We start from the raw sequence: 52,278 nt of genomic DNA on the forward strand, positions 1-52,278 counted from the left end.
CCCATCGCGCCCGCATGGCCCACTATGGCCTGTCGGCCAGCGAGATTGATCCGGTGCTTCGCCCTCAGGCATGACATCAATCCAGTCCGCCCCGCTACGGGATCGGGGCACCTGGCGCCCACGCTCACCGGTCGCGCCGAATCCCGCCATGCATTCTTCCGCCTTGTAGACTCGCGCCATGGATTACACGGTCAGGATCTTTCACAGCGAGGATGTCTCCGAAGTCGAACGTGCGGATGCAGTGCAGCGTTTCCGTTCAGCGCTTGAAGGCGCGCTGGGCGATGCCAGCCTGGTGGCTCCTGTGTACCGTGCCTACCTCCGCTTGCTGCAAATTCATGGCGACCATGCCCGGCCGTGGGACCTGGACCCGGCCGAACAACTGCTGGCCGAGCAGTGGGAGGCCGCCGAGCTGGCGGCCACGCAAGCCGCCTTCGGCGCCGAGCGATACATGGGTGACGCCCACTTCGAACTGGACATCCCGCCGCCCTGAGCCGCCCCTGCACCGCTCCGTTCCTGCCCGGGTGGCTTTGTGCGGATAATTATCCTGAGACATTAAAAAAGGGGAGTTCGTGGAGTTTGTTGTCCTGCTTGTGCTGCTTGTGCTGCTAGCGCTGCTGGGGTTGCTCGGCTGGAGGGCGTATCGCGTCTCAAGACGCAAGGCCGCGCCTCCCTCCCCGCGCCGTGCGCCAGTGGGCGACACCAGCAGCAGCACCCTGGACGACAGCGCCTACCGGGTCAGCTACGCACCGCCCGAATTTGAGTGGAGCGGCACCGTCACCGGCTCTTTGCCGGTCAAGATACTGACCTACAAACAGTACGAGTGCCTCGAAGATGCGCGCTACGGCTTCAAGATCGTCGGCGTTCCGCCCACCGAGCGCAAACAACCACAACCCTACAAGACACGCGCCCACGGCCTGAAGACCGTCGCGTCGCTGGAAAAACACGGCTTCCTGGCCAAAGACCCCGAAGGCGGTTTTGTCATCACCGACCTGGGCCTCAATGCGCTGGAGGTCTGCAGTGTTCGGTATTGACCTGCAGATGGCCTTACCGGGCAGCGGGTCGAACCACCGCACTCGCTGCGCCCTTCCTGCCTGAGGCATCACCCCCCGTCAGGGCAATGGCCACCCGTTTGTCGGTTTGTGCGATATCGTACATACAAAGCGTTTTGAACCGCCTAAACTGAAAGGCTGGCCCGCGCGCCTCTGCCTCTGCCAGGGGCCTCGCTCGAAGCCAGTTCTGCTTCGGAGCTTTGTTGATGGCCGTTTCCCCAGATCCTCGTGAAAACCAGTTGCTCGCCGCGCTGCCAGACGCCGAGTTCCAGCGCTGGTTGCCGCAGCTCGAATGGGTCGACATGCCGCTGGGCCAGGTGGTCTATGAATCGGGCGGCACCCTGAGCCATGTGTATTTCCCGGCCACCTCCATCGTCTCCCTGTTGTATGTGATGGAAAACGGCGCCTCGGCCGAAATCGCCGTGGTCGGCCATGAAGGCGTGGTCGGCATCTCTCTGTTCATGGGCGGCGAATCGACACCCAGCCGGGGCGTGGTGCAAAGCGCAGGCCAGGGCTTCCGGCTCCCGGCACACGTCATCAAGGAAGAATTCAAGCGGGCACCGGTGTTGCACCTGCTGCTGCGCTACACCCAGGCACTGATCACGCAGATGGCACAAACCGCCGTCTGCAACCGCCACCACTCGCTGGACCAGCAGTTGTGTCGCTGGCTGCTGCTGAGCCTGGATCGCCTGCAGGGCAACGAGCTGGTGATGACGCAAGAGCTGATCGCCAACATGCTCGGCGTGCGCCGCGAAGGCGTGACCGAGGGCGCACTCAAGCTGCAAAACCTCGGCCTGATTCGTTATTCGCGCGGCCGCATCACGGTGCTGGACCGGCCCGGGCTGGAAAAACGCACCTGCGAGTGTTATGCCGTGGTCAAGAAGGAATACGACCGTCTGCTCCCCGACAAGCTGGCCATCTGACCTCTGTCCCGTCTGCGTGCGCTGCCTCCATATTCGGTGTGGATAGATTATCTAGCGCATACTGGGGCACCGACTGGAACTGCATCTGTCAGTGGCGCGGCCTTGTAATTGCCCCCGTGAAGGGGCCGCAACCCACCGGAGAGCCGCTTGTCCGCCGTCGAAAACCACCTCCTTGAACGTCTACCCCGTCCGGACCGCTTGCGCCTGCTGGCCGCTTGCGAGCCCGTCGAACTGGTGCTGTCCGAAGTCCTGTGCGTGCCCGACCTGCCGGTCCGCCACGTGTACTTTCCCATCCGGGGCTTTATCTCGCTGGTCACGCCGGTGGACGGCAGCCCGGGCGTGGAGGTGGGCATGGTGGGGCGCGAAGGCATGCTGGGTGCGCAACTGGCGCTGGGTATCGCCACAACGCCCTGGCGCGCGGTGGTGCAGGGCGCCGGTGGCGCCTGGCGCATCGGCACTGTTGCCTTCAAGCGCGAGCTGGCGCACAGCCCGGCGCTGCAGCGCGGCCTGAACCGCTATCTGTACGTGCTGATGGCGCAGCACGCCGCGTCTGCCGGCTGCCTGCGCTTTCACCTGACCGGCCAACGCCTGGCGCGCTGGCTGCTGATGAGCCAGGATCGGGCCCACTCGGACAGTTTTCACGTCACTCACGAGTTTCTTGCCTACATGCTCGGCATGCGGCGCGTCGGCATCACAGCCGCTGCCAGCACGCTGCAGCGCAACGGCCTGATCGAATACCACCGGGGCGAACTCAAGGTGCTAGACCGCACAGGCCTGGAAGCCGCCGCCTGCAGCTGCTACGCCTCGGACCGGCGAACCTACGCACAATTGCTGGGCTAGCTACACGCAGAAGAAATGCGCGGTCTATGTTCGTTTGCGCATGGACAACAGATGCCCACCCGCCTATAAGCAGTAGATAGAAAGAAACTCCGAAGTTCAAGCGGAGTCCCTCAAGGGCCGGCACAGGCCCGGCGGTTCCCATGGCAGTGAGGCTCCGACATGATCCAACCGACTCCCCAGGAAGCACAGGTAGAAAGCGCGTCCGCGATGCTTGGGGGACAGGCCATGTCTTTGCGGCGCAGGGTACCGGACGCCATGGCGAACACAGCGGCCTTCTTGACGCGTGAAGCTGCACTCAAACTCACCGGGCACGAGCCCACTGGGGCACTTTTGCACCATGCGCGCTCAACCGACCGCCCGCTACAGCCTCCGCTCATCGCCATCGAAGACTGGGACGCCCTGTTCTGCGCAGTTCAAACACAACTGAAACACGCCGTGGGCGAACAGCTGGGCGTGCTGCCCTACACACCCAAGCACTCGACTGAATTGGCCGCAGCCCTGGTCCAGGCGATTGTGCTGGACTGCGTCGGCGCCATGGATCAGCTCCACGCGGCGCTGAAGCTGGAACGCAATCAACGTCCCACGACGTGACACGAGGTCTGGTGCGTCGCCGGCCTCATCATTAGCGGCCCAAAGCCTGGGGCTCAGGCAGCGCCTGCACAACACCCTCGGGCCACATTCTGGGCGTTACCAAGGCTGATGTCTTTCAATATGCTGCAGTCCGGCGCGGGGCCGCCAGCGCAGGTCTGTGAGCAGGCCTGAACAAAAGCCGACAGGCTTCGCTCCAGCCGCTGCAACTCGGCCCGTTTGGTGCGCACCGCATCCAGACGCAACTGCGCGATGCTGCGCGCTTCGACGCAATCACGTTCACGGTTGGTCGACAGCGACACCAGCTCACGCGTCTCGTCTACCGAAAACCCGAAATCGCGGCACTGGCGGATCAGCGTAAGCACGCCTTCTATTTCGGCGCCATAAACCCGGTGGCCGCTGGCGCGGCGCATCGCCTGCGGAATCAGGCCCACCGATTCGTAATACCGGATGGCCGACACGTTCAGCCCCACGCGCCTGGCCAGCACGCCCATCGTCAATTCGCCGCCAATAACAATTTTTTCCATTTCAGGCCTTGCATCTCAAGTTACTTGAGGTTTTAGAGTCAGTGTACGGGACTCGCCCCGCATAACGCTCTGGAGATAGATCTGATGAAAAAACCCGTGTTGGCCGCCCTCGGCCTGGGCGCTGCCTGTGTGGCCTGCTGCACCCTTCCCCTCGGATTCACCCTGCTGGGCGGCAGCGCCATGGCCGGCGGGTTGGCAGCCCTGTTTGACTGGAGCAGCAACCCCCTGGCTGCTGCTGCGGCCGCCGCCGTGATTGCCACCGCAGCGGTCGGCCTGACCGTGTGGCGCATGCGCCGCAACCGGCGCGCGGCATGTGCCGCGCCAGTAGAGGGCAGCCACTGCGCCACCAGCCCGCAGGCAGGGGCTTGCGGTTGTGGGCCGAATACTTGAAGAAAAATCAGTGATTTGCCCAATGGATTCGGGCGCTAGAAGCTATGAAATACATAGCAAGCAGGACCGCCGCACGGACAACTACGCCGCGACTTAAGCGCTCAGGCCACTCCGGCCAGCAGAGCCGCATTGCCCCCCGCCGCCGTGGTGTTCACCGTGACGGTCTGCTCTGCACAGAAGCGGTAGAGGTAATGAGGCCCGCCGGCTTTCGGGCCTGTGCCACTCAAGCCTTCACCGCCAAAGGGCTGCACACCGACCACTGCACCAATCATGTTGCGGTTGATGTAGATGTTGCCCACATGCGCGGCCGCGGCGAGCGCCTGCGCGCGCGAGTCGATGCGGGTCTGGACGCCCAGCGTAAGGCCGTAGCCGAGAGCGTTGATTTGATCGATCACCTTCTGCGGCTCGCCACTCCAGCGCACGATCTGCAACACCGGGCCGAAGATTTCGTCTTTCACCTCGGCCAGGCTGCTGACCTCAAAAGCGACGGGCAGCACCAGATTTGCTATCAAATCAGGAGCTGCTTGCGCCCGTGAATCAAGGGCTGGAAGCACTTTTGATGTTGAATTGAGGCGCTGCAGGTGTTTGCCGATGTTGTCAAAGGCCTCGCGGTCGATCACTGGGCCAACGTCGGTCGACAGCTCGGCGGTGTTGCCGACAGCGAGTTCCTGCACCGCGCCCTGGATCATTTCAATCACCTTGTCGGCAATGCCCTCATGCACACACAGCAGGCGCAGCGCCGAGCAGCGCTGGCCGGCCGAGCGGAAAGCGCTTTGCACCACGGCGTCCACCACCTGCTCGGGCAGCGCGCTGCTGTCGACCAGCATGGCGTTGATGCCGCCGGTCTCGGCAATCAGCGGCACGATGGGCCCGTCTTTGGCGGCCAGCGCGCGGTTGATGATTTTGGCCACCTGGGTGGAGCCGGTGAACACCACACCAGCCACACCGGGCGCCGCCACCAGGGCAGCGCCCACGGTTTCGCCGGGTCCGTGGATCAATTGCAGCGCGCCTTCGGGCACGCCCGCGGCATGCAGCAGGCGCACGGCGGCTTGCGCCACGCCCGGTGTCTGCTCGGCGGGTTTGGCAATCACGGTGTTGCCGGTGGCCAGCGCTGCGGCGACCTGGCCCGTGAAAATGGCGAGAGGAAAATTCCAGGGGCTGATGCAGACCCAGACGCCGCGCGCGGTGAGGCGCAGCGTGTTGGTTTCTCCGGTTGGCCCGGGCAGCGCTGTCGGCTGCATGATGCGTTCGGCCTCATTGGCGTAGTAGCGCAGGAAATCAATCGCCTCGCGCACCTCGGACACCGCATCGCCCCAGGTCTTGAAGGCTTCCTTGACCAGCAGGGCGCAGAACATGGGCATGTGCTTCTGCATGGCATCGGCAGCGCGGCGCAGCGTGGCGGCGCGTTCGGCCACATCAGTCTTGCTCCATTTTTGATAGCTGCTTGCGCCCGTATTTATTGGGCCAGAGATCAATTTGACATCAAACTCCGGGACCACAGGCACCTGGGTGCCCGCCAGCGCGGCCAACAGCGGCGCGCGCATGCTCTCGACTGTGAGGTCCAGCCCCTCGCTGTTGGGACGGCCGGGGCCGTATAAAACAGGCGGTAGCGGCAGTGAAGACTCCGGCTCCACGCGCAGGGGTGATGTCAGCAACACATCCATGCCCACCGACTCGTCGGCGAGCTGGTGCACAAAGGAGGAGTTGGCGCCGTTTTCCAGCAGGCGGCGCACGAGGTAAGCCAGCAGGTCGCGGTGCGCACCCACAGGCGCGTAGACGCGGCAGCTGATTTGCGGGTTCTTCAGGACTTCGCGGAACACGCCCTCGCCCATGCCGTGCAGGCGCTGTAATTCAAAGGGCACTGCATCGCGGGATGCCATCTGAATGATGGCTGCAATGGTTCCGGCGTTGTGGCCAGCAAACTGCGGATAAATAGCGTCGGGCGCGGCCAGCAGGGCCTGCGCACACGCAAGGTAAGACACATCGGTGTGGTGCTTGTGGGTGAACACCGGGTAATGCGGCAAGCCCATCTCCTGCGCGCGCTTGATTTCCGAGTCCCAGTAAGCGCCTTTGACCAGGCGGCACATCAGGCGCAGCCGGTACCTGCGGGCGATGCTGATGACGTGTTCGATCAGATCCAGCGAGCGTGTCTGGTAGGCCTGCAGCGCCAGGCCGAAGCCCTTCCACTGCGGGTGCAGTTTTGCCACCAAAGCGGCCAGCGCTTCAAACACGTCGAGCGAGAGTTCGAGCCGGTCCACCTCTTCAGCATCAATGGTGAGGTTGATGTTGGCGCGTGCCGCCAGCTCGCACAGGCCCCAGACGCGCGGCACCAGCTCGGCCATCACGCGCGCGTGCTGGGCGTCTTCGTAACGCGGGTGCAGCGCGCTGAGCTTGATGGATATGCCATCGTTTTGCTCACACGCCCTTTCCACACCTGCGCGAGCAGCTATTGATTTAATAGCGCCCTCATAGCTGGCCAGGTAGTGCAGGGCATCGGCGCCGGTGCGCGCGCCTTCGCCCAGCATGTCGTAGCTGAAGCGCAGGCCGGGGATGTCCTTTCGCGAACGGTCGGCTTCTTTCATCGCCTCGCCGATGTTCTGGCCCAGCACAAACTGCCGGCCCAGCAACTGCACGGCGCGCAGCGTGGCAGCCACCACGGTGCGCGCGCCGAGCTTGCTCATGATGCTGCTCTGGCCATCCTCCGGCAGAAACTTCTTGGACATGGCAATCGCCGAGGCCGACAGGCGCGCCATCATGCCGTCGCTGGCGCCGTCAAAATCGGCGCGGCCCAGTTGGTCGGCGGTCAGGGCAATCGCGGTTTCGGCGTCGGGCACGCGCAGCAGGGCTTCGGCCAGGCGCATCAGGGCCAGGCCCTCGGCGCTGGAAATGGGGTATTCCTTGAGCAGGCTTTCCATGGCCCAGAAGGGCGGCGGGTTGTCGCGCACCGCTTGCACCCAGGGGCGGGCCACGGGCGCGGCGGCAGCCCAATCGAGCGCGGACGCCAGCTTTTGCAAATGGCTGGACACAATGCCGGCCTCGGGCCGGTAAGGAAAGGGCAGGCGTTGCTGCAAGGGCATCAAAAACTCCATGGCTTGGTGAATATCGCCATATTGTCTTGATCGCAGAAGAATTTTACGCTAAATTTATCTACATACTCCGAATAAATCACTACGCATGCTTGATTCCTCGCCAAACATTGACCGCATCGACCTGAAAATCCTGAGCGTTTTGCAACAGGACGGTCGCGTCTCCAACCTGAAACTGGCCGAAAGCGTGGCCCTGTCACCCACAGCCGTGCTGGCGCGCGTGCAGCGGCTCACCCGCGACGGCTATATCCTGGGCTACGAGGCACGGCTGAACCCGCTCAAACTCGGCGCCGGCATGACGGTGTTTGTGGAGGTGCTGCTGGACCGCACCACACCCCACGTGTTTGAAGCCTTCAAGGCGGCAGTGCAGGTCTACCCGGAAATCATGGAATGCCACATGGTGGCCGGCGGCTTTGATTACCTGCTCAAGACCCGAATGGCCGACATGGCGGCCTACCGCCAGTTTGCCGGCACCGCGCTCTGGCAACTGCCAGGCGTGCGCGAAACCCGTACCTATGCGGTGATGGAAGAGGTCAAAAACACCACCCACCTGGCGCTCGGAGTGTAGAACCGTGCGTGGTGTTTGTTTCATTTAGATACAAATGTGGCATTTATACACATTTAAGGCCAATAGATTCAATATTAGAGGCGGCCCACGTTGCCGAATGCGAACTCTTGGACTAAGTTGAACCAAGGATAGGTTTTGCTTTGCATAGCCCAGCCCATACCAGTCAACAACGTCAGAGGGATCACGATGGCAAACACAAAAAAATGGGTGGCCTGCGCCCTGCTCGCAACCCTTTTCACGACCGCCGCCCAGGCAGAGCCCGGTATCACGGACAGGGAAATCCTGGTCGGCCAGTTCGCCGCCCAGACCGGCCCGGCGGCGGAGCTGGGCAAACGCATGCAGCTGGGCATGCTGACATATTTCAATACGGTCAACGCGGCCGGCGGTGTCAACGGCCGGAGCATCAAGCTGGTCTCGCGTGACGACGGGTACGAGCCGGAGAAAGCGGCGGCCGCGGTCAAGGCACTGATCGAGGAAGACAAGGTGTTTGCGTTGGTGGGATCGGTCGGCACGCCGACCACACTGGCCGCGGTACCTGCCATCAATGCCGCCGGCATCCCCCTGATCGGCCCCTTCACCGGCGCACAAGCCCTGCGCGAGCCTTTCAACCGCAACCTGTTTCATGTGCGCTCGAGCTACTTCGATGAAACCGAGCGCATCGTGCAGCACCTGAGCACCCTGGGCATCAAGAAAATAGCGGTGTTCTACCAAAACGATTCATACGGCAAGGCCGGGCTCGAGGGCGTCACGCGGGCACTGACTAAACGCAACCTCAAACCCGCAGCCGCCGTGACGGTGGAGCGCAACACGGTGGACGTGACCGCTGCCCTCGCCGAGATACTGAAAGCCTCCCCCGAGGCGGTGGTGCAAATCAGCGCCTACAAATCATGCGCAGCGCTGATCAAGCAGGCGCGTGTCAAGGGTTATGGCGGACAGTTCTTCAATGTGAGTTTCGTCGGCTCCACGGCGCTGGCAGCAGAACTGGGCGACACCGGCGCCGGCGTCACGATTTCCCAGGTGGTGCCTTTTCCGTACACACCGTCTTCTGCCGTGGTGCGCGAATACCAGCAGCGCATGACAGAGGCCGGGCACAAAGACTTCGACTTCTCCAGCATGGAAGGCTTCCTGGCCGCCAAGGTGTTTGTGGAAGGCGCGCGTCGCGCCGGCAAGACGCTGACGCGCGAGAGCCTGGTGACCGGGCTGGAATCGATGCGCGAGGTCAATCTGGGCGGCTTCATCGTGAACTACAGCCCCCAAAGCCACGAAGGCTCGCGTTACACCGACCTGACCATCATCGGCCGCGGCGGACGATTTGTGCGATAGGGCCGGTTCACCCTATAGTGGTGTTTTTTTGGGAGGACCCACCATGAACTACCCGACACCTTCTCGCCTGTGGAATAGCGCGGCGCTGGCACTGCTTGCCCTCTTCGCTCAACCGGTGATGGCGCAAACCCTCAAGCCCGGCTTGTGGGAGATCAACAACAAAATGCAGTCCGGCTCGGGCCAGGTTGAAAAAGCCATGGCCGACATGCAAAAGCAGATGGCCAGCATGCCGCCCGATCAGCGCAAGATGATGCAGGACATGATGGCCAAGCAGGGCATGTCCATGGCCCCCGGTGCCGGCGGTATGGTGGTGAAAGTCTGCATGACCAAGGAAAGCATCGAGCGCAACGAGCTGCCTTCGCAACAAGGTGACTGCAAAACCACCACCACGCCGCGCATGGGCAACACCATGAAGATGTCGTTTGTCTGCACCCAGCCACCGTCCAGCGGTGAAGGCCAGGTCACCTTTGTCAGCCCCGAGGCCTACACCATGAAGATGGCCATGAAAACCAGCGTGCAAGGCAAACCGGAAACCATGACCATGGACGGCGGTGGCAAATGGCTGTCAGCGGACTGCGGAAACATCAAGCCAATGGCTGTACCCAAGAAGTAGTTCGAAGAAACCGCGGAGGCTTTTCCCATTTCAGCAGGGGCCGCGGAACCGGCTTAGCCGGGCCGCAGGCGCAGCGCCCCCTCGGGGGGCAGAGAGTTACACGCAGTGAACGAACGTGGGGGCTCTATCTAGCACCAAAAATAGCGGTACCCACGCGCACCATGGTGCTGCCTGCATGAATGGCGGCCTCGAGGTCTGCCGTCATCCCCATGGACAGCGTGTCCATGGGCTGCGGCAGCAGCCCGGCTCGATTTATCTCGTCAAAAAGCTCTGCAGCCCTTTGATGCACTGCGCAAGCAGCTATGAAATCAGGAGCAGGCTCGGGAATCGACATCAGGCCGCGCAGCTGCAGCCGCGGCAGCCGGGCGACCTCGGCGGCCAGGGCCAGGGCCTCCGGCGGCGCCACGCCCGACTTGGTGGAGCCGCCGTCGATGTTGACCTGCAGGCAAACCTGCAGCGGCGGCAAATGCGGCGGGCGCTGCTCGCTCAGGCGCTGCGCAATCTTGAGGCGGTCCACCGACTGCACCCAGTCGAAGTTTTCGGCGACCAGCCGCGTCTTGTTGCTCTGGATGGGGCCGATGCAGTGCCATTCTGCAGGGCTGGAGAGGGGCCCCGCCAAGGGTGGGGATCGTAACCCGGAAGAATGGCGAGAAGACGACAGCCGAAGGCCATCGGCTTCCCATCCGTGCACTGCGCGCACAGCAAGAATCTTGTCCACCCCCTCCTGGATATAGTTCTCGCCGAACGCGCGTTGCCCATCAGACATCGCGTCAATTACGGCATCGGCGCCGAAAGTCTTTGAAACGGCCAGAAGGCGCACGCTGGCCGGGTTGCGCCCGGCGGCCACGCAGGCCGTGGTTATACGGTCACGGACAAGTTGGAGGTTGCGCACAATCATGGTCATAATCCAACTGTAAACTTTTGAGGGATCCCCGGGATGGACATTACCCAACTGCTGGCTTTTAGCGTCAAGAACAAGGCGTCCGACTTGCACCTGTCCGCGGGTCTGCCGCCCATGATCCGGGTGCACGGGGATGTCCGGCGCATCAATGTCGACCCGCTGGACCACAAACAGGTTCACGCCATGGTGTACGACATCATGAACGACACCCAGCGCAAGAACTACGAAGAGTTTCTCGAGATCGACTTCTCATTCGAGATCGACGGTCTGGCCCGCTTCCGCGTCAATGCCTTCAACCAGAACCGCGGCGCCGGTGCCGTGTTCCGGACCATCCCCTCGAAAATCCTGACGCTGGAGCAGCTCAATGCGCCGAAGATTTTCGGCGACCTGGCGATGAAACCGCGCGGCATGGTGCTGGTCACCGGCCCCACAGGCTCGGGCAAGTCCACCACGCTGGCCGCCATGGTCAATTACCTGAACGAAACCGAGTACGGCCACATCCTGACGGTGGAAGACCCGATCGAGTTCGTGCACGAATCCAAGAAGTGCCTGATCAACCAGCGCGAGGTCGGCCCGCACACGCTGAGCTTCAGCGCCGCGCTCAAGTCTGCCCTGCGGGAAGATCCGGACGCCATCCTGGTCGGCGAAATGCGCGACCTGGAAACCATTCGCCTGGCCATGACTGCGGCAGAAACGGGCCACCTGGTGTTCGGCACGCTGCACACCTCGAGCGCTGCCAAAACCATCGACCGGATCATCGACGTGTTCCCCGCAGAGGAAAAGGACATGATCCGCGCGATGTTGTCCGAATCGCTGCAGGCAGTGATTTCGCAAACGCTGTGCAAAACCAAGGACGGCCAGGGCCGCGTCGCCGCGCACGAGATCATGCTGGGCACCAGCGCCATCCGCAATCTGATCCGCGAAGCCAAGGTAGCTCAGATGTATTCATCGATCCAGACCGGCAACAGCGTGGGCATGCAGACGCTGGACCAGAACCTGACCGATCTCGTCAAGCGCAACGTTATTTCCGCGGCCGAAGCACGCGGCAAGGCAAAAATCCCCGAGAACTTCCCGGGCTAGTGGAAAAACTGAAGATCGGCGAAATGCTGTGCAGGCGCACGCTTGCAAAGTAGTCAATTGGAGAAAACATGGAACGCGACCAGGCCAGTAAATTCATCAATGACCTTCTCAAGCTGATGGTGGGGCGCAATGGCAGCGACCTGTTCATCACCGGTGATTTCCCGCCCGCGATGAAGGTGGACGGCAAGGTGACCAAGGTGTCGCCGCAGCCGCTGAACTCCGGCCACACGCTGGCGCTGGCCCGCGCCATCATGAACGACAAGCAGGCGGCAGAGTTCGAACGCACCAAGGAGTGCAACTTCGCCATTTCGCCGCCCGGTATAGGCCGCTTCCGCGTCAACGCCTTCATCCAGCAGGGCAAGGTTGGCATGGTGATGCGGGTGATTCCGGCCGTGCTGCCGACCATCGACGGTCTGGGTGTACCGCAGGTTCTCAAGGACGTGGTGATGTCCAAGCGCGGACTGTGCATCCTGGTGGGCGCTACCGGCTCGGGCAAGTCCACCACGCTGGCCGCCATGGTGGATTGGCGCAACGAAAACTCCTTCGGCCACATCATCACCATTGAAGACCCGGTGGAGTTTGTGCACCCGCACAAGAACTGCGTGATCACGCAACGCGAAGTGGGGCTGGACACCGACAGCTGGGAAGCCGCGCTGAAAAACACGCTGCGTCAGGCGCCCGACGTGATTTTGATGGGCGAAATCCGCGACCGCGAAACCATGGAACATGCCGTGGCCTTCGCCGAAACCGGCCACTTGTGCCTGGCTACGCTGCACGCCAACAGTGCCAACCAAGCACTGGACCGCATCATCAACTTCTTCCCGGAAGAACGCCGTGCCCAGCTCCTGATGGACTTGTCGCTGAACATGAAGGCCATGATCTCGCAGCGGCTGGTGCCCAAGCAGGACAGCAAGGGACGGGTTGCCGCCGTCGAAGTGATGCTGAACACGCCGCTAATCTCCGACCTGATCTTCAAGGGCGAAGTCTCCGAGATCAAGGAGATCATGAAGAAAAGCCGCAACCTGGGCATGCAGACTTTCGACCAGGCGCTGTTCGACGCTTTCGAAAGCAACATGATCACCTACGAAGACGCACTGCGCAACGCCGACTCGGTCAACGACCTGCGGCTGCAGATCAAGCTCAATTCCCAGCGCGCCAAGACGCAGGATCTTGCGGCCGGCACGGAACACATGTCTATTGTCTAGGAGTCTGGGCGGTAGAAGGCGTCGAAGCGAAAAGCGGCCCCGGCGAGGACAGTTTTTGCCGGGTTTGCAGCCCCATAGCCGTAGCTATGGGACAAAAAGCCGGTGAAAAATGGACCGCTGCGGTCGCTTTGCAGCCGACGTTCCTTCTGCCGCCCAGGCTCCTAGGCCGGAGCGCCGCCCTTCTTTGTGTCCCTGACAGGGGCTGCGTGGATAAAAGCGGCAAAGCAGGTTTGAAGGTAGTCCATGGTGGCACGAATCTTCGGGGCGCGGTGCCGCCCGGCCAGGATAGCGGCGTAAATCTCGTACTCTCCCGGCACACCGTAACGCGCGAGCACGGATTTTAACCGACCCTCCTGAACCAGGTCCCACCCCACCACGTCATTGATGCGCGCAATTCCGGCGCCGGCCAAGGCAAGGGAAACAACCGCTGCGCTGCTGTTCACGCATATCTGTCCGCGTACGTCCATTACAGTGCGCACGCCATCGACCAGAAAATCCCAGCGGTTATGGGCTGGAACGGCTGTGTTGCCGATCAGGCTATGCGATGCCAGATCGGCTGGCGTGCGGGGCGTGCCATGCTTTCTCAGGTAGTTGGGCGCGGCATACAAGGCGCGTCCGTGCCGCCCCAGTGAACGGGCGATCAGGGTGTCTGCAGGAGGAATGCCGGCGCGTACCGCAATGTCGATGCCTTCATGCGCCATGCTGACCATGCGGTCGTCGATGTGCAGATTGATATGCAAGTCCGGATGCAGGGCCCGAAGCGCAGCAAAGCGGCTCGTCAACACGTATTGCGCAAGCAACTGGCTCACGCTGATGTGAACCGTTCCGCTCACCGCCTTGCTCCGGCTTCCTAGGCTGGCCTGCAATTGGCGATGCTCCTCCACCATGTGTTGGGCATATTCAAGGAAAACTTCGCCTTCGTCCGTCAGGGAGAGGTTGTGCGTGGTGCGGTGCGCCAGGCGCAGATCACACGCCTCTTCGATCCGGGACAGCGCCCTGGACACATGGCTCGCCGCCACATTTCTCTGCCGCGCCACGGCAGAGAGCGACTGCAAAGCGGCAATCTGGACAAACAGGGCAAAGTCATCAAGGCTGAGGTTTTTCATGCTTGTGTATTTTGAGCACAAGCATCGTGCAGGGCAAGGGGTGTCCGAAACAAGTCATTTGCAGCACATTGGAAAGGCGCGCAACCTGCCGTTTGTCTTCACCCCCATCAAGGAGTTTTATATGCCCCTCGTTCGCATCAGCTTGCCCCAAACCACCCCTTCGGCCGAAGTGGCTACAGTGTCCGACACCATCCATCGTGCCATGGTCGACACCTTCAATGTGCCTGAGCTTGACCGGTTCCAGGTCATTCATCGCCACGGTCATGAAGAGCTGGTTTGCACGCCCGAATACCTGGGCGTCAGCCACTCGGGGCCTGTCGTTTTTGTACAGATCACCTGTGCGCCTGGCCGCAGCCTCGAAATGAAAAAAGCACTGTTTGCCAGGGTCGCCTCGGATATTTCCCGAGTCAGTTCCTTTTCAGCTGCCGACGTGATAATTAACCTCGTGGAATCCAGCCGGGAGAACTGGTCTTTCGGCTTGGGAATCGCTCAATACAGTCAATGAAGCCAGCCCGATTGCGAAGTGACCTGCTTCCCGGACTGCTGCGCTCACTCTGACGCCAATAGCATTAAAGGTATCACCCATGTCATCGATCGTCCCCAAAACCTATGAATCCGTTCCCTCCCGCAAAGTGGCCTTTCTCGGCCTCGGCGTCATGGGCTATCCGATGGCCGGGCATCTTGCCCTGGCGGGCCACGAAGTCACGGTCTACAACCGGACCGCTTCCAAATCGATAGCGTGGTGCGCTGAATTTGCAAAGGGTAAAGGGGCAAAACATGCGCCAACGCCACGTGAAGCGGCGCAAGGAGCCGACATCGTATTTTGCTGCGTTGGCAATGACGACGACCTGCGCGGAGTCACGCAAGGCAACGACGGGGCCTTTGCCGGCATGCAGCCGGGCGCCGTCTTTGTGGACCACACCACAGCTTCAGCCGATGTGGCGCGCGAACTGTACGCCGCCGCAAAGGCACTGAAGCTGCAGTTTGTGGATGCCCCGGTCTCGGGCGGTCAGGCCGGCGCGCAAAACGGCATGCTGACTGTGATGTGCGGGGGAGACTCTGCCGCTTTCGACGCCGTCAAGCTGGCCGGCATGGCGTTTTCCAAAGCTTTCACGCTGATGGGTGCCAGCGGCGCGGGGCAATTGACCAAGATGGTCAACCAGATCTGCATCGCCGGGCTGGTTCAGGGCCTGAGCGAAGCTGTCGCCTTCGGCCAGAAGGCCGGGCTGGACATGAACCAGGTGCTGGAGGTGATCGGCAAGGGGGCCGCCCAAAGCTGGCAGCTCGACAACCGCGGCAAGACCATGGTCGCAGACAAGTTTGACTTTGGTTTTGCCGTGGACTGGATGCGCAAGGATCTCGGCCTGGTGCTTGACGAAGCCAAAGCCAACGGGGCTCGGCTGCCCGTCACGGCGCTGGTGGACCAGTTCTATGCCGATGTCCAGGCCATGGGCGGCCAGCGCTGGGACACTTCCAGCCTGATCAGGCGCCTGAAGTAGAGCCCCCACGGTCGCTCACTGCGTGTAGTTCCCGAGGCCTTGCAGGCAGCTTTGGAGCCGCAGGCTCCAGCCCTTCGGGGCCGCTGCTTGATTGAAGAGCTCTACGTTCGCTATCTTGGCGCGGCTTCAGCCGGCGCGGGCTTGGGCTGGGTCAGCAACAGGCTGCGCATCTCGTCTTCGCTGATGATCTCGAGAATGCGCACCACCTTCTGGACGCCACGGGCACCACGCACGATCTCTGTGGCGCGATCGGCTTCACGCTGCGTCACGCGGCCCATCAGGTAGACCGTGCCGCGCTCGGTGACCACCTTGAAGGAGTTGGCATACAGGTCCTTGGCATCAACAAACATCGCCTTGACCTGACCGGTGATCAGGACGTCAGAAGTCCGCTGGACAAGCGAGGGGCTGTTGATGATGGCCAGCTCGTTGACCACCGAGGCCACGTTTTCCACCCGCGAAACCACCTGCTCGACAAGTTTTTTGTCCTGCTCGTTCAGAACTTCGCCGGTCAACAGCACCTGCCGGTTGTAGCTGGTGACGCTTACCCTGGCGCGACTGCCGACATTGTCCCGCAGGCGGCTCATGGCACGCAGTTCAATACCTTCGTCTTCGAGTTGCGCACCCGAGGTCCGACGATCAGTGGCCACCAGCGCCCCGCCGGCAATCGCCCCGCCGGCCAGAAGCGGAAAGCAGCCCGTCAGGCTGGTGCCCAGAACCGCCGCTGCGCAGGTAGCCAGCATCATGCGTCCAAATATTGCGGTCAACCCGCGGTTTGCCTTGACTGTCATCTAAGTATTCTCCTGATCACCAAGTAACTGGGCATCCACGCCATCACAAATACAGTGAAGGGCCAGCAGATGAACTTCCTGGATACGCGCCGTACGGTCATGCGGCACGCAGATATGCACGTCGGTCTCGCGCAGCGCTGCTGCCATTTTTCCGCCGCTCTTGCCGGTCAATGCCACCACGGTCATCTCGCGCTCATGCGCTGCTTCGATGGCGGCAAGTACGTTGGCTGAATTACCGCTGGTACTCAGCGCAAGCAACACATCTCCGGCGCCACCGAGTGCGCGTACCTGCTTGGAGAAGATCACGCTGAAATCGTAGTCGTTGGCAATCGCGGTAAGGATGGAGCTGTCGGTGGTGAGCGCGATGGCGCCCAACTCGGGCCGCTCGCGCTCAAAGCGCCCGACAAACTCCGCCGCGAAATGCTGGGCATCGGCAGCCGAGCCGCCGTTGCCGCAAGCCAGCACTTTGCCGCCGCTGGTCACGCTGGCCAGAATGGCCTGGACGGCAGCGGCAATGGGCTTGGACAAGGCTTGCGCCGCCTGGTATTTCAGGTCGGCGCTGTCGATGAAGTGTTGTTCAATGCGTTGTTCAAGCATGGGCTAATGATACCGGGTGAAATTTTCGATTTTTGCTCCGCGCTCCGCCTCAGACGGCCGGGCGCAATGCATGGTTACAAAATGGGGATGAAACCGCGGCCCACAAGCGGTTCAGTCTGCATCAAAGGCTCCCCGCAACCATTCAATCGCCACGGCCTCATCCAACTGACCTTGCACCGTGACCACGTCGAAACGGCAGGGAGGAAGGGTGGCAAACCGCATCAGATAGTGACGGGCGGCAAAGATGATCCGGCGCTGCTTGACCTCACTGACGCTGGCCGCCGCGCCGCCATGTCCGGTGCCCTTGCGCTGGCGCACTTCAACAAACACCAGGGTGCCATCGGGTGATTGCATGATGAGATCCACCTCGCCACCCCCACGGCCTGGTGTCCGATAATTGGCCTCGACCCGTTTCAACCCCGCTCGGACCAGGTGGTCCGACGCCAAAGCTTCGGCGGCATCGCCCAGGCGCTTGGTGGTAATCTGGCCGGGCGGCGCGGTAGCTGGAGAAGCCGCACTGCCGGGCACTTTTGCAACCTGTTTCCTGGAAAACCACATTGAACGCTTCCTTTGACCTGGCACTCCCCGCTGCGCGCGCAGCGGCAGGCATGCAGCATTATCCCGAAGCGGCACTGTATGTGGTGGCCACGCCGATTGGCAACCTGTCGGACATCACCCTGCGCGCGCTGCATGTGCTGCAGCTGGTACATGCCATCGCTTGTGAAGACACCCGCCATACCCAGACCATGCTGCGCCAGTACGGCATCGACAAGCCCCTGCTCGCCGTGCATGAACACAACGAGGAAGAAGCGGCGCTGCTTGTGATTGAACGGCTGCGGCGCGGCGAACGGGTTGCTTATGTCAGCGACGCCGGTACGCCCGCGGTCAGCGACCCCGGCGCACGGCTGGTGGCCGCCGTACGGGCAGCGGGACTTGCCATCCTGCCCCTTCCAGGGGCCAGCAGCGTGACCACAGCAATGAGCGTGGCCGGTATCAGCGGCGGCGCGGGTTTTGTTTTTGCCGGCTTTCTACCCTCCAAAGCGTTGGAGCGCGACCAGGCGGTACTGTTGCTGTTGGCTGATCCCCGGGCAACGGTGATTCTGGAGGCACCGCACCGCATAGAGGCATTGGCACGTGCGATGGTCCCCCTGGGCCGCCGGCTGGTGACTGTAGGCCGTGAACTGACGAAACAGTTTGAAGAAATCGTCACCGTTGCTGCCGAGGACCTGAGTGCCTGGCTCGCCGCCGGAAGCCAACGTACACGCGGCGAGTTTGCGCTGGTGCTGCATCCGGGCGAAGAAGCGCAAACCGGGAATGACGGCAACCGTGTATTGCAGTTGCTGCTGGCTGAGTTGCCATTGAAAACTGCTGTGAAACTCGCTGCGGAAATTACCAGCGCTCCGCGCAACGAGTTGTATGAAGCCGCTCTTCAGCTTAAGAAGAACTGACCCGGTGACCCGGCCACTGAATTAGATTCGCTCGTCCCGCTCCCCCCGGAACTCCATCCCGGGGTGCGCTTTTTGAACCACCTGGTTGGCGTCCAGGTAGACCCAGTAAAACATATCCTGCACGTCCCGCCACCGATAGGTCAGGATGTCGCCTTTCCACAAGGCCACATGATCAATGGAGGCGGGTCGCCCAAATTCGCGAAGCACATCGTCGCGGGTCCACTTTCCCGGCTCGATACGCTCAAAGTCGCGGGCATTGAGAACCTGCCGCGCGCGCAGCACCTTGCCCGAAGCATCCAGGTCCACCATGAAGGCAAACTGGCCCACAGGCTGCCCCGAGTATTGCAGGCGTGATCCGGAATCAAGCGCCACCACCGCGCCGGGCTGGCCCAGCCGAGAGACGACTTCTTCGCGCGACATACCCGGAGTTACGGAGCTAAAAGGTCGCAAGGCACATCCGCCGAACCAGAACAATGTGGCCAACAAGAGAAGAAAAGTTTTGTGTAGACGCATGGCAACTCCTTGTATCGATCTTCAGTTTCCAGTGATGGTATACCGTCAGGCAACCCTCGTTGGACAACTGTTTGCCGCTACAGTTCCGGTGCGGCGACAATCGGATTCCCCATGGACAAACCCTATGCCCCGGCCACCGATAGAAATCGGGATCCCATCCTGAAAATCCTGCGCAGCCATTTTGCAGACAGACGCTCGGTGCTGGAGATCGGCAGCGGGACCGGCCAGCATGCCGTGTACTTTGCCGCCGCCTTGCGGTGGCTGAACTGGCAAACCTCCGACGTGCCTGCCAATCTGCCGGGCATACGGCTCTGGCTGGAAGAGGCCGCTCTTCCAAACACACCGGCACCGATTTCGCTGGATGTGTGCCTGCCTTGGCCAACCATCGAATTTGACGCCGTCTTCACAGCCAACACGCTGCACATCATGGGTTGGGAAGAGGTAAAAGGCCTGTTTGCGGCATTAAATCGGCAAATGCAAGCAGGTGGACTGCTCACGGTCTATGGCCCGTTCAACTATGACGGCCGTTTCACCAGCGAGAGCAATGCGAAGTTTGACGCGATGCTGCGCGCTGGCAACCCGGCCAGCGGACTGCGTGACTTTGCGGCGGTGAACGACCTCGCGACAAAGGCCGGTTTGCACTTGCTGGAGGATTGCGCCATGCCGGCGAACAATCGCTGCATCACCTGGCAGCGAGCAGCAACGACCCCGGGTTGAAGGGCCACGACGTCAATCGCGACGGCGCGGGCGATGCGACTCATCCCGGCGTAAAGCTTTTGCAGATACCAGAAAATTTCCATGCTCTAGCCGTCCTGCCGGCGCAGGATCGCACCCGAACGGCAGGCGCTGCTCACATCGAGCGAAGGCTGGTAACTTGACGAATGCACGTCCAATAGTCCCAGCACGCTGTGATACAGATTGTCATGCGTCAAGACCGCGTCGCGCGCGCCTGCAAGGCATTTGCGGTCTACGTTCGAGCGCCGCAATGTCTCATTGCCGAACCAGCCGACGAAGGCCACGTGCTTTTGCGCGTCGGGTGCCAGCGCATACGGCAGGCCGTGCAGGAACAGACCGTATTCACCCAGGGATTCGCCGTGGTCGCTCATGTATAGCAGCGAGGTATCGAAGTGGCGTTCTTCCGACTTCAGCCAGTCTATCGCCCGGGCCAGGAACAAATCAGTTTCGACGATGCTGTTGTCATAGGCGTTGACTACTTCGGGCAGTGGACATTCCGAGATGGCGCTGGTCGCACATTCCGGTTTGAATTTTTTGCTGGAAAGTGATGAGCGCTTGAAATAGGCAGGGCCATGGCTGCCCATCTGGTGCATGACCACGACCACCCCTTTCCTGCTGCGCTGCGGGTCGAGCGCCGCGATGCGCGCGTCCAGCCCATACAGCATGGCCTGGTCCAGGCATTCGCCGTCCACGCACAGATGGCGGCCCATGGCGTCAGGCAGACCATTGGAGGCCTGGGCGCTGGGGATGCGTGCGCAGACACCCTTGCAGCCGGCCTGGTTGTCCAGCCAGAGCACGGCCAGCCCAGCGGCCTGCAGCACGTCCAGCAGGTTCTCGTGGTCCATCTTGCGCTTTTCGAATGCCACCTTGCCGAGCGGGGAAAACATGCAAGGTACCGAAGCCAGCGTGTTGGTGCCGCAGGAGCGCACATTGCGAAAGCTCACCACGTCGCGCGTCGCGAGCTCGGGCGTTGTGTTGCGTTCGTAGCCGTTCAGGCCGAAATGGTCGCCCCGCGCAGTCTCGCCGATCACCAACAGCATCAGGGGGCGGCGCTGCTGTGTCGCATAGCTCGCGCCCAATGCCGCGTCGGCAGAAACAGGCACCAGTCCCTTGGCACGCTTGAACAGCGGCTTGAGGTTGTAGACAGCGGCGGCGGCCACGGTGGACAGCGGGTTGAGCATGTAGCGCAGTTGCGTGTTGTTGCGCAGGAAAGGCGCAAGCAGCCGGTAACCTGCCGCCGCCGTCCCGGCAGTGATCAAAAGCGCCAGCAGAAAGAGCAGCGTGGAGCGCACGAGCTGCCTCCACGCGCCGCCGCCTACCAGCGGCACGCGCGCGACCCACAAGACAGGCAGCGCGGCCGCCAGCAACACATTGCCCAGCAAGGCCCAGCTGACGATATCGCGCGCCTCGCGCAGGTCTGTCTGCGCGGTGTTGCCGATCATGGTGGCGTCAATCATGATGCCGTAGACGAGCATGTAGTGTTGCGCAACCCCGGCGATGACAAGTATCGCAATCCACACCGGCTTCATGAAACGCGTCCACGCCGTCAGCGACAGCAAAGCGGCCGTGAGGCCGAACACCAACAGGCCGAGAGTGATGCTCTCGGGAACCAGCGTGACGGCATGGGGCAAGCGCGCAATCTCCAGCCACAAGGCCGCATTGCCAACAGTCAGGAGCCACAGCGACAACACGAGAACGACGAACTGCGGCGAACGGGGCGCTTGCCACGTTCTCGACGCTACGTGCGTCACCCGATGAAGTAGATTGATCGGCGTATGCGGGGAAGTGGAAACAGGAGGCATGCATCAACCATAAGAGCTGGGCGTGAGCCTGGCCTGAACGCCGCACTCAGGAACCGTTCAGGTTGGCCTGCAGCTGCATTTACAATGATTTATTTGGTGTCAACCCTTGCGCATCCTGCTTGTTGAAGACGACGTGCCCTTGGCCGAAGCGGTTTGCGGCTACCTGCGCGCCAAGGCGTTTGTGGTCGACAGCGTGGGCAGCCTCGCAGAAGCGCGCGCCGCGATTGCCAGCGCGCAGTATGCAGCGGTGTTGCTGGACCTGCACCTGCGGGACGGCGATGGCCTGGCGCTGCTGCCGTCGTTGCGCGCGCTGCGTGAGCAACCCATGGTGATTGTGCTGACTGCGCGCGACCAGGTCAGCGACCGGATCCGCGGACTGGACGCAGGCGCTGACGACTACCTGATCAAGCCCTACGACCCTGAAGAGTTGCTGGCACGTTTGCGCGCGGTGGAGCGCCGCAAGAGCGGCAGCGAGACGCCTGTGCTGACATTCGGCAACCTGGAAATCGACTTGGCGCGCGACCTGGTCAAGAAGAACGGAGTCCCGGTGATCCTCACGCAAAAGGAGTGGGCCTTGCTGCGCGTGATGGCCGGGAAACCCGAGCGCATCCATACCCGCGAGGCGCTCCAGGATGCCTTGTACGGCTTCGATGATGAGGCCGATAGCAACACGCTGGAAGTCTTCGTCAGCCGACTGCGCCGCAAGCTCGGGCGCGACTGCATCCAGACGCTGCGAGGGCTGGGCTATCGACTGACTGCGGCCAGGGATGACGCGCAATGACGGCGCGCATGAGTCTGGCAAAGCGTCTGAGCCGCGCACTGATCCTGTGGGTAGGCGGCGTCTGGATGCTGTGCATCCTCGGCGTGAGCTGGTATGTCTACCGCGAGATCAACCACAACTTCGACAACGAGTTGACCGAGAGCTCGCACCGGATGTTTGACATCGCAATCCACGACTGGGACAGGGTGGGTGCGTCCACCCCCAGCGCACCGGTACTGGCGCCTGAACCACTGATTCCCGGCGACGAGCTTATCTTTCACCTGGTGGACGACAACGGTCGCGTGCTGATGCGATCGGCGCAATCGCCGCAGCAAACCTTCGGCGTGCCGCTGGCGACCGGTTTCGCCGACTCGGGCCTTTGGCGCATCTACACGGTGCGCCATCCTGCGCGGCCCCTGTACCTGCAACTGGCGGACCCACTGGAAGAGCGTCGTGCCGGCCTCAAGAGCACGTTGCTGGGACTTGCGTTACCGATGGCCGCCGTGCTGCCGCTGCTGGCCCTGCTCCTGCGTACGATTGCTCGCCGCGAGCTGCGGATCCTGGAGCGGCTGGAGGAAGAGATCGCTTTGCGCAGCGGCACCGATCTGCGTCCGATCTCCCTGTCGGGGGCGCCCTCGGAGTTGCACTCGGTGGGCGACCATGTCAACCGGCTGCTGGAGCGCCTGTCGCATTCACTGGACGTGGAGCGTTCGCTGGCCGCCAACGCAGCTCACGAGTTGCGCACGCCGCTTGCAGCGGTGCGGCTGCGTTTGCACACTGCGCTGGAGCATGGACTGGACCCGACTGACGTGCAGGCGGCTTTGGAGGCGCTGAACATTCTCAGTCACCGCACAGAAAAATTGCTGCAGCTGTCGCGAGCCGAATCGGGCGCAGCCCTGGGACACCAGCCCGTCGACTTGGTGCAACTGGCTGCTACCGTGGTGCAGGAGTTCTGGCAGACCGAACCGCTGCGTCAGCGACTCGACCTTCAAGTTCCGGACGGTGGCATGCTCCCCGCTTTGGGCGACGCTGACTCGATCGCAATCGCGCTGCGCAACCTGATAGAGAACGCCCTTCGTTACGGCAAGGAATCGGCGGTGGTGGTTGTGGTTGAAGCGCCCTGCACGCTGATTGTGCGAGACATGGGCGCGGGCGTCGACGCCAGCAAGCTGCAGGACCTGTTGCAACGTCATGTACGGCAAGTGAAAGACGGCGCGGGCTACGGCCTGGGCCTGTCGATCGTCAACACGATTGTCCAAAACCATGGTGGGACACTGTCGCTTCGCTCTCCCGTGCCGGGTACGGCAGGAGGGTTAGAGGCACGCATCGATTTTCTTCAGCCACAGGCCTAAGCAGCATCGCAGCAAGCAGATCGACCCTGTTCGCGCGCTGAAACGAACCGGGTGAACCGGCTGCATGCCCATGCAATACATCGCACGACGCATGGTGTTGATATTCGAAGGTAATTTGGTGCGGCTGGCGGGGATCGAACCCACGACCCTTGGCTTCGGAGGCCAATACTCTATCCACTGAGCTACAGCCGCAACGCTGAAACAAGGAATCTGCGCGCTTTGCAGCATGCAGGAACCCCGCAGGAGCCGGCGCCGTGAGCACCCACCCCTGTGTAAGGGTTCGATTCTATCAGCCGGCCAGCCCGTATCCGGGGATTACAGGTGCGGCGGCTATAATCGAAGGTTGTCGAATATGAGTTGCTTTAGTTACCGATTTTCAGTTTTTTGAGGAAGCCATGAGCGCAAACGATCACACGACGGCCCACGAAGAAGACCACTCAGGCCCCATCAAAACACCCAAGCAGCTCCTGCTTGCCGTTTTCTTCTCTTTTGTCGTCCCTATTTTTGCCATCATTGCGCTGGTTTATTACGTCACTTCTGACAACAAGCCCGCCGCCGGCGCCGGCGATCACGAGAAAGCCATTGCCCAGCGCATCCAGAAAGTTGGCATGGTCGAGATTCGCGATGCGAACCGCCCGCTGAAACCCGGTAGCGAAGTGTTTGCAGCCCAATGCGCCGCCTGCCACGCCACAGGCGTTGCGGGTGCACCGAAACTCGGCGACGCAGCGGCCTGGGGCCCTCGCATCGGGACAGGCTACGCAGCCCTGCTCAACTCCGCACTCAAAGGCAAGGGCGCCATGGGTCCACAAGGCGGCGGTGATTTTGACGACGTGGAAATCGGCAAGGCCGTGGTGCACATGGCCAACGCCGCAGGCGGGAAATTCGCAGAACCCCAGAAAGCGGCCGCTCCAGCCGGTACCGTAGCAGCCGCGCCGGTTGCAGCTCCTGCCAAATAACGAATCTGGCTCCCTTTAAAAAAGCCGGTCACAGACCGGCTTTTTTATTGAAAATGGCCTGAACCCCATATTCAACGGACGTAAGCCGCTATTTATTCAGTAGCATCTTTCAACTGTTCCCGCCCTGCTGCAGGGCTGCGCACGTAAGAAAACCGGCGTGGCAACTCCCGGGTCGCAATCTCGACAGGCACCCACAAACCCTGCTCAATCGCGTCGGCAGCCTGGACCATGTCCTGGGTATGCACCAAGCCGAAGCCCAAATCGGTCTCCAGGTAGACGCGGCCGTGTTCATCGAGGAGGCAGCGCTGGATGCGTGCGGAGCGGCCAGTGTGTGCCGTGACCGGGAAATCCGGCGCACTGGCAATGCGCCAGATCAGCGGGGTCGCCTCAAGCTCGACATACACGCGCTGCGGGCCGTTCTGGAAAAACCACTGACCGGCCGGATCGCCTTCGTAATTGCGGGAAATGAAATCAATCAGTTTTTCATGCTTGAGCAATGAGCCCTTGCTGCCTGCCGCCCCGCTTGTAAATGAGCCGGACACCTGAGCCTTGTCATCGCGCATATACCAGTTGCCACGCGCGTCCAGGCCCAGCCAGCCAAAGCAGTGAGGCACGTTGGGCCATTTGGCAATAGCCTGGCGAACAATGTCATCCATGCAGTTCATTTTGCGCTGCTTCCAGCTGCGCCGACAAAAACCCGCACACAGCCTCAGGCATGGCCCGTACATGGCCCGGGAAGGGCGCAGAGGGGAATCCAACATGACCTCCCTCGTCCGGTTGCCAAAGCGTCACAGCAGGACTTACATCGCAGGTCTGCGGGAGGCTGGCTGCCGGTATGAAGGGGTCGTTCAGCGCATTCAACGCGAGCGCCGGCACCGCAATCTGCCGCATGCTGGGTTTGGCGGAGGCACGCCGCCAGTAGTCCTCCGTATCCTTGAAGCCATGCAAGGGCGCGGTGAAGACGTTGTCAAACGCATACAAGTCGCGAGCAGCGAGCAAGGCCTCGGCGTTGAAGAGGCCCGGGTGTTGCTCCAGTTTCTTCAGCGCCTTGGGCACCATGGATCGCAAAAACATGCGGGTGTAAACCATCCGGTTGAAACCGCGGCCGATCGCGTGGCCACTGGCAGCCAGATCCAGAGGGGAACAGACGGAAGCTACGGCCGTGACCAGGCTGCCCGCAGAAGCGCCCATCTCTCCAGCCCAACGCATCAGCGCGTTGCCGCCCAGCGAAATACCGACTGCAAAGATCGGGCCGGGGTGCAGCATGCGAAAGCGCCGCAGAATCCAGTCAATCTCCTCGAAATCGCCGGAATGATAGGCGCGTGGAGCGCGGTTCAGTTCACCCGAGCACCCACGAAAATGCGGTACAGCACAGGCCCAGCCGCGCACGCGCGCCACATCCGCAAACGCTTCGGCATAGTGGCTGGCCGACGAGCCTTCCAGGCCATGAAAAACCACAAGAAGTGGAGCCCCCACGCTCCCCACTGCGTGTGGTTCGCTGCCCCCCGGGGGGGCTGAACTTGCTCGGGGCGGCCCTTCGCGGCGTTCGGCATCCACGCCGCTGGCATGCTGCGCAAAGTCAACGTCGACAAAATCGTCGTCGGGCGCCAGCCACCGCTCGCGGCGAAAGCTCGGCGCCTCGGCCAGGTAACGCTGCGAGCGCAAGGCAGCATAAATGGTCTGCAGATTGCCCCCAGGCAACCACCACGGTGCTTTGTAATCCATTCCGGCCAGCCTCAGTGCAGCACCTGCGGAGTGTCCGAAATTTCCTGTATTTCGCGGGGAGTGCCGGGGCTGGTGTGGTGCGCCACGAGCCGCCAGCCCTGGGCGGTCTTGTGATACACGTTCGTGGCAATCACATAGGCGTGAACAGGACCTTCCTCGGTCATCACTTCAATCCGTTCCAGCACGCTGTGCACACTGGCGCTCATCGCTTCAACCTTGCGGATTTTTTCGGCATGAGCCCGGATGGTGCCATTAGCGAACATCGCGTCAAACGCGGTCCGTATGGCTGCCGCCCCCACCAGCCGCGGGCCACCGGGATGGACGCAGACGATGTCGTCCTCGTCGGCCCAGCAGGCCATGAGTTTGTCGATGTCTCCGCCTTGCAGCGCTTCGTAAAACGCTGCTTCTATATCGTCGGCGTTGCCGCCGTTTGCCTGTGAAACTTTGGGTTTTCGCATGGAATCATTCGAGTGAGGAACGCTCAGCCGGCTTTGTCGGCTGCCCCGTATTAAGCCACGCCTGCAACACCTGGTGCATGTTTCGGGCCTGGCTTGCCTGCCAGAGCAATTCCGGTGCCGCCACATGGGTACCCGCTGGAAGGACCCTGAGGACCCGGTCCACAAATTCGGCCAGCTTTACAGGACGCACCGGCTGCTCGCCTGCCGGGATCATGTATTTGAGGGTTGACAGCATCCAGGCGGCAACATTTCCAGGAAAGCCCACCCCGCCCTGTGCAGACTGCTTTTGCGCAGAACGCACCAGCAACACACGCTCAAAGCCCAATGCAGCAACCTGCTGCTCGTCGATATTGGCCAGCCCGTAACGCAACGCCTGAGGCAGCCGCCCCGGTGCGTGCGGCAACACCAGCACCAGGGTCAGCACGCCACATCGCCTTAGCCACTGTGCCAGCGGCAGCAATTGTTCCGGTTTCGGCGTCCAGAGCGCGCGCTCGCGATCGTGGTAGAGACGGGGCGGCTCGAACATCACCACCCCCGTCTGCGCAGGCAGGGTGCATACCGGCCAGGTCGCGATGTCGTCGCCGTGCACCGCGGCAATAGACACTTGCGCCAAACCGGTACTCATGGGCTCGCGCGCCAGCACCTGGGTGTGGGCAAAACCGCCACTGCCCGCCAGACGACGGAGGACCTCGCTGCCAAGAACGCCGGTGGCGCCCGCAACGATCAGGTCACCCTGGGCACTGCTCTGGACGGGGTGCGGTTTGAGGGATGCATGCAGGGCTTGCAGCGGACTGATCTGGAGGGAAAGGACGACATGTGGCGACATTCAGCTATGGTAGTGTTGCTACATGCAATTTTGGAGGCTTGCCATGAAATCACGCTTTTTAAGCTGGGGCCTTGCCGGCCTCTTCACCCTGCTGCTGTCCGGCTGCGGCTACAACGACTTTCAACGCCTGGACGAGCAGACCAAGTCGGCCTGGTCGGAAGTACTGAACCAGTACCAGCGCCGCGCCGATCTGGTGCCCAACATCGTGGCCACCGTCAAGGGTGAGGCGAATTTTGAGCAGGAAACCCTGACCAAGGTTGTGGAGGCCCGCGCCAAGGCAACGTCCATGCAGGTGACCCCCGAAACGCTGAACAACCCTGAAGCCTTCGCAAAATTCCAGGCTGCCCAGGGTGAGCTCAGTTCAGCCCTGTCGCGCCTGCTGGTGGTAACGGAAAACTACCCCAACCTCAAGGCCAACCAGGGCTTTCAGGACTTGCGCGTGCAGCTGGAAGGCACCGAGAACCGCATCACCGTGGCGCGCAACCGGTATATCCAGGCCGTGCAGGCCTACAACGTGCTGGCCCGCAGTTTTCCGAGCAATTTGACAGCGATGGTGTTCGGTTATGCGGTCAAACCGAGCTTCACTGTGCAGAATGAAGCGCAAATCTCGACGCCACCGACCGTGGATTTCAATAAAAAATAAGCCCGCTTTTCCAGCGTGCGCATGACCATTCCACTCACCTTTGCCGCCTGGCCCCGCACTGCCGCCAAGGCAATGCGCGCACTTGGTCTGCTGCTGACAACGGTTTTTCTTTGGGGTGCACTAACCGCGCGGGCGCAAGACGTGTTGCCTGTGCCTGCGTTGACGGCGCGCGTGATGGACAGCACCGGCACGTTGGATAACACGCAGCGCGAGGCGCTCGAAGCCAAGCTGGCGACGTTTGAAAAAGCGCGTGGCGCGCAGATAGTGATTTTGATGGTGCCCTCTACCGCGCCTGAAGACATTGCGGCGTACGCCCAGCGGATTGGCGACAGCTGGAAGATCGGGCGCAAGGGCATCGGCGACGGGCTATTGCTGGTAGTGGCAAAAAATGACCGTAAGGTACGCATAGAAACCACCAAAACGCTGGAAGGCGCCATTCCCGATCTCGCGGCACGCCAGATCATCGACCGGGCCATCACGCCCCGCTTCAAGCAGGGCGACTTCGCTGGCGGACTCAATGCAGCGGCCGATCAGATCATTGCGCTGATCAGCGGAGAGAACTTGCCCGCACCTGATTCAGATGCGGGGAGGGCCGGCAATAAGGGCTTCAACTGGACCGACATTGCTGTTTTCCTGTTTTTTGCAGTGCCCATAGGCGCGCGGCTGATAGCAGCCGTTTTCGGACGCAAGCTGGGGGCTATGGTCACCGGCGGCGCGGTTGGCGGCCTCGCCTGGCTGTTTACCAGCAGCCTCCTGATTGGCGGCCTCGCCGCCGTGGCCGGCGCCGCGGTAGCCTTGGTGGTCGGTCTTGGCAGCTGGGCCTCAAGCGGACGGGGCGGCGGGTCTTCCAGTTGGGGCGGCGGTGGTTCGGGCGGCGGCAGTTGGGGTGGTAGCGGTGGAGGTGGAGGCGGGTTCAGCAGCGGCGGCGGCGGTGACTTCGGCGGCGGCGGCGCTTCGGGAAGTTGGTAACCATGATCAGCAAACTCAAACTTCTGATCAAGCATCTCTGGCTTGACGCTTCCGACAGTGAGCGCGCCATACCGGCTGCGATGCTGGAACGGCTGACGCGGCGCGTGGCTGCAAGCGAGAAGCGTCACAGCGGCGAGATCCGTATTTGCGTGGAAGCATCCTTACCCTCCAGCTATCTCTGGCGGCTGGGCAGGAACACTCCCGTCAGCACACTTATTCGCGAACGGGCCGTGATGATGTTCGGCAAGTTGCGTGTCTGGGACACCGAGCACAACAATGGTGTGTTGATCTACATGTTGCTGGCCGAGCACGCGATTGAAATCGTCGCCGACCGCGGCCTGGCCCGGCATGTGAGCCCGGCGCAGTGGCAGGCCATGGTGGCGCGCATGGCGCGGGCGTTCAAGGAAAAACGGTATGAAGACGGGTTGACGCAGGCGCTGGAGGAAACTTCGGCGCTGCTGATGGCGCACTTTGCTGTTGGCGGCAGGCCGGACAGCACACCAAACAATCCCAACGAACTGCCTGACGCGCCCTTGCTGCGATAGCCGGGCGGCAGATGCCCCAGAGCGGCTGCCGGTAGCGCCGCTTCAGGGCGCCAGAACGACAGCCAACACAAAGAGGGCAGCCACCGCGAGCATGACCCGCGTCAGCCACGCTTTCCGCGCGCGCCGGGCCTTGCGCTCTGGCGATGCCTCTTCCCATGTCAGGCTGTCCAGAAGACTGTCCATTTTTCGCACCTCGTTGTTGACTTGCTCCCACCGCAACAATAAGGGGACAAGCCGCTCCATGGCAGTCATTTAGCGTGTCCAGTTGTTACCTCGCCCATTGGGCACAGCGGCGGCGCCTGAAACGCTTCACATTTGATAGCTGCCCGCGCCCGTACCATATGGGCTGGAGGCATATTTTGCTTGAATATATGCAGCAAGCGGCATCTGCATGACGAAATAGGAACGTGGCGCCGCAGCCACTCACAGCTGCGGGACTTGCAAGCACCCAGGGCAAAAAAGCAGAACGCCGCCGAGTCGTGTACCGGCGGCGATCCGGACTTTGCTTCTTCAGTCCATCAATGTCCACTTCTGTTCGCTGCGCGCCGACTCCACCACCTTCTCAATAAAGCGAACCCCGCGAGCCCCGTCTTCGATCCGCGGATAGTCGGCGTCCAGTGGATCGGGCTCGCGCCCGGCGGCACGCGCGCGGATGTCGGCCGCCACACCCAGATAGACATTCGCAAAGGCTTCAATGAAGGCTTCGGGGTGGCCAGCTGGCAAGCGGCTGGCCCGCTGCGCCGAGGGGCACAGCCAGGGTGATCCGCGCGTCAGGATGCGGCGCGGCCCGTCCAGCGGGGAATGCAGCAGCTGGTTGGGCTCTTCCTGCCGCCAGTCGAGCGTGCCGCTGCTGCCAAAAACACGCAGGCGCAAGTCGTTCTCGCAGCCGACCTCAATCTGCGAAGCGATCAGCACGCCACGTGCGCCATTGGTAAACCGCAGCAACAGATTGCCGTCGTCGTCCAGCCTGCGGCCGGGGATGAAAGCCGTCAGGTCAGCGCACAGGCTTTCAAGCTCAAGCCCGGTGACCGTGGCCACAAGGTTCTCTGCATGCGAGCCGATATCGCCGATGGCGCCTGCCGCACCGCTGCGCGCCGGATCCGTACGCCAATCGGCCTGCTTGTTGTTGCCGCCCTCAAGGCGGGTAGCGAGCCAGCCCTGGTTGTATTCGACGATGACCTTGCGTATCTCGCCGAGCATGCCCTGGCGCACCATGTTGCGTGCCTCGCGCACCATGGGATAGCCGGTGTAGTTGTAGGTCACGCCGAAGACGATGCCGCTTTTGGCGGCCACGCTGGCCAGTTCCTGCGCCTGCGCGTTGGTGTGAACCAGCGGCTTGTCGCACACCACATGAATACCGGCCTCCGCAAAAGCGCGCGCGACCGGAAAGTGCACATGGTTGGGCGTGACGATGGAAACGAAGTCGATGCGCTCGTCCTTGGCGCGTTTCAGCTCGTCGCTCAACAGCTCTTGCCAGCTGCCATGGTTTCTTGCCGCAGGCAGACCCAGGTCTTGACCTGACGCCCGCGCCTTGTCAGGGACTGACGACAAGGCGCCGGCGACCAGCTCGATCTGCCCGTCCAGAGCCATGGCTTTGCGGTGCACGGCGCCGATGAAGGCATCCCGGCCGCCACCGACCATTGCGTAACGCAGCTTTTTCATGCTGTTGACCCCGCCATGCCGCCCTGCTTCGACTTGTCAAAAACAGCATCAAAGGCACCTGCCGCAGGCTTGAAGTCCAGCCGCTTGCAGAATGCCGCGCTTTCCGTGGCGCCGTGCACCCGGTCCATGCGGCTGTCCTCCCACTCCACGCTCAGGGGGCCGGCGTAGCCGATGTCGTTGAGTGCGACGATCAGCGATTCGAAATCGATCATGCCTCGCCCCACGCTGCGGAAATCCCAGAAGCGCCTTGCATCGCCAAAGCTGGTATGCCCGCCGAACACGCCGACGGTGCCGTCGCCCTTGTTCCACCACACATCTTTCATGTGAGCGTTGTATACCCGGTCGGGAAAGGTGCGAATGAACTTGATGTAGTCCACCCCCTGGTAGCCCAAATGGCTGGGGTCGAAATTGAACCCAAAACGCCGGTGACCTTTGACTGCCTCCACCGCTCGTTGGCTGGAAGCGATGTCGAACGCAATCTCGGTGGGATGAACCTCCAGCGCAAAGTTCACGTCAACGGATTCGAACACGTCGAGGATAGGCGTCCAGCGCCGCGCGAAGTCTGCAAAACCCTTGTCCCAGAAAGCCTGCGTGGTTGGCGGAAAAGCGTAGTTGGCGTGCCAGACGGACGAGCCAGTAAAACCCGTCACTGTTTTGACACCGAATTTTGCGGCTGCGCGCGCAGTGTCCTGCATTTCGCGCGCCGCGCGCTGGCGCACGCCTTCCGGCTCGCCATCGCCCCATATCTCCTCGGAAACAATTGCCTGATGCCGTTCGTCAATCAGGTCGCAAACAGCCTGTCCCACCAGATGGGCACCAATTGCAAAGCACTGCAAGCCGTGCTGCTCAAGCAGCTTGCGCTTGTCTTTGACGTAACTGGCACTCTTCAACGCTTCCTGAACATTGAAGTGGTCACCCCAGCAGGCCAGCTCCAGGCCGTCGTAGCCCATGCTGCGGGCCAGCGGCGCCAGCTCCTTGAGCGGCAAATCGGCCCATTGGCCGGTAAACAATGTGACGGGTCTTGCCATGGCAGTAGTTCCCAAAATGTTGAACGCTTCGCTCCGCCTCTTCATTCAAGAGGCAGGCGCGAAAGCGAAGGTTGGATACCTTAAAACGGAGAAGCAGGCTCGTAGTACTGCTTGGCGTTTTCCTTGGTGATCAGGACCGACGGGATGATGGTCGTCGCAGCGACCTTCTCGCCCTTGACGCGCGCCGCAGCGGTGAGTTTCATCGCGTCGGCAATCATGCTGGGCGAATAAGTGACGTCAGCGGTCACCAGTTTGTCGCCGTCCATGACTTTCTTGATGTACTCCTTGGAACCCGCACCGCCGAGCACCAGCTTGATGTCGCTGCGCTTGGCCTGGTCGATGGCTTTCTGCACGCCCACCGCCATGTCGTCGTCGGAAGCCCAGACAGCGTCAATTTTCTTGAAGCGCGTCAGGTAGTCCTGCATGACCTTGAAGGCATCGTCACGGTTCCAGTTGCCGTGCTTCGCATCAAGAATCTTGATGCCCGGATGTGTTTTCATCACGGCAGTAAATGCATCGACGCGCTGGTTGTCGATGACCGTCGGAATACCGCGCAAGACGACTACATCGCCCTTGCCGCCCAGGGCCTTGGCCATGTACTCGGCCGAGACTTTGCCGAACCCGGGATTGTCTCCGGCAACATACGCGTCTTGCGCACTCGGATCTGTCAATCCACGGTCCACGACCGTCACGTAGACGCCTTTGCTTTTGAGTTGCGCCACAGGCTGGGTCAGCGGTGCCGACTCGAATGGAAGAATCACCAGGGTGTCGATCTTGTTGGCGGTGTGCAAATCCTGCACCTGGTTGGCTTGTTCGGCGGCGGAGCCTGCGGTTTTCACGGTGACCTTCAGGCCGGGATACTGTTTTTCAAGCTCTGCCTTGGTGCGATTGGCCCAGTACACGACACCGCCGGCCCAGCCGTGTGTGGCGGCAGGAATAGCCACGCCAATATGGGGCTTGTTCTGCGCAAAAGTCGCTGGCGCCGTACCCAGGCAGACCAGCACCGCAGCGCTGGTTGCCAGTTTCCGAATCATCGATTTCATGGTTGTCTCCTTGCTGGTTGAAAAATTGGCAGCTTGCGCCACCGGTGAAAAAACCTAGCGGCGTCCTCGCTGGAAGAACGCAACCGCGATGATGACAAAACCCTGCACGGCAGCATTGAGGTACACGCTGATGATGCTGGTCAGGTTGAGAATGTTGCTGATCACGGAAAGCAACACTGCGCCGATGACCGTGCCAGTGATGCCGCCCGCGCCACCTTTGAGGGCGGTTCCGCCCACAATCACGGCGGCAATGGCCTCGAGCTCCCACAGCAGTCCCGTGCTCGGTGAAGCCGATCCCAGGCGGGGCACGTACAGCAAGGTGGCAATGCCGACGCACACTCCCAGCAATGCGTAGGTGATGATCTTGACGCGGTCGACTTCAACGGCCGCGTAACGCGCCACCTGTTCGTTGGAGCCGATGGCCTGGACGTACCGGCCATAGGCGGTCCGGTTGAGAATCAGCGCGCCGAGCATGGCCACCGCGATAAAAACCCACACAGGAATCGGGATGCCGGCCAGGCTGCCGTAGTAGACCGGGCTGTAGACCGTCGACAGGCTGGAGTCCAGCGTGATGGCGCCGCCATTGGAAAAATAGGTGAGGTAGGCCCTGAAGATACCCAGCGTTCCCAGCGTGACGATAAAGGGTTCGATCCGGCCTTTGGTGATCAACAGGCCGTGGGCCAGACCGAACACCGCACCCAACAGCACAGCGAAGGCCATGCCGAGCGCGACCACCAGCACAGGGGACGTCATCGTTGCTGCGATCGCATTCATCATGAGGATCGTGCAACCTGCAATCAGCGCCGCCATCGAGCCGACCGACAGGTCAATGCCACCCGAGATGATGACAAAACACATGCCCACGGCAATGATGCCGATAAACGCCGTGCGGGTCAGCACATTCATGGCGTTGTCCAGCGTTGCAAAATTCTCGTTGAGCAGCACACCCGCGATGCACAGCAAGACAAGCCCCGCGAGCGGACCCAGGCCATGCAGCGACTGCCGCCAGGACAGGCTTCGGGAGGCCAGGCGCTCGGCAGCGAAGCCGGTAGCCGGCGGGGCTTCAGTGTGTTCCGGTGGCATGGGCGATCATGACCTCTTCAGTTAGTTCGTCGGCCTGGAGCATGGCGACCAGCTTGCCGGCACGCATCACGGCAACGCGATGGCACAGGCCTATCAGTTCCATCAGCTCCGAAGAAATGACAATGACGCCATGCCCTTCCCGCGCCAGACGCTGAATCAAAAAATAGATGTCGCGTTTGGCACCGATGTCGACGCCGCGTGTGGGCTCATCAAGAACAACGACGCGGGGGGCGGGATGCAGCACCTTGGCCAATGCCAGCTTTTGCTGATTGCCTCCCGACAACGCAGAAGCCGGGTTGTCGAGGGAACCTGTGCGGATTCCAAAATCATTGATGGCTGTTTGCAAGGCACGCCGTTCGGCATCTGGCGACAGCAGAGGCTGCGCATAACGTTCCAGGGCCATCAGCGTCAGGTTTTGCCGCAAGCCGAAGTGGACATGAAGCCCCTTGTTTTTCCGGTCTTCGCTGAGATAGGTCAGGCCCCTGCGAACGGCCGCGCGAGGGTTGCGTCGCACCCAGTCTTCCCCACCCAGGCGCACCCTGCCTCCGGACGATTTTCGCAAGCCGAGCAAGCCTTCAAACAGTTCCGTCCGGCCGGCACCGACCAGGCCCGCAAAACCCAGAATCTCGCCCGCGCGCACTTCAAAACTGATGTCGCTGGCCCAGCCTGGAACGTTGATATGTTCGACCTGAAACAGGGTCGCGGCATCCGATGGTGACGGCTCCTTGAGGGGATACAGGTCCGAGAGTTCGCGGCCGACCATCAGGCTGGCCATTTGCTGGCGGCTCAGGCCGGAAGTGGGCCGGCGCGCGACAAAGCGGCCATCCCGCATCACGATCACCTCATCCGTGATCCGCTCCACCTCGTCCAGCTTGTGCGAAATGTACAAGACCGTCACGCCCTCGGTCTTAAGCTGGGCGATCAGCGTAAACAGCCGTTCGGTTTCACCCGGTGTCAACGTGGCCGTCGGTTCATCCATCACCAGCAAACGCGTTTTGCGCGCCAGAGCCTTGGCAATTTCCACCAGCTGCTTTTCAGCAACGATGAGCTGGCTGACGCGGGTATCGGGGCTGATGCTCAAGCCCACCTGATCCAGCACGCGCCTCGCCTCGCCGCTCATGGCTTTGTCATCGAGCAACCAGCCGCGCTTTTTTTCGTGTCCCAGAAAGATGTTCTGGGCAATCGTCAGGTCTTCAGCAAGATTGAACTCCTGGTGAATCATGACAATGCCCTCAGCCTCAGCCGCCCGCGAGCCACCGAAGTGCACGGCCTGGCCATTGACGGTCAATTCACCGCTGGTCAGCGTTTCATAACCCGCCAGGATTTTCATCAGGGTCGACTTGCCCGCCCCGTTTTCACCCAGCAGGCCATAGACCTTGCCGGGCGCGAGTTCAAAGCTGACGTCGTGTAGCACCTGCACCGGGCCAAAGCGCTTGACGATATCCTTGAATCCTACGGTGAGACTCACTGTTGATCCTGCCTTGTCACTGGACGTTGATGGATGCCAGGAAGCCCTCCCCGCGCCAGTCGGGGCGAGGGAAATCCAGCATCGCAGCGAAGGTCGTGCGCATCAAGCCACGCCTCCGAAAATTGCGGCGTTGACCCGGTTTTCCAGCCATTCCTGACGGCCGCTCACCGGCATCGGGTTGAATTCGTTGACGAAGGCGTGCTCGGCGACCTGCGTCAAGCTCATGTCGCCGGACAGAATGCGGCGCCCAAGATCCTGTTGCCAGCCGGCATAACGTTGTTGCCTGAAACGCTCGAGTTCGTCTTGCTCAACGAGGCACACCGCACTCTTGAGCGCCAGGGCCAGCACGTCAATAGCGCCCACATGACCATGCACGATGTCGACCGCATCCATGCTTTGGCGCCTGACTTTGGCATCGAAATTGAAGCCGCCGTTGACAAACCCGCCGGCCTTGATGATTTCGTACATGGCCAGCGTCAGGTCTTCCACGCTGTTGGGGAACTGGTCGGTGTCCCAGCCGTTCTGCGGATCACCCCGGTTGGCGTCAATGCTGCCAAACACACCCAGCGCCGCGGCGGTGGCAATTTCGTGCTGAAAGCTGTGCCCTGCAAGCGTGGCGTGGTTGGCCTCGATGTTGAGCTTGATCTCCTGCTCCAGGCCAAACTGCTTGAGGAAACCGTAAACGGTCGCGCAGTCGTAGTCATACTGGTGCTTGGTGGGCTCCAGCGGTTTGGGCTCGATCAGGATGTCCCCTTTAAAACCGGTCTTGTGCTTGTGCTCCACCACCATGCGCATGAAGCGGCCCAACTGCTCGCGCTCCTGGCGCAAATCCGTATTGAGCAAAGTGTCGTAGCCTTCGCGCCCACCCCACAACACGTAGTTGGCGCCGCCCAGCTGCCTGGTGGCATTCATCGCACTGAACACCTGGGTCGCCGCGTAGGCGAACACCTCGGGGTTGGGGTTGGTTGCCGCACCCGCAGCATACCGGCGATGGCCGAACAGGTTGGCAGTGCCCCATAACAGTCGCATACCGGTCTCCTCCTGCTTCTGGGCCAACACGTCCGTCATCGCCGAGAAGTTGCTGCGGTACTGCGCCAGATTGCTGCCTTCGGGCGCCACATCGGTGTCGTGGAAGGTATAGAAAGGCACGCCCAGCCGCGTGAACAGGCTGAAAGCTGCGTCGGCTTTGCGGCGCGCCATCGTCAGCTCATCGCCTGCCTCGTGCCAGGGCCGGGAAAAAGTGCCCTGGCCGAATACGTCGCTGCCCGGCCAGACAAAGGTATGCCAATAACAGACGGCCAGGCGAAGATGCTCCTGCATGGTTTTGCCAAGCAGGCGTTCTTCAGGGTTGTAGTGGCGGTAAGCCAGTGGGGAACTGCCGCCTGGCCCTTCATAACGGACTGGCGCAATGGAATCGAAGTAGGACATCTCGAAAAACCTGCTTTAAGTGAATCCGCAAATGCTACTTCTCACGGGCCGGCAGCTCGATTGTGAAAATCACCAGCAACCATGGCAATATTTGATGCTGCACCGCAAAAAGTGAAGTACTGAGCGAGAATGCGTAGGCAAACCCACCCGATTTCATGTCGCTTCACCGTACACCTGCCAACGCCAGGGTCTACCGCGTGGCCTTGCTGTTTCATGCCAGCAAGGTCTACGACCGCGAGGTCATTGCGGGCATCGGCTCCTATGTGAACCAGACACGCGTCGCCTGGGACCTGTTTCTGGAAGAGGACTTCCGTTTCCGCCTCGACGGGATAGAGGACTGGGGAGGCGACGGCATCATTGCGGACTTCGATGATCCAGCCGTCTCCCGCGCCTTGTCCACCATGGGGCTACCGGTCGTAGCCGTCGGCAGTTCCTATTCCGACAAAACCCTTTACCCGGCAGGCGTGCCCTATGTCGCCACGGACAACCAGCTGCTGATCCAGCAGGCCTACCTGCATCTCATCGAAATGGGATTAACCCAGTTTGCGTGCTACAGCCTGCCCGAATCGCCGCTCAATCGCTGGGCACAGGAACGCGAAAAGGTATTTGACGCATTAATGCAGCGCGACCGGCTGACCTGCCATATTCACCGCGGACTGGCTACCAGCGCACCCACCTGGAACAGCGCCTCGCACCAGCTCATGGGCTGGTTGAAATCTCTGCCTAAACCCGTGGGAATAATCGCCGTCACGGATGCACGCGCCCGGCAGTTGCTGCAAGCCTGCATCATGGCCGACATCGCCGTGCCCGATGAGGTCGCTATTGTGGGCATTGACAACGACACGCTGGGCCAGCATTTAACGCGCATCCAGCTCAGCTCGGTCAGCCAGGGGACGGAGGAAATGGGTCGTGCCGCCGCGCACTTGCTCCACCAGATTCTGGGCGGCGCGCGACTCAAGGACACGCGCATTGTTGTGCCACCAGCAGGAGTGCAGGCGCGCGCCTCCAGTCATCGTGAGGCGGTCCACGGCCCGCACGTGATGCGGGCACTTCATTACATCCGCCAATATGCCTGCCAGGGCATCAAGACCGAGCAGGTGGCCGCCCATGTTGGCTTGTCACGCTCTTCGCTGGAGACTTACTTTCGCCGCGAACTGCAACGCACGGTGCATGACGAGATATTGCTGTACAAGCTTCAACAGGCCAGGTCCTTGCTCGATGACTCCCAACTCACCGGTGCGGAGGTTGCCGGCCGCGCCGGCTTCGGTTCGGTGCAGTATCTCAACTCGGTGTTCAAACGCGAGCTGGGGTGCACGCCCCGCGAGTACCGGGAACGCGCTGCAACCGCGAAGAACTAGGGCTCCGCCGCACGATGCGAGGTTCATAAAAAAAGCCCTGGTCTTTCGAGCAGGGCTTGGGACGCGCGCCGTCTTTGGTTCACGCTATTTTTTCTGCCGATACTTACGCAAAGCCGCAATCTGCGCAGCCATCACGGCAAGCTCGGACTGAGCCATCGCAATATCGATATCGGTCTTTGCATTTTTCAACGCTTCCTCGGCGGCAGCCTTGGCAGCGCTGGCCTTGGCTTCGTCGAGATCCTTGCCGCGAATGGCGGTGTCGCTAAGCACAGTCACGCAATTGGGCTGAACTTCCAGCAGGCCGCCGGCCACGAAAACAAACTCTTCTGAACCATCGGCCTTTTCAATACGTACCGCACCAGGTTTGATGCGGGTGATCAGCGGCGTGTGGCGTGGGTAAATGCCCAACTCGCCAGCTTCGCCGGGCAAAGCCACGAATTTGGCTTCACCGGAGAAGATGGACTCTTCCGCGCTGACAACATCGACATGGATGGTGTGTGAGGTGTCCATTGCTTAGACCTTCTTGGCCTTCTCGAAGGCTTCGTCAATCGTGCCGACCATGTAGAAGGCCTGTTCCGGCAGGTGGTCGCACTCGCCGGCCACAATCATCTTGAAGCCGCGGATGGTTTCAGCCAGGCTGACGTATTTGCCGGGCGAACCAGTGAACACCTCGGCAACGTGGAAAGGCTGCGACAGGAAACGCTGGATCTTGCGTGCACGGGCCACGGCCAGCTTGTCTTCAGGGGCCAGTTCGTCCATGCCCAGAATTGCGATGATGTCGCGCAGTTCCTTGTAGCGCTGCAGCGTGCCCTGCACGGCACGGGCCGTAGCGTAGTGGTCTTCGCCCACAACGTTCGGGTCCAGCTGGCGGCTGGTCGAATCCAGTGGGTCAACCGCAGGGTAGATACCCAGCGAAGCGATGTCACGCGAAAGCACCACGGTGGAGTCCAGGTGGGCAAAGGTCGTGGCAGGCGATGGGTCGGTCAAGTCATCGGCAGGCACGTAAACGGCCTGGATGGAAGTGATGGAGCCGACCTTGGTGGAGGTAATACGCTCTTGCAGACGGCCCATTTCTTCGGCCAGCGTCGGCTGGTAACCCACGGCGGAAGGCATACGGCCCAGCAGCGCGGACACTTCAGTACCGGCCAGCGTGTAGCGGTAGATGTTGTCCACGAAGAACAGCACGTCACGGCCTTCGTCACGGAAGGATTCGGCAATCGTCAGGCCGGTCAGCGCGACGCGCAAACGGTTGCCTGGGGGCTCGTTCATCTGGCCGTAAACCATGGCCACTTTGGATTCGCCGAGGTTCTCGAGGTTCACGACGCCGGAGTCGGCCATTTCGTGATAGAAGTCATTGCCTTCGCGGGTACGTTCACCCACACCGGCAAACACGGACAAGCCCGAGTGCGCCTTGGCGATGTTGTTGATGAGTTCCATCATGTTCACGGTCTTGCCGACGCCCGCGCCACCGAACAGGCCCACCTTGCCGCCCTTGGCGAACGGGCAAACCAGGTCGATCACCTTGATGCCGGTTTCCAGCAGTTCCTGCGATGGCGAGAGTTCGTCGTAGGCAGGCGCCTTGCGATGGATCGGGGCGGTCAAGGTCTGATCGACCGGGCCACGCTCGTCAATCGGCGCACCCAGCACGTCCATGATGCGGCCCAGCGTGGCTTTGCCGACCGGAACGGTAATGTTGGCGCCGGTGTTGTACACCATGTTGCCGCGGCGCAGGCCGTCGGAGGTGCCCAACGCGATGGTGCGCACAATGCCGTCACCCAGCTGCTGCTGGACTTCCAGCGTCAGCGCGGAGCCTTCCATTTTCAGCGCGTCATAGATCTTGGGCATCTGGTCACGCACAAATTCCACGTCCACCACCGCACCAATACACTGAACAATCTTGCCTTGAGCCTGAGCCATGATTGAATCCTTTTCCGTTTCTTTAAATCTTTAAATCGGGTGCGGCGGTTTAAACCGCGGCAGCACCGGCAACAATTTCCGAAAGTTCTTTCGTGATCGCCGCTTGACGCGTTTTGTTGTAAACCAGCTTGAGTTCGCCAATCACGCTGCCGGCGTTGTCGGTCGCGGCCTTCATGGCCACCATGCGGGCGGACTGCTCGGATGCCATGTTCTCGGCGACGGCCTGGTACACCAGTGCTTCCACGTAGCGGATCAGCAAGTCGTCGATCACGGTCTGCGCGTCCGGCTCATAGATGTAGTCCCAGCCGTGCTGGTCCTTGTCGGCCTGCAGATGCGCCGCCGTCAAAGGCAGCAACTGCTCGACCACCGGTTCCTGGCGCATGGTGTTGATGAACTTGGTGTAGCACAGGTACACCGCGTTGATCTTGCCTTCGCTGTATGCGTCGAGCAAAACCTTGACGGGGCCGATCAGTTTTTCCAGGTGCGGCTTGTCGCCCAGTTGCGTCGCGTGCGACACCACCTTAGCGCCAACACGGTTCAGAAAACCGAGGCCCTTGTTGCCAATGGCAACTGCCTTGGTGTCGTGGCCTGCGGCCTGCACTTCCTTGAGCTTGCTGGTCACAGCGCGCAACACGTTGGTGTTCATGCCGCCGCACAGACCCTTGTCAGTCGTCACCACGATGAACCCGGTAGCCTTGGCGTCGTTGGACTCCATGAACGCATGGGTGTATTCGGGGTTGGCCTGACTCAGGTTAGCCGTGATGTTGCGGATCTTGTCGCTGTAAGGGCGGGCAGCGCGCATCCGCTCCTGCGCCTTGCGCATCTTGGAGGCGGCCACCATCTCCATGGCCTTAGTGATCTTCTTGGTGTTTTCCACCGATTTGATCTTGCCGCGTATTTCCTTGCCTGCTGCCATATGGATTCCTAAGGGGTTCCTGAGGGTTGCTTAATTACTTGCTTGACGATGAGTCAGGCGAGATCAGGCAAACGACTTCTTGAACTCGGCCACGGCCGTATTCAGTTCCGCCTCAGCGTCCTTGTCCATGGCCTTGTTGGCTTCGAGCTTGGCCATCAGGGCCGCGTTCTTGTCCTTCAGGAAGGCATGCAGGCCGTGCTCGAAAGCCAGAACCTTCTTGACTTCGACGTCGTCCATGAAGCCCTTGTTCACTGCGAACAGCGTGGCGGCCATGTTGGAGATGGACAAAGGCGAGTACTGGGCCTGCTTGAGCAGTTCGGTCACGCGGGCACCGCGGTCCAGCTGCTTGCGGGTGGCTTCGTCCAGATCGGAAGCGAATTGCGCGAAAGCTGCCAATTCACGGTACTGGGCGAGGTCGGTACGGATACCGCCGGACAGGTTCTTGATCAGCTTGGTCTGGGCAGCGCCACCGACGCGGGACACCGAGATACCGGCGTTAATGGCGGGACGAATACCGGCATTGAACAGGCTGGTTTCCAGGAAGATCTGGCCGTCGGTGATCGAGATCACGTTGGTTGGCACGAAAGCGGACACGTCACCGGCCTGCGTTTCAATGATCGGCAGCGCGGTCAACGAACCGGTTTTGCCCTTGACGGCACCCTTGGTGAAGTCTTCAACGTACTTCTCATTCACGCGTGCTGCGCGCTCAAGCAAACGGCTGTGCAGATAGAACACGTCGCCGGGGTAGGCTTCGCGGCCTGGCGGACGACGCAGCAGCAGCGAGACCTGGCGATAAGCCACAGCCTGCTTGGACAAATCGTCATACACGATCAGTGCGTCTTCGCCGCGGTCGCGGAAGTATTCGCCCATGGTGCAGCCAGAGTAGGCGCTCACATATTGCATGGCGGCTGACTCAGAAGCGGAAGCGGCCACAACGATGGTGTATTCCATCGCGCCGGCTTGCTCCAGTGAGCGCACCACGTTCTTGATCGAGGAAGCCTTCTGGCCAATCGCGACGTAGACGCAATAAACGCCTTTGCCCTTTTGGTTGATGATGGCGTCGATGGCCACGGCGGTCTTGCCGGTCTGGCGGTCGCCGATGATCAGTTCGCGCTGGCCGCGGCCGACGGGCACCATGGAGTCGATGGACTTCAAGCCGGTCTGCAGAGGCTGATCGACGGATTTACGGGCGATCACGCCGGGCGCGACCTTTTCGATCACGTCGGTCAACTTGGCGTTGACAGGGCCTTTGCCGTCGATGGGTTGGCCCAGGGCGTTCACCACGCGGCCAAGCAGCTCGGGGCCGACCGGCACTTCAAGAATACGGCCGGTGCATTTGACGATGTCGCCTTCAGCCAGATGCTCGTATTCACCGAGAATCACGGAGCCGACCGAGTCGCGCTCGAGGTTCAGCGCCAGGCCGTAGGTGGGGGTGCCATCGGCGGTTGCGGGGAATTCCAGCATTTCGCCCTGCATCACGTCGGACAGGCCGTGGATGCGGACGATACCGTCGGTCACAGACACCACGGTGCCCTGGTTACGAATGTCGCTGCTTCCGGCCAGGCCTTCGATGCGGCTCTTGATCAGTTCAGAAATTTCTGCGGGATTGAGTTGCATGACTCTTTCCTTCTTTCTATGTTGTTGGCTAAAAACCTGTAATGGCGCCTGGGCACCGGGCTCAGGAAATCAGCGCCACTTTCATTTGCTCTAAACGGGCTTTCACCGAGGTGTCCAGCACCTCGTCACCCACCACGACTCGTACGCCCCCAATCAGGGCCGGCTCCAGTTCAACCTGAAGGTTGAGCTTCTTGCCAAAACGTTTTTCCAGCGTTGAAGACAGATCGGCCAGCGCTGCACCATCAAGCGCAAAAGCACTGTAGACGGTCGCATCGGACGAACCACTTTTCGCATTTTTCAGGGTGCGAAACTGCGCGGCGATTTCCGGCAGGACGCTCAGGCGGTCGTTCTCGATCACTGCGCGCAGGAAATTTTTCCCGGCATCCGGCAGTTTCGTTTTGGCAACGCCTGAAATCACGTCAAACGCCTGTGCCGAAGTCACACCGGGATTACCGGCAAACTGCTGCAGCTGCGAGTTGGCTGCAATGGCTGCCAGCTCTTCGAGCCAGACGGCGGTGCCGCCCAGGTCAGCGCCGGAGGCTTTGAAGAGCGCCTCGGCATAAGGACGGGCAATGGTGGCTAGTTCGGCCATGTTGATGCTCGCTTAGAGTTCGGTCTTCAGGCGGCCCAGCAAGTCGGCATGCACGCTGGCATTGACTTCCTTGCGCAGAATCTGCTCGGCGCCCTTGACGGCCAGCACGGCAACCTGCTCACGCAGGGTTTCGCGAGCCTTGACGGATTGCTGCTCGGCTTCAACCTTGGCGGCGGCAATGATCTTGCTGCCTTCTTCGGTTGCGCGGGCCTTCGCCTCTTCAATCAGGGCTTGGCCCCGACGCTCGGCTTCGGCCAGGCGCACGGCCGCTTCGTTGCGCGACTTGGCCAGCTCTTCTTCCACGCGCTTGTTGGCGACGGAGAGTTCAGACTTGGCTTTATCGGCCGCAGCAAGGCCGTCAGCGATTTTTTGCGCACGCGCATCCAGAGCCGCCGCAATGGGGGGCCACACAAACTTCATCGTGAACCCGACCAAAATCAGGAACACGATCATCTGGACAATAAGGGTACCGGTAATGCTCACTGCTCATCCTTTCCCTTGGGGCCCAGCCAACAGCCGACCCGAAGGAATGACATTCTTGGGACTTTGATGATTACTTAGGCAGGTTGGCGATTTGCGCCAGGAATGGGTTGGCAGTGGCAAACCACAGCGCAATACCCGTACCGATAATGAAAGCCGCGTCGATCAGACCGGCCAGCAGGAACATCTTGGTCTGCAGTTCACCCATCAGTTCAGGCTGGCGTGCAGCTGCTTCGAGGTATTTGCTGCCCATGATGCCGATACCGATACAGGCACCGACAGCGCCGAGGCCAATGATGAGGCCGGCGGCCAGAGCGACAAAACTAATAACTTCCATGATGACTCCTTAGGACTTGGTTACGAGAGAAAAAAGAAACGAAAAACAGGGACAACTGATTAGTGGTGATCGTGCGCCTGGCCGATGTACACCAAGGTCAGCATCATGAACACGAACGCCTGCAGCGTGATGATCAGGATGTGGAAAATCGCCCAGGCCGAGCCTGCGATGATGTGGCCAATGGCCAGTGCAATGCCGGTGCCCAGCGAAACGGAGGCGAAAGCGCCACCCATCAGGGCGATCAGCAGGAAGATCAGTTCGCCGGCATACATGTTGCCGAACAGTCGCATGCCGTGCGAGACGGTCTTGGCGACAAACTCAATCATCTGCATGAGGAAATTGAAAGGGTACAGGGCCCAGTGGTTGCCGAAAGGCGCCGTGAACAGTTCATGGATCCAACCGCCCACGCCCTTGATCTTGACGTTGTAAACCAGGCAGGTGATCAGCACGCCGAGCGACAGACCCATGGTGACGGACAAGTCGGCGGTAGGAACGGAGCGCATGAAAGCGTGGTGCGGATCGTGCCCCGCAGCGCCGTAGATGGCAGCCCAGATCGCGGGCAGCAGATCGACCGGCAGCAAGTCCATGGCGTTGAGCAGGAAAATCCACACAAACACCGTCAGAGCGAGAGGCGCCACCAGCTTGCGGCTTTCGGCGTTATGGACGATACCCTTGGCCTGCGCATCGACCATTTCGACCAGAATTTCAACAGCAGCCTGGAAGCGGCCGGGAACGCCGGAAGTGGCTTTGCGTGCAGCTTTCCAGAGCAGGAAGCAGCCGATCACACCCAGCAAAATACTGAAAATCGCCGAATCGATATTGATGACGCTCAGGTCGAACGGGCCAACCAGTTCTTTGTTACGCCAGTGCGTCAAGTGGTGAACGATGTATTCACCAGCGGTCTGACCACCATGTCCAGCAGCATTCTCAGCAGCCATTTATTGCTCGCCTCAAAGTTTTTTATGCCTGGCCGCCAAAAACAGCGCAAACCAGGACACTTTCATTGTCACCACCAGGCCGACCAACATGATCGGCCAGCTCAGCATCGAAACCAGCCTTGGCGCCGCAAACAGCATTGCCAGCGTCAAGGCGACCTTGACCATTTCCCACAAAAAGAATCCGGCCACAGCTGTACCCGGATTCATCGACCAAACCTTGCCTGTCAAACCGCGCGCAAAAAGCGCTGCAGGAATGACCACCGCCAGCGACCCATAAAGGGCGGACCAGCCGGCACTTTGCTTTCCGGTCAGGATCCATGCCAGCAACGCCACCAGGACGCCCGCCACGAATTGACCCACCAGCACGTGCCAGAGCGAGACCTGGGGATGGTTTTTTCGCAATTGCTGCGCTTCTTCACGCGTCAGCGGCTTGAAATCATCCTGTTCCGTCTCATCTCTATGATCAGAGACTCTCGCTCCCCGATCAACCGCCGCATCTGTCATTTTGGTCACCACAAAGTACGGAGGCGGTTCATGGCCGGTTATTAGCAAAGCCCTTGATTATACGTAGAAACCCGCCCGTTCCCGAAAGCCCCTGCACGACACTGCGGCGGAGCCATGGCCACCAGCGTCCGCAGAACGCCTTGCAAGCGACAATCGGTTCTCCATCAGCCCCGGGCCTCCGTACCCAACGGGCGCCCCGCTCCTGCAGCGCCTGTTTTTGAAAGACCTTCGCATGCCAGCCCTGATGAAATTTCTTCATATCGCCGCCGCCATCGTGTGGCTGGGCGGCATCAGCTTCATGCTTTTTGCATTGCGGCCCGCGGTCGCCGCGCAGCTGGCCCCGCCGCAGCGCCTGCCCTTGATTGCACTGGTGCTGGAGAAGTTTTTCAGACTGGTCTGGGTCGCCGTCGGGCTGCTGCTGCTCACCGGCCTGGCCATGTTGATGGCGGTCGGCATGAAAAACGCGCCTCTGGGCTGGCACCTGATGTTCGGCATCGGCCTGCTGATGTTTGCCCTGTTTGGCCACCTCTATTTCGGGCCTTTCCGGCGCCTGAAGCTGGCCGTGGCGGCATCAGACTGGCCGGAAGGCGGGCGGCGCGTGGGGCAAATCGCCAAGCTGGCCATGAGCAACCTGATTCTGGGCGGGCTGGCCATTGCCGCGGTAATTTTCGGAGCATGAGGCACAAAAATTTGAGCATGATGAAACCAGGCGGCGCAACTTCTGCCTTCCCCGCCCCGAAAGCGCAACCATGACCGCGCAAAAAAAGCGCAATCCAGCGCCTCCTTCCTGGACCGACCGTTTCACCAAGGGAATCAGCCGCGAAACCCTGGAAGCCCACCCCTGGCTCAAACCGGTGGCGCACCGCCTGCGCGAGCCGGGGCTCTGGCACGTGCAACATGAGGCCGTGGCCCGCGGCGTGGCCATTGGCATCTTCTGGGCCTTTGCGCTGCCAGCGGGACAAATTCTGGCCGCCGCTGCCCACAGCGTCTGGTGGCGTGCCAACATTCCGGTGGCTGCGGGCGTTACGCTGGTCACCAACCCCTTCACCATCGGCTTCTGGCTGTGGCTGGCTTACCAGCTGGGCAGCCTGATCCTGGGCCAGTCCGCTGCAGACGCGGCAGCGGGTGACGCCGCGTACCAGGCCGCTGCCGCTGCGCCCGGCTTCGACGCTTTGGCCTGGCTGGCGCACTTCGGCTGGCCCGCCGTGCTGGGCATGGCGATTTTCTCGGTTGCCGGATCGATCAGCGCCTATTTTCTGGTCAAGCTGATCTGGCGCCTGCGCGTCTGGCTCAAGCGGCGTACGCGGCGCAGCCCCAATCGGCGCTAAGCGAAATCAAGGCCTGCGCGACAATCACGCTCCGCCCTCCCTATCCATGACCACATCCAACCCACAGCCCCAACCGCCCGCCCTGCCCGACACGCCCTGCTACCTCAACGGTGAGTTCACCGCCCTCAAGGACGCAAAGATCAGCGTGATGGATCGCGGCTTCATCTTTGGCGACGGCATTTATGAAGTCGTTCCGCTCTACGGCGGCCGGCCCTTCCGTTTTGCCCAGCACATGGCGCGCATGGAACGCAGCCTGGCCGAGCTGCGGATTGCCAACCCGCAGACCCGCCAGGGCTGGCAAGACATTGCCATGAAGCTGGCGGCCGACTACGCGCTGCAGCAGCACACCTCACCCGAAAAACTGGACCTGCTGGTGTACATCCAGATCACCCGGGGCGTGGCGCCGCGCGACCACGTGATGTTGCCAGGCCTCACGCCCACCGTCTTCGTGATGATCAACAGCCTGAGGCCAGTCCCTCCGGAGCAACGCGCCCACGGCGTGGCCTGCGTGACGGCCGATGACTTTCGCTGGAGCAAGGCCCATATCAAAAGCACCAGCTTGCTGGGTGCCGTCCTTGCGCGCCAGATCAGCGCCGATGTCGACGCCGTGGAAACCGTGATGTTTCGCAACGGCGTCCTCAGTGAAGGTGCTTCCTCCAATGTCTGGGTGGTCAAGGATGGCAAGGTCATGGGCCCGCCCTGTGACAACCTGGTGCTTGAGGGCATTCGTTATGGCCTGATTGAAGAAATCTGCCGCGAAGCAGGCATCGGTTTCGAGCTGCGTCGCATCAGCCGCGAGGAAGTTTTCGCTGCCGACGAGTTGCTGCTTTCATCAGCCACCAAAGAAGTGCTGGCCATCACCAAACTCGACGGCAAGCCCGTCGGAAACGGCCAGCCCGGCCCGGTCTGCGCAAAGCTGTACGCGGCCTACCAGCGCGCCAAACAGGCGCATACGGAGCAAGCATGAACACCCCCACCCCACCCCCAGAAGCGCCGCGCCAGGAATCACTGATCGAATACCCTTCACTCTTCCCCATCAAGGTGATGGGCGAAAAGGTTGACGGGCTGGTCCACGCCATCAGCATGATCGCCCGCCAGTTTGACCCGGCGTTTGACGCCACCACCATCGAACTGCGCGAAAGCAAGGGCGGCAAATACCTGGGCGTAACCATCACCGTCACCGCCACCAGCCGCGAGCAGCTCGACGAGCTGTACCGCACGCTGTCGACCCATCCGATGGTCAAGGTTGTTTTGTGAAGCCCCGGCACGGACTCTCCTGATGCAGATCGAGGTGCGCCACTTGGGCCGGGTCGAGTACCTGCCCACCTACCAGGCCATGCAAACCTTCACGACAGGTCGCAGCCGTGAAAGCGCAAGCCAAATCGGCGATTTCCCCAATAACGACGGGCATGATCAGCTATGGATTTGTGAGCATCCGGCGGTCTACACCCAGGGACTGGCGGGCAAGCCAGACCACGTCCTGAACCCCGGCGATATCCCCGTGGTGCAAACCGACCGCGGCGGGCAGGTGACTTTCCATGGCCCCGGCCAGGTGGTGGCCTACCCGCTGATCGACCTCAAACGCGCCGGCTACTACGTCAAGGAATACGTCTATCGCATCGAAGAATCGGTGATCCGCACACTGGCCCATTTCGGCGTCACCGGGCACCGCGTAGCGGGTTCGCCCGGCATTTATGTGCGCATGGACGATCCCTTCTCACATGCGCGCCTGCAGCAGCCCTCACCCCGACCCTCTCCCGCAAGCGGGAGAGGGAGCGAACGGCACCCTCTCCCGCTTGCGGGAGAGGGCAGGGGTGAGGGTGACCCCTTTCGTGGCCTGGGGAAAATCGCCGCGCTGGGCATCAAGGTCAGCCGGCATTGCACCTATCACGGGGTGGCGCTGAATGTCGCGATGGACCTTGAACCCTTCTCGCGCATCAACCCTTGCGGCTATGCCGGGCTGCAAACCACAGACCTTTCTACAATCGGGGTATCGGCCAGTTGGCAGGACGCCGCGGACGTGCTGAGCCAAAAGCTCGTCACTTACCTGGCGCCCTGAGCACCTTCCTTCAAAGAAATACACCATGAGCACCCCAGAAACTGTCAATCCTGTTGTTCGCGACATCCAGAGCCAGGAAGACTACAACCCGCTGGCCAAGCAAAAGGCCGCGGCCAAGCTGTCGCGCATTCCGGTCAAGGTGGTGCAGGGCGAGATGCTCAAAAAGCCCGAGTGGATTCGCGTGAAAGCCGGCAGCCCGACCACGCGTTTCTACGAGATCAAGCAGATCCTGCGCGAGAACAAGCTCAACACCGTGTGTGAAGAAGCCAGCTGCCCGAACATCGGCGAATGTTTCGGCAAGGGCACGGCCACCTTCATGATCATGGGCGACAAGTGCACGCGCCGCTGCCCGTTTTGCGACGTGGGCCATGGCCGGCCTGACCCATTGGACGTGGACGAGCCGCTGAACCTGGCCAAAACCATTGCCGCACTCAAGCTCAAATACGTGGTGATCACCAGTGTGGACCGCGACGACCTGCGCGACGGCGGCAGCCAGCACTTTGTCGACTGCATCTCGCGCATCCGCGAACTCTCGCCGAACACAACCATTGAAATTCTGGTACCCGACTTCCGTGGCCGCGACGACCGCGCACTTGAAATTTTGAAAGCCGCGCCGCCCGACGTGATGAACCACAACCTGGAAACCGCGCCGCGCCTTTATAAAGAAGCGCGCCCCGGCAGCGACTACCAGTTCTCTTTGAACCTGCTGAAAAAATTCAAGGCCCTGCACCCCGCCGTGCCGACCAAGAGCGGCATCATGGTCGGTCTGGGCGAAACCGACGAGGAAATCCTGCAGGTCATGCGCGACATGCGCGCGCACAACATCGACATGCTGACCATCGGCCAGTACCTCGCGCCTTCCACCAGCCACCTGCCGGTGCGCCGCTACGTGCACCCCGACACCTTCAAGATGTTTGAAGCCGAGGCCTACAAGATGGGCTTCACCCATGCCGCCGTCGGCGCCATGGTGCGCAGCAGCTACCACGCCGACCAGCAAGCCCACGCCGCGGGCGTGTCCGACGCCGTCTGACACCATGACCACGCCGCAAGGCTCGCTGTCGCTGCGCCATTACGGCGCTTCGCCCGGCAGCCATGCGCATTCGCACTTTCAGGTGCTGCTGGGCCTGGACGGCGTGCTGGAGCTCGAAGTCCAGGGCCGCGGCCAGCGCATTGGCGCCGGCCAGGGCTGCGTGATTGCCCCGGGAGAGCGTCACGACTTTGAAGCCCGCAGCGGCAGCCGCTGCCTGGTGCTCGACACCGCACAACCGGGCTGGGCGCATTGCCCGGCCCAGCCGGCACAGGCCGCGCAAACCCTGGCACTTGCCCACTACCTGGCGCAGGCGCTGCAGTACCCGGACAGCCTCGCGCAGCACTACGGTCCCATGCTTCTGCTTGACGCGTGGCGCGCAACCAGCCCCGCACCGAAACGCTATGAACGCCCCATTGACTGGAACCAGCTCGCCATCTGGGTTCAGCAACATCTGCACGAGCCACTGAGCGTGGCGCAACTGGCGCAACAGGTATTTCTGAGCCCTTCGCGCTTTGCAGAGCGCTGCAGGCGCGAGACCGGGCTCAGCGTGATGCAGTGGCTGCGCAGCCAGCGGTTGGCGCTCGCCGTGCAATTGCGTGACGGCGGAACGAGTGTGGCCGAAACTGCGCTGCGCTGCGGCTACCAGTCGCCCTCGGCGCTGACGGCAGCGCTGCGCCGCTTGCGGCTTCACTGAACATCAACGCCGTTGTTCCGCGACGGCGAACCCGGCTTGCTCGACGATCCGGCACGCGGCCGCCGACTATGCTTGGCGGCATGCCAGCCAATCTTTACGCTTTGGGCGCCATCGCACTGTGGGTGCTCCTCGCCTCGCTGGGTGTGTCGCTCCGGCACCTGCCACCTTTCCTGCTGACCGGCCTTGCGCTGCTGACAGGCAGCCTGCTGGCACTGCCGTTTGTCTTCAAAGACAGGCGGGCCTGGTCCATCCCGCCCGCCACGCTGGCCCTGGGTGTGTACGGCCTGTTCGGCTACCACTTCCTGCTCTTCATCGCCCTGCGCCACGCACCGCCGATCGAAGCGAATCTGGTCAATTACCTGTGGCCGCTGTTCATGGTGGTGCTTGCGCCGCTGTTCCTTCGCGGCATTCATCTGCGCGCCGTGCATGTGGTGGCCGCCCTGCTCGGTTTTGCCGGCGCGGCAGTTGCCATCCTAGGTTCCGGTAGCGGCGGTCAGGGTGGCGGTTGGTCTTGGGGTTACCTGCCGGCACTGGGCTCGGCCTTCATCTGGGCCAGTTACTCGCTGCTCACAAAACGCGTCGCGCCATTTCCCACCGCAGCCATTGGCCTGTTCGGTCTGGTTTCCGGCGTGCTGTCGCTGCTGTGCCACTGGGCCTTGGAGCCTTCTGTAGCGCTGTCGACTCGCGACGCGCTGCTGCTCGCGTTGATGGGGCTGGGCCCGCTGGGCGCTGCGTTCTTCCTGTGGGACAAGGCACTCAAGCTGGGCGATGCGCGGCAGATCGGCATTTTGAGTTACCTCACGCCGCTGGGCTCGACCGCGTTGCTGATGCTGGTCAGCGGGCGGTCGCTGACCTGGAGTATCGGCCTGGCAGCGACCATGATTATTGGTGCCGCTGTGTTGGGGACTCGAAGGGGAAGTTGATAGAGGCGTCACGCTGCGCCTGTTGTTTGTCCTGGACAGTAGGAGACTCCCCACTCCC

60 protein-coding genes and 1 tRNA gene (1 of these 61 cut by a window edge) are annotated in these 52,278 nt (G+C 61.4%); 31 read left to right on the forward strand and 30 right to left on the reverse strand.

Annotation, left to right across the window (positions count from 1 at the left end; translation table 11 throughout):
* From B0B52_RS05105 to B0B52_RS05130, 6 genes are all read left to right on the forward strand, one after another.
* Positions 1–74 carry the 3' end of a transporter substrate-binding domain-containing protein gene (locus B0B52_RS05105; RefSeq protein ID WP_077592530.1) on the forward strand. 670 nt of this gene lie to the left of the window's left edge, so only the last 74 of its 744 coding nucleotides appear in the window; the start codon falls outside the window, past its left edge; it ends in the stop codon at positions 72–74.
* Between the two features lie 104 nt (positions 75–178).
* Positions 179–490: a hypothetical protein gene (locus B0B52_RS05110; protein ID WP_077592531.1), complete on the forward strand. Its 312-nt coding sequence runs from the start codon at positions 179–181 to the stop codon at positions 488–490.
* Between the two features lie 79 nt (positions 491–569).
* Positions 570–1,031, forward strand: a complete 462-nt coding sequence (locus tag B0B52_RS05115; RefSeq protein WP_077592532.1) for a hypothetical protein — start codon at positions 570–572, stop codon at positions 1,029–1,031.
* Between the two features lie 224 nt (positions 1,032–1,255).
* The gene (locus B0B52_RS05120) at positions 1,256–1,972 is read left to right on the forward strand and encodes a Crp/Fnr family transcriptional regulator (protein ID WP_077592533.1); all 717 of its coding nucleotides are present in this window, start codon (positions 1,256–1,258) and stop codon (positions 1,970–1,972) included.
* A 147-nt stretch (positions 1,973–2,119) separates the two neighbouring features.
* Positions 2,120–2,812, forward strand: coding sequence for a Crp/Fnr family transcriptional regulator (locus B0B52_RS05125; RefSeq protein WP_077592534.1), 693 nt, complete (start codon positions 2,120–2,122; stop codon positions 2,810–2,812).
* A gap of 159 nt (positions 2,813–2,971) precedes the next feature.
* Positions 2,972–3,403: a hypothetical protein gene (locus tag B0B52_RS05130; RefSeq protein ID WP_139351817.1), complete on the forward strand. Its 432-nt coding sequence runs from the start codon at positions 2,972–2,974 to the stop codon at positions 3,401–3,403.
* A 53-nt stretch (positions 3,404–3,456) separates the two neighbouring features.
* On the opposite strand, the gene B0B52_RS05135 is transcribed toward B0B52_RS05130, so the two are convergent.
* On the reverse strand, positions 3,457–3,927 hold the full coding sequence (locus B0B52_RS05135; RefSeq protein ID WP_077592536.1) for a MerR family DNA-binding protein: 471 nt from the start codon (positions 3,925–3,927) through the stop codon (positions 3,457–3,459).
* 84 nt (positions 3,928–4,011) lie between these two features.
* On the opposite strand from B0B52_RS05135, the gene B0B52_RS05140 reads away from it, so the two are divergent.
* Positions 4,012–4,317 (forward strand): hypothetical protein, encoded by a 306-nt coding sequence (locus B0B52_RS05140; RefSeq protein WP_077592537.1) that lies wholly within the window; start codon positions 4,012–4,014, stop codon positions 4,315–4,317.
* A 101-nt stretch (positions 4,318–4,418) separates the two neighbouring features.
* Here B0B52_RS05140 and B0B52_RS05145 read toward each other — a convergent pair whose 3' ends face one another.
* Complete coding sequence (locus B0B52_RS05145; protein WP_077592597.1) at positions 4,419–7,394, reverse strand: L-glutamate gamma-semialdehyde dehydrogenase; 2,976 nt, start codon at positions 7,392–7,394, stop codon at positions 4,419–4,421.
* A gap of 97 nt (positions 7,395–7,491) precedes the next feature.
* Between B0B52_RS05145 and B0B52_RS05150 the strand changes: the two genes are divergently transcribed.
* The 3 genes from B0B52_RS05150 to B0B52_RS05160 all read left to right on the forward strand — a co-directional run bounded on the left by B0B52_RS05150 (position 7,492) and on the right by B0B52_RS05160 (position 9,907).
* Positions 7,492–7,971, forward strand: a complete 480-nt coding sequence (locus B0B52_RS05150; protein ID WP_077592538.1) for an Lrp/AsnC ligand binding domain-containing protein — start codon at positions 7,492–7,494, stop codon at positions 7,969–7,971.
* Positions 7,972–8,157: 186 nt separating this feature from the next.
* A complete protein-coding gene (locus tag B0B52_RS05155) occupies positions 8,158–9,294 on the forward strand; it encodes an ABC transporter substrate-binding protein (protein WP_077592539.1) in 1,137 nt (378 codons plus the stop codon).
* Between the two features lie 43 nt (positions 9,295–9,337).
* Positions 9,338–9,907 carry a DUF3617 domain-containing protein gene (locus tag B0B52_RS05160; RefSeq protein WP_077592540.1) on the forward strand — a complete coding sequence of 190 codons (570 nt, stop codon included), beginning with the start codon at positions 9,338–9,340 and terminating at the stop codon, positions 9,905–9,907.
* Positions 9,908–10,031: 124 nt separating this feature from the next.
* Here the strand turns inward: B0B52_RS05160 and B0B52_RS05165 are convergent, their stop codons facing one another.
* Positions 10,032–10,811, reverse strand: coding sequence for a YggS family pyridoxal phosphate-dependent enzyme (locus B0B52_RS05165; protein ID WP_077592541.1), 780 nt, complete (start codon positions 10,809–10,811; stop codon positions 10,032–10,034).
* Between the two features lie 33 nt (positions 10,812–10,844).
* On the opposite strand from B0B52_RS05165, the gene B0B52_RS05170 reads away from it, so the two are divergent.
* The gene (locus B0B52_RS05170; protein WP_077592542.1) at positions 10,845–11,888 is read left to right on the forward strand and encodes a type IV pilus twitching motility protein PilT; all 1,044 of its coding nucleotides are present in this window, start codon (positions 10,845–10,847) and stop codon (positions 11,886–11,888) included.
* A 68-nt stretch (positions 11,889–11,956) separates the two neighbouring features.
* The gene (locus tag B0B52_RS05175) at positions 11,957–13,093 is read left to right on the forward strand and encodes a PilT/PilU family type 4a pilus ATPase (protein WP_077592543.1); all 1,137 of its coding nucleotides are present in this window, start codon (positions 11,957–11,959) and stop codon (positions 13,091–13,093) included.
* A gap of 161 nt (positions 13,094–13,254) precedes the next feature.
* Here B0B52_RS05175 and B0B52_RS05180 read toward each other — a convergent pair whose 3' ends face one another.
* On the reverse strand, positions 13,255–14,199 hold the full coding sequence (locus B0B52_RS05180; RefSeq protein ID WP_077592544.1) for a LysR family transcriptional regulator: 945 nt from the start codon (positions 14,197–14,199) through the stop codon (positions 13,255–13,257).
* Between the two features lie 121 nt (positions 14,200–14,320).
* Between B0B52_RS05180 and B0B52_RS05185 the strand changes: the two genes are divergently transcribed.
* Both B0B52_RS05185 and B0B52_RS05190 read left to right on the forward strand, forming a co-directional pair.
* The gene (locus tag B0B52_RS05185; RefSeq protein ID WP_077592598.1) at positions 14,321–14,704 is read left to right on the forward strand and encodes a tautomerase family protein; all 384 of its coding nucleotides are present in this window, start codon (positions 14,321–14,323) and stop codon (positions 14,702–14,704) included.
* A 79-nt stretch (positions 14,705–14,783) separates the two neighbouring features.
* Complete coding sequence (locus B0B52_RS05190; RefSeq protein ID WP_077592545.1) at positions 14,784–15,698, forward strand: NAD(P)-dependent oxidoreductase; 915 nt, start codon at positions 14,784–14,786, stop codon at positions 15,696–15,698.
* A gap of 110 nt (positions 15,699–15,808) precedes the next feature.
* Here the strand turns inward: B0B52_RS05190 and B0B52_RS05195 are convergent, their stop codons facing one another.
* The 3 genes from B0B52_RS05195 to B0B52_RS05205 form a co-directional block, all read right to left on the reverse strand.
* Positions 15,809–16,486, reverse strand: a complete 678-nt coding sequence (locus tag B0B52_RS05195) for a BON domain-containing protein (RefSeq protein ID WP_077592546.1) — start codon at positions 16,484–16,486, stop codon at positions 15,809–15,811.
* Positions 16,487–17,083 carry a phosphoheptose isomerase gene (locus tag B0B52_RS05200; protein ID WP_077592547.1) on the reverse strand — a complete coding sequence of 199 codons (597 nt, stop codon included), beginning with the start codon at positions 17,081–17,083 and terminating at the stop codon, positions 16,487–16,489.
* Positions 17,084–17,194: 111 nt separating this feature from the next.
* Positions 17,195–17,641, reverse strand: a complete 447-nt coding sequence (locus B0B52_RS05205; protein ID WP_077592548.1) for a YraN family protein — start codon at positions 17,639–17,641, stop codon at positions 17,195–17,197.
* A gap of 50 nt (positions 17,642–17,691) precedes the next feature.
* On the opposite strand from B0B52_RS05205, the gene rsmI reads away from it, so the two are divergent.
* Positions 17,692–18,531, forward strand: a complete 840-nt coding sequence (rsmI, locus tag B0B52_RS05210) for a 16S rRNA (cytidine(1402)-2'-O)-methyltransferase (RefSeq protein WP_077592599.1) — start codon at positions 17,692–17,694, stop codon at positions 18,529–18,531.
* Between the two features lie 21 nt (positions 18,532–18,552).
* On the opposite strand, the gene B0B52_RS05215 is transcribed toward rsmI, so the two are convergent.
* Entirely contained in the window at positions 18,553–19,044 is a 492-nt protein-coding gene (locus B0B52_RS05215) for a hypothetical protein (protein ID WP_077592549.1), read from the reverse strand.
* Between the two features lie 111 nt (positions 19,045–19,155).
* Between B0B52_RS05215 and B0B52_RS05220 the strand changes: the two genes are divergently transcribed.
* Positions 19,156–19,761, forward strand: coding sequence for a DUF938 domain-containing protein (locus B0B52_RS05220; protein WP_077592550.1), 606 nt, complete (start codon positions 19,156–19,158; stop codon positions 19,759–19,761).
* Positions 19,762–19,847: 86 nt separating this feature from the next.
* Here B0B52_RS05220 and B0B52_RS05225 read toward each other — a convergent pair whose 3' ends face one another.
* Positions 19,848–21,470: a phosphoethanolamine transferase gene (locus B0B52_RS05225; protein WP_254425645.1), complete on the reverse strand. Its 1,623-nt coding sequence runs from the start codon at positions 21,468–21,470 to the stop codon at positions 19,848–19,850.
* A 217-nt stretch (positions 21,471–21,687) separates the two neighbouring features.
* Here B0B52_RS05225 and B0B52_RS05230 point away from each other — a divergent pair, with 217 nt between their 5' ends.
* Both B0B52_RS05230 and B0B52_RS05235 read left to right on the forward strand, forming a co-directional pair.
* Entirely contained in the window at positions 21,688–22,362 is a 675-nt protein-coding gene (locus tag B0B52_RS05230) for a response regulator transcription factor (protein ID WP_077592552.1), read from the forward strand.
* Between the two features lie 8 nt (positions 22,363–22,370).
* Positions 22,371–23,693, forward strand: a complete 1,323-nt coding sequence (locus tag B0B52_RS05235; RefSeq protein ID WP_254425646.1) for an ATP-binding protein — start codon at positions 22,371–22,373, stop codon at positions 23,691–23,693.
* Between the two features lie 116 nt (positions 23,694–23,809).
* Here the strand turns inward: B0B52_RS05235 and B0B52_RS05240 are convergent.
* Positions 23,810–23,885: transfer RNA gene (locus B0B52_RS05240), tRNA-Arg, on the reverse strand.
* A gap of 203 nt (positions 23,886–24,088) precedes the next feature.
* Between B0B52_RS05240 and B0B52_RS05245 the strand changes: the two genes are divergently transcribed.
* The gene (locus tag B0B52_RS05245; RefSeq protein WP_077592554.1) at positions 24,089–24,649 is read left to right on the forward strand and encodes a cytochrome c5 family protein; all 561 of its coding nucleotides are present in this window, start codon (positions 24,089–24,091) and stop codon (positions 24,647–24,649) included.
* A gap of 92 nt (positions 24,650–24,741) precedes the next feature.
* On the opposite strand, the gene B0B52_RS05250 is transcribed toward B0B52_RS05245, so the two are convergent.
* Genes B0B52_RS05250 through B0B52_RS05265 form a run of 4 tightly spaced genes read right to left on the reverse strand, consistent with a single transcriptional unit; the run spans position 24,742 to position 27,658 of the window.
* A complete protein-coding gene (locus B0B52_RS05250) occupies positions 24,742–25,305 on the reverse strand; it encodes a DUF2946 family protein (RefSeq protein ID WP_077592555.1) in 564 nt (187 codons plus the stop codon).
* The gene (locus tag B0B52_RS05255) at positions 25,298–26,374 is read right to left on the reverse strand and encodes a YheT family hydrolase (RefSeq protein WP_077592556.1); all 1,077 of its coding nucleotides are present in this window, start codon (positions 26,372–26,374) and stop codon (positions 25,298–25,300) included. Before B0B52_RS05255 ends, B0B52_RS05250 begins: the two co-directional genes overlap by 8 nt.
* An 11-nt stretch (positions 26,375–26,385) precedes the next feature.
* Complete coding sequence (locus B0B52_RS05260; RefSeq protein WP_077592557.1) at positions 26,386–26,832, reverse strand: nuclear transport factor 2 family protein; 447 nt, start codon at positions 26,830–26,832, stop codon at positions 26,386–26,388.
* A gap of 4 nt (positions 26,833–26,836) precedes the next feature.
* Complete coding sequence (locus tag B0B52_RS05265; RefSeq protein WP_077592558.1) at positions 26,837–27,658, reverse strand: hypothetical protein; 822 nt, start codon at positions 27,656–27,658, stop codon at positions 26,837–26,839.
* A 43-nt stretch (positions 27,659–27,701) separates the two neighbouring features.
* On the opposite strand from B0B52_RS05265, the gene B0B52_RS05270 reads away from it, so the two are divergent.
* Genes B0B52_RS05270 through B0B52_RS05280 form a run of 3 tightly spaced genes read left to right on the forward strand, consistent with a single transcriptional unit; the run spans position 27,702 to position 29,815 of the window.
* Positions 27,702–28,301, forward strand: a complete 600-nt coding sequence (locus B0B52_RS05270; protein WP_077592559.1) for a LemA family protein — start codon at positions 27,702–27,704, stop codon at positions 28,299–28,301.
* Positions 28,302–28,322: 21 nt separating this feature from the next.
* On the forward strand, positions 28,323–29,270 hold the full coding sequence (locus B0B52_RS05275; RefSeq protein WP_371327367.1) for a YgcG family protein: 948 nt from the start codon (positions 28,323–28,325) through the stop codon (positions 29,268–29,270).
* A gap of 2 nt (positions 29,271–29,272) precedes the next feature.
* Entirely contained in the window at positions 29,273–29,815 is a 543-nt protein-coding gene (locus tag B0B52_RS05280; protein ID WP_077592560.1) for a TPM domain-containing protein, read from the forward strand.
* A gap of 42 nt (positions 29,816–29,857) precedes the next feature.
* On the opposite strand, the gene B0B52_RS22420 is transcribed toward B0B52_RS05280, so the two are convergent.
* From B0B52_RS22420 to xylA, 7 genes are all read right to left on the reverse strand, one after another.
* Complete coding sequence (locus B0B52_RS22420) at positions 29,858–29,998, reverse strand: hypothetical protein (RefSeq protein ID WP_168173474.1); 141 nt, start codon at positions 29,996–29,998, stop codon at positions 29,858–29,860.
* Between the two features lie 327 nt (positions 29,999–30,325).
* Positions 30,326–31,477 carry a Gfo/Idh/MocA family protein gene (locus B0B52_RS05290; protein WP_077592562.1) on the reverse strand — a complete coding sequence of 384 codons (1,152 nt, stop codon included), beginning with the start codon at positions 31,475–31,477 and terminating at the stop codon, positions 30,326–30,328.
* Positions 31,474–32,505: a sugar phosphate isomerase/epimerase gene (locus tag B0B52_RS05295; protein WP_077592601.1), complete on the reverse strand. Its 1,032-nt coding sequence runs from the start codon at positions 32,503–32,505 to the stop codon at positions 31,474–31,476. The genes B0B52_RS05290 and B0B52_RS05295 overlap by 4 nt, the downstream gene beginning before the upstream one ends.
* Positions 32,506–32,585: 80 nt before the next feature.
* Positions 32,586–33,548 carry an ABC transporter substrate-binding protein gene (locus B0B52_RS05300; RefSeq protein ID WP_077592563.1) on the reverse strand — a complete coding sequence of 321 codons (963 nt, stop codon included), beginning with the start codon at positions 33,546–33,548 and terminating at the stop codon, positions 32,586–32,588.
* 54 nt (positions 33,549–33,602) lie between these two features.
* Positions 33,603–34,631 (reverse strand): ABC transporter permease, encoded by a 1,029-nt coding sequence (locus B0B52_RS05305; RefSeq protein ID WP_077592564.1) that lies wholly within the window; start codon positions 34,629–34,631, stop codon positions 33,603–33,605.
* Positions 34,612–36,099 carry a sugar ABC transporter ATP-binding protein gene (locus B0B52_RS05310; RefSeq protein WP_077592565.1) on the reverse strand — a complete coding sequence of 496 codons (1,488 nt, stop codon included), beginning with the start codon at positions 36,097–36,099 and terminating at the stop codon, positions 34,612–34,614. Before B0B52_RS05310 ends, B0B52_RS05305 begins: the two co-directional genes overlap by 20 nt.
* A 102-nt stretch (positions 36,100–36,201) precedes the next feature.
* Positions 36,202–37,527: a xylose isomerase gene (gene xylA, locus B0B52_RS05315; RefSeq protein WP_077592566.1), complete on the reverse strand. Its 1,326-nt coding sequence runs from the start codon at positions 37,525–37,527 to the stop codon at positions 36,202–36,204.
* A 155-nt stretch (positions 37,528–37,682) separates the two neighbouring features.
* Between xylA and B0B52_RS05320 the strand changes: the two genes are divergently transcribed.
* Complete coding sequence (locus B0B52_RS05320; RefSeq protein WP_077592567.1) at positions 37,683–38,885, forward strand: DNA-binding transcriptional regulator; 1,203 nt, start codon at positions 37,683–37,685, stop codon at positions 38,883–38,885.
* 84 nt (positions 38,886–38,969) lie between these two features.
* Here the strand turns inward: B0B52_RS05320 and B0B52_RS05325 are convergent, their stop codons facing one another.
* The 9 genes from B0B52_RS05325 to B0B52_RS05365 all read right to left on the reverse strand — a co-directional run bounded on the left by B0B52_RS05325 (position 38,970) and on the right by B0B52_RS05365 (position 46,186).
* The gene (locus B0B52_RS05325) at positions 38,970–39,395 is read right to left on the reverse strand and encodes a F0F1 ATP synthase subunit epsilon (protein WP_077592568.1); all 426 of its coding nucleotides are present in this window, start codon (positions 39,393–39,395) and stop codon (positions 38,970–38,972) included.
* A 3-nt stretch (positions 39,396–39,398) separates the two neighbouring features.
* Positions 39,399–40,802 carry a F0F1 ATP synthase subunit beta gene (gene atpD, locus B0B52_RS05330; protein ID WP_077592569.1) on the reverse strand — a complete coding sequence of 468 codons (1,404 nt, stop codon included), beginning with the start codon at positions 40,800–40,802 and terminating at the stop codon, positions 39,399–39,401.
* Between the two features lie 49 nt (positions 40,803–40,851).
* The gene (gene atpG / locus B0B52_RS05335; RefSeq protein WP_077592570.1) at positions 40,852–41,718 is read right to left on the reverse strand and encodes a F0F1 ATP synthase subunit gamma; all 867 of its coding nucleotides are present in this window, start codon (positions 41,716–41,718) and stop codon (positions 40,852–40,854) included.
* Between the two features lie 63 nt (positions 41,719–41,781).
* Positions 41,782–43,335 carry a F0F1 ATP synthase subunit alpha gene (atpA, locus tag B0B52_RS05340; RefSeq protein ID WP_077592571.1) on the reverse strand — a complete coding sequence of 518 codons (1,554 nt, stop codon included), beginning with the start codon at positions 43,333–43,335 and terminating at the stop codon, positions 41,782–41,784.
* A gap of 61 nt (positions 43,336–43,396) precedes the next feature.
* Positions 43,397–43,927: a F0F1 ATP synthase subunit delta gene (locus B0B52_RS05345; protein WP_077592572.1), complete on the reverse strand. Its 531-nt coding sequence runs from the start codon at positions 43,925–43,927 to the stop codon at positions 43,397–43,399.
* Between the two features lie 12 nt (positions 43,928–43,939).
* Positions 43,940–44,410: a F0F1 ATP synthase subunit B gene (locus B0B52_RS05350; protein ID WP_077592573.1), complete on the reverse strand. Its 471-nt coding sequence runs from the start codon at positions 44,408–44,410 to the stop codon at positions 43,940–43,942.
* 70 nt (positions 44,411–44,480) lie between these two features.
* Entirely contained in the window at positions 44,481–44,744 is a 264-nt protein-coding gene (gene atpE / locus B0B52_RS05355) for a F0F1 ATP synthase subunit C (protein ID WP_007868969.1), read from the reverse strand.
* Positions 44,745–44,803: 59 nt separating this feature from the next.
* On the reverse strand, positions 44,804–45,682 hold the full coding sequence (gene atpB / locus B0B52_RS05360) for a F0F1 ATP synthase subunit A (protein ID WP_077592574.1): 879 nt from the start codon (positions 45,680–45,682) through the stop codon (positions 44,804–44,806).
* 12 nt (positions 45,683–45,694) lie between these two features.
* Positions 45,695–46,186 (reverse strand): ATP synthase subunit I, encoded by a 492-nt coding sequence (locus B0B52_RS05365; RefSeq protein ID WP_077592602.1) that lies wholly within the window; start codon positions 46,184–46,186, stop codon positions 45,695–45,697.
* 232 nt (positions 46,187–46,418) lie between these two features.
* Here B0B52_RS05365 and B0B52_RS05370 point away from each other — a divergent pair, with 232 nt between their 5' ends.
* The 8 genes from B0B52_RS05370 (at position 46,419) to B0B52_RS05405 (ending at position 52,220) form a co-directional block, all read left to right on the forward strand.
* Positions 46,419–46,865, forward strand: a complete 447-nt coding sequence (locus B0B52_RS05370; RefSeq protein ID WP_077592575.1) for a DUF4149 domain-containing protein — start codon at positions 46,419–46,421, stop codon at positions 46,863–46,865.
* 70 nt (positions 46,866–46,935) lie between these two features.
* Entirely contained in the window at positions 46,936–47,514 is a 579-nt protein-coding gene (locus B0B52_RS05375; protein WP_077592576.1) for a DUF2062 domain-containing protein, read from the forward strand.
* A 46-nt stretch (positions 47,515–47,560) separates the two neighbouring features.
* Positions 47,561–48,481, forward strand: a complete 921-nt coding sequence (locus B0B52_RS05380; RefSeq protein ID WP_077592577.1) for a D-amino acid aminotransferase — start codon at positions 47,561–47,563, stop codon at positions 48,479–48,481.
* The gene (locus B0B52_RS05385; RefSeq protein ID WP_077592578.1) at positions 48,478–48,771 is read left to right on the forward strand and encodes a YbeD family protein; all 294 of its coding nucleotides are present in this window, start codon (positions 48,478–48,480) and stop codon (positions 48,769–48,771) included. Before B0B52_RS05380 ends, B0B52_RS05385 begins: the two co-directional genes overlap by 4 nt.
* Before the next feature lie 22 nt (positions 48,772–48,793).
* A complete protein-coding gene (gene lipB / locus B0B52_RS05390) occupies positions 48,794–49,573 on the forward strand; it encodes a lipoyl(octanoyl) transferase LipB (protein WP_077592579.1) in 780 nt (259 codons plus the stop codon).
* A 25-nt stretch (positions 49,574–49,598) separates the two neighbouring features.
* Entirely contained in the window at positions 49,599–50,603 is a 1,005-nt protein-coding gene (lipA, locus tag B0B52_RS05395) for a lipoyl synthase (protein WP_077592580.1), read from the forward strand.
* Between the two features lie 4 nt (positions 50,604–50,607).
* The gene (locus tag B0B52_RS05400; RefSeq protein ID WP_077592581.1) at positions 50,608–51,297 is read left to right on the forward strand and encodes an AraC family transcriptional regulator; all 690 of its coding nucleotides are present in this window, start codon (positions 50,608–50,610) and stop codon (positions 51,295–51,297) included.
* 80 nt (positions 51,298–51,377) lie between these two features.
* Complete coding sequence (locus B0B52_RS05405; protein WP_077592603.1) at positions 51,378–52,220, forward strand: DMT family transporter; 843 nt, start codon at positions 51,378–51,380, stop codon at positions 52,218–52,220.
* Positions 52,221–52,278 lie beyond the last annotated feature (58 nt).

The sequence above is a fragment of the Polaromonas sp. A23 genome (assembly GCF_002001015.1).
Lineage (GTDB): Bacteria > Pseudomonadota > Gammaproteobacteria > Burkholderiales > Burkholderiaceae_C > Polaromonas.

Bases quoted from the DNA above. Each gene is read 5' to 3' on its own strand.
- B0B52_RS05180 (WP_077592544.1), bottom strand. From the start codon at position 14,199: ATGAAAAACCTCAGCCTTGATGACTTTGCCCTGTTTGTCCAGATTGCC.
- B0B52_RS05130 (WP_139351817.1), top strand. From the start codon at position 2,972: ATGATCCAACCGACTCCCCAGGAAGCACAGGTAGAAAGCGCGTCCGCG.
- lipA (WP_077592580.1), top strand. From the start codon at position 49,599: ATGAGCACCCCAGAAACTGTCAATCCTGTTGTTCGCGACATCCAGAGC.
- B0B52_RS05345 (WP_077592572.1), bottom strand. From the start codon at position 43,927: ATGGCCGAACTAGCCACCATTGCCCGTCCTTATGCCGAGGCGCTCTTC.
- B0B52_RS05290 (WP_077592562.1), bottom strand. From the start codon at position 31,477: ATGAAAAAGCTGCGTTACGCAATGGTCGGTGGCGGCCGGGATGCCTTC.
- B0B52_RS05185 (WP_077592598.1), top strand. From the start codon at position 14,321: ATGCCCCTCGTTCGCATCAGCTTGCCCCAAACCACCCCTTCGGCCGAA.
- B0B52_RS05305 (WP_077592564.1), bottom strand. From the start codon at position 34,631: ATGCCACCGGAACACACTGAAGCCCCGCCGGCTACCGGCTTCGCTGCC.
- B0B52_RS05320 (WP_077592567.1), top strand. From the start codon at position 37,683: ATGTCGCTTCACCGTACACCTGCCAACGCCAGGGTCTACCGCGTGGCC.
- B0B52_RS05260 (WP_077592557.1), bottom strand. From the start codon at position 26,832: ATGCGAAAACCCAAAGTTTCACAGGCAAACGGCGGCAACGCCGACGAT.
- B0B52_RS05135 (WP_077592536.1), bottom strand. From the start codon at position 3,927: ATGGAAAAAATTGTTATTGGCGGCGAATTGACGATGGGCGTGCTGGCC.
- atpG (WP_077592570.1), bottom strand. From the start codon at position 41,718: ATGGCAGCAGGCAAGGAAATACGCGGCAAGATCAAATCGGTGGAAAAC.
- xylA (WP_077592566.1), bottom strand. From the start codon at position 37,527: ATGTCCTACTTCGATTCCATTGCGCCAGTCCGTTATGAAGGGCCAGGC.
- B0B52_RS05280 (WP_077592560.1), top strand. From the start codon at position 29,273: ATGATCAGCAAACTCAAACTTCTGATCAAGCATCTCTGGCTTGACGCT.
- B0B52_RS05405 (WP_077592603.1), top strand. From the start codon at position 51,378: ATGCCAGCCAATCTTTACGCTTTGGGCGCCATCGCACTGTGGGTGCTC.
- B0B52_RS05365 (WP_077592602.1), bottom strand. From the start codon at position 46,186: ATGACAGATGCGGCGGTTGATCGGGGAGCGAGAGTCTCTGATCATAGA.
- B0B52_RS05195 (WP_077592546.1), bottom strand. From the start codon at position 16,486: ATGACAGTCAAGGCAAACCGCGGGTTGACCGCAATATTTGGACGCATG.
- B0B52_RS05400 (WP_077592581.1), top strand. From the start codon at position 50,608: ATGACCACGCCGCAAGGCTCGCTGTCGCTGCGCCATTACGGCGCTTCG.
- B0B52_RS05220 (WP_077592550.1), top strand. From the start codon at position 19,156: ATGGACAAACCCTATGCCCCGGCCACCGATAGAAATCGGGATCCCATC.
- B0B52_RS05385 (WP_077592578.1), top strand. From the start codon at position 48,478: ATGAACACCCCCACCCCACCCCCAGAAGCGCCGCGCCAGGAATCACTG.
- B0B52_RS05145 (WP_077592597.1), bottom strand. From the start codon at position 7,394: ATGCCCTTGCAGCAACGCCTGCCCTTTCCTTACCGGCCCGAGGCCGGC.
- rsmI (WP_077592599.1), top strand. From the start codon at position 17,692: ATGCAGCATTATCCCGAAGCGGCACTGTATGTGGTGGCCACGCCGATT.
- B0B52_RS22420 (WP_168173474.1), bottom strand. From the start codon at position 29,998: ATGGACAGTCTTCTGGACAGCCTGACATGGGAAGAGGCATCGCCAGAG.
- atpB (WP_077592574.1), bottom strand. From the start codon at position 45,682: ATGGCTGCTGAGAATGCTGCTGGACATGGTGGTCAGACCGCTGGTGAA.
- B0B52_RS05245 (WP_077592554.1), top strand. From the start codon at position 24,089: ATGAGCGCAAACGATCACACGACGGCCCACGAAGAAGACCACTCAGGC.
- B0B52_RS05295 (WP_077592601.1), bottom strand. From the start codon at position 32,505: ATGGCAAGACCCGTCACATTGTTTACCGGCCAATGGGCCGATTTGCCG.
- B0B52_RS05120 (WP_077592533.1), top strand. From the start codon at position 1,256: ATGGCCGTTTCCCCAGATCCTCGTGAAAACCAGTTGCTCGCCGCGCTG.
- B0B52_RS05140 (WP_077592537.1), top strand. From the start codon at position 4,012: ATGAAAAAACCCGTGTTGGCCGCCCTCGGCCTGGGCGCTGCCTGTGTG.
- B0B52_RS05235 (WP_254425646.1), top strand. From the start codon at position 22,371: ATGAGTCTGGCAAAGCGTCTGAGCCGCGCACTGATCCTGTGGGTAGGC.
- atpE (WP_007868969.1), bottom strand. From the start codon at position 44,744: ATGGAAGTTATTAGTTTTGTCGCTCTGGCCGCCGGCCTCATCATTGGC.
- lipB (WP_077592579.1), top strand. From the start codon at position 48,794: ATGCAGATCGAGGTGCGCCACTTGGGCCGGGTCGAGTACCTGCCCACC.
- B0B52_RS05250 (WP_077592555.1), bottom strand. From the start codon at position 25,305: ATGGATGACATTGTTCGCCAGGCTATTGCCAAATGGCCCAACGTGCCT.
- B0B52_RS05205 (WP_077592548.1), bottom strand. From the start codon at position 17,641: ATGTGGTTTTCCAGGAAACAGGTTGCAAAAGTGCCCGGCAGTGCGGCT.
- B0B52_RS05190 (WP_077592545.1), top strand. From the start codon at position 14,784: ATGTCATCGATCGTCCCCAAAACCTATGAATCCGTTCCCTCCCGCAAA.
- B0B52_RS05215 (WP_077592549.1), bottom strand. From the start codon at position 19,044: ATGCGTCTACACAAAACTTTTCTTCTCTTGTTGGCCACATTGTTCTGG.
- B0B52_RS05155 (WP_077592539.1), top strand. From the start codon at position 8,158: ATGGCAAACACAAAAAAATGGGTGGCCTGCGCCCTGCTCGCAACCCTT.
- B0B52_RS05265 (WP_077592558.1), bottom strand. From the start codon at position 27,658: ATGTCGCCACATGTCGTCCTTTCCCTCCAGATCAGTCCGCTGCAAGCC.
- atpD (WP_077592569.1), bottom strand. From the start codon at position 40,802: ATGGCTCAGGCTCAAGGCAAGATTGTTCAGTGTATTGGTGCGGTGGTG.
- B0B52_RS05200 (WP_077592547.1), bottom strand. From the start codon at position 17,083: ATGCTTGAACAACGCATTGAACAACACTTCATCGACAGCGCCGACCTG.
- B0B52_RS05110 (WP_077592531.1), top strand. From the start codon at position 179: ATGGATTACACGGTCAGGATCTTTCACAGCGAGGATGTCTCCGAAGTC.
- B0B52_RS05380 (WP_077592577.1), top strand. From the start codon at position 47,561: ATGACCACATCCAACCCACAGCCCCAACCGCCCGCCCTGCCCGACACG.
- B0B52_RS05255 (WP_077592556.1), bottom strand. From the start codon at position 26,374: ATGGATTACAAAGCACCGTGGTGGTTGCCTGGGGGCAATCTGCAGACC.
- B0B52_RS05325 (WP_077592568.1), bottom strand. From the start codon at position 39,395: ATGGACACCTCACACACCATCCATGTCGATGTTGTCAGCGCGGAAGAG.
- B0B52_RS05375 (WP_077592576.1), top strand. From the start codon at position 46,936: ATGACCGCGCAAAAAAAGCGCAATCCAGCGCCTCCTTCCTGGACCGAC.
- B0B52_RS05160 (WP_077592540.1), top strand. From the start codon at position 9,338: ATGAACTACCCGACACCTTCTCGCCTGTGGAATAGCGCGGCGCTGGCA.
- B0B52_RS05370 (WP_077592575.1), top strand. From the start codon at position 46,419: ATGCCAGCCCTGATGAAATTTCTTCATATCGCCGCCGCCATCGTGTGG.
- B0B52_RS05150 (WP_077592538.1), top strand. From the start codon at position 7,492: ATGCTTGATTCCTCGCCAAACATTGACCGCATCGACCTGAAAATCCTG.
- B0B52_RS05170 (WP_077592542.1), top strand. From the start codon at position 10,845: ATGGACATTACCCAACTGCTGGCTTTTAGCGTCAAGAACAAGGCGTCC.
- B0B52_RS05300 (WP_077592563.1), bottom strand. From the start codon at position 33,548: ATGAAATCGATGATTCGGAAACTGGCAACCAGCGCTGCGGTGCTGGTC.
- B0B52_RS05165 (WP_077592541.1), bottom strand. From the start codon at position 10,811: ATGACCATGATTGTGCGCAACCTCCAACTTGTCCGTGACCGTATAACC.
- B0B52_RS05275 (WP_371327367.1), top strand. From the start codon at position 28,323: ATGACCATTCCACTCACCTTTGCCGCCTGGCCCCGCACTGCCGCCAAG.
- B0B52_RS05270 (WP_077592559.1), top strand. From the start codon at position 27,702: ATGAAATCACGCTTTTTAAGCTGGGGCCTTGCCGGCCTCTTCACCCTG.
- B0B52_RS05175 (WP_077592543.1), top strand. From the start codon at position 11,957: ATGGAACGCGACCAGGCCAGTAAATTCATCAATGACCTTCTCAAGCTG.
- atpA (WP_077592571.1), bottom strand. From the start codon at position 43,335: ATGCAACTCAATCCCGCAGAAATTTCTGAACTGATCAAGAGCCGCATC.